Raw genomic sequence first — 55,547 nt, 5'->3', positions numbered from 1 at the left:
AGGCGCGCCAGCAGGTCGGCGTTGGTGGAGCCGGTTTCGGCCACGGTTTCAATCGCCACGTGGGTGGCGGACGTGGCGCAATGCGCGCTGATGGCGGCCGCGTTCAGCATACTCATGGCGCGGCGGGCCGGGATTTGCGCGGCTTCTGCGGCGCCTTGCTGAAGGCCCAGTCGTAGACGGTGTTCGGCAGCAGCCGCAGCACCTTGGCGACGATGCCCATCTGCCACGGGATCACCGTGTAGCTGGCGCCGGCGGCGATCACCTGAGCGGCGCGCGCGGCGAATTTTTCCGGCGCCATCAGGAATGGCATGGGGTACGGATTTATCTGCGTCATCGGCGTGTCGATGTAGCCGGGGCAGATGGTCACCACGCGGATGCCGTAGGGCCGCATCTCCAGCCGCAGCGATTCGCAGTAGCTGATGACGGCGGCCTTGGAGGCGCTGTAGGCCTCCGCGCCCGGCAGGCCGCGAATGCCGGCCACGCTGCCGATGCCCACCAGCCGGCCCGGCGTGCCCAGTGTCTGTTGGGCGCGCATGGCGGCGATGAAGGGCGAGAAGGTGGCGGCGGTGGCGGTAACGTTGGTGGCGAGGATGTCGGCGAAGACGTCGATGTCTTCTTTGTGTTCGGTCAGTGTGCCGACCGAAATGCCGGCGTTGGCGATCACCACATCAACGCCGCCGGCATGGGCCAGGAAGGCTTGCGCGGCCTCGCCGATGGCGGCGTGGTCGCGCACATCGACCGCGTAGGCGCGGTGGCGCCGCGGGTTGGGCAGCGATGCGATGAGAGCGGTCAGCGCCTCGCCGCGCCTGGCCAGCAGGCCAAGGGTGGCGCCCTGCGCGGCGTACTGGCGTGCCAGCGCGGCGCCCAGACCGCTGGAGGCGCCAGTGATGAAGACGCGCAAAGGCGTCATGCTTATTTCTTCTCTGCCTTGGCTTTGACGACCAGGGCGTCCAGCACGCGCGTGACGTCTTCGTTCAGTTGCGCTTCGCTGGTGGCGTTGGCGTTGGCCATCGATGGCGCTGTCTGGTATTTGCCGTCGACGATCAGCAGCGGCCAGAATTCAACCTGGTAGGCGTCCATCTGCGCCAGCGCCTTGCGCATGTGGCCCGCCACGCCGAAGCCGCGGTAGGTGTCGATGAACTTCTGCTTGTCGATGCCTTGTTTGGCGACGAAGTCGAACACCAGATCATCGGTGTTCAGGCGATTGCGCTTGACGTGGATTTCGTTGAAGGCCTTGGTGTGCAGCTCTGGCGTCAGCACGCCCATCGCTTGCAGCGTGTAGAACATGCGGCCCTGCGGCAGCTCGCCGCCCTGGCGGCCGATGTGCATCCTCTTGAAGACGATGTTGTCGCCCTGTTTTTTCACCCAGGCGTTGAGCGTGCTGTCAAAAGCGGCGCAGTGCGGGCAGGCGTAGTCGAAGAACTCGATGACTTCGACTTTCTTGCCGGTGTCCACCGGCTGTGGCTTGGCCAGGGTTTTGTACTCCACGCCTTCTTTCGGATCGGTTGGCGAGGCGGCGGCGCTGAACGCCACGGCGCTCAGCGTGATGGCGGTGAGGAGGAACTTCAGGAAACGCATGGTTATTCCTTGTGCTGTTTATTTTTGATTGCGGACCACGGCGACGTCGATGCCGTTCTCGGACAGTTTGCTACGGACCTTGTTCATCGCTTCGACCTGATGATAGGGGCCCAGGCGCACGCGGTGCAGCACGCCGGTGTCGGTCGAACGATCCGACAGGTTGGCTTCAAAGCCGAGCAACGCCAGCTTGGCGCGCGCGCTTTCGGCGTCGGCCGTCTCGCGGAAGGCGCCGGCTTGCAGGTAGTAGATGTACTTCTCATCGGACGCCGCGTCGCCGGCCGATTTGGACACCGGTTGCGGCGTGACGTTGGCGGCGTTCGGCGTGGCCGGTGCCGCTGCCGGCTTGGCTGGTGCCGGCGTGTTCTGGATCTTGTCGACCACCGCTTGCAGTTGGTCGGCCGCCGCCTGCGCCGGCGCGGCGGCTGGAGCTGGCGGTTCCTTGGCCAGATCCTTGGCCGCCTCGCGCGCGGCGTCCTTGTTACCGTACATCGGTTTGTTCGGATCGGCGATCTGTCCCGCAGTCGGTTCCGCCGCCTTGCCCGGATGGCCTTTGTCCGTGAACGGCGTCGAGCCCTTGGTGATCATCAGCGCCACGACGACGGCGATGCTCAGGCCGATGACCAGGCCAATGACGATGCCGATGAAGGTGTTGCCCTGCTGTCGCGTTCGAGGACGCATTAAGCTGAAACGGCTGGAGCGGAAATTCATTGTGCGGGATGTCCTTCGCAATCACATTTTGTTGGGAGCCGAAACGCCGATCAGCGCCAGGCCGTTGCGCAGCACCTGGCGGGTGGCGACCATCAGCGCGATGCGCGCGGCCTTCAGTGCCTCGTCGTCAACCAGCACGCGCTCGGCAAAGTAGAAGCTGTGCAGATTGGCGGCCAGGTCGCGCAGGTAGAACGCGATCTGGTGCGGGCCCAGTTCCGCCTGGGCGCGCGCCAGCGCTTCAGGGTAGGCGGCCAGCGTTGCCAGCAGCGTCGCTTCGGTCGGCGCGGTCAGCGGCGACAGGTCGACATTGGCCAGCGCGGCCTCGTCGCCGGTCCACTGCTCCAGCATGCGGCAGATGCGCGCGTGGGCGTACTGCACGTAGTAGACCGGATTCTCGTCCGAGGTTTTCAGCGCGACGTCGACGTCGAACACGAATTCGGTGTCGGCCTTGCGCGAGATGAGGAAGAAGCGCACCGCGTCGCGGCCCTTGGTGATGTCGCCGCCGCCCGACCATTCGATCAGGTCGCGCACGGTGACGTAGGAGCCGGCGCGCTTGGAGATCTTGACTTCTTCGCCGCCCTTCATCACGGTGACCATCTTGTGCAGCACGTAGTCCGGGAAGCCTTGCGGGATGCCGACGTTGACCGCTTGCAGGCCGGCGCGCACGCGGGCGATGGTGCCGTGGTGGTCGGAGCCTTGCACGTTGATGGCTTGCTGGAAGCCGCGCTGGAATTTGACGATGTGGTAGGCGACGTCCGGCACGAAGTAGGTGTAGGTGCCGTCCTTCTTACGCATCACGCGGTTCTTGTCGTCGCCGTAGTCCTCGGTGCGCAGCCACAGGGCGCCGTCTTCCTCGTAGGTCTTGCCGGAGTTGTTGAGCATGTCGACGGCGGCGTCCACCTTGCCGTCCGAGTACAGCGACGATTCGAGGTAGTAGTTGTCGAACTTGACGCCGAACGCCTGCAGGTCGATGTCCTGCTCGTTGCGCAGGTAGGTCACGGCGAAGGTGCGGATCGATTCGATGTCTTCGACGTCGCCCGAGGCGGTGGCCGGCGAACCGTCGGAGGCCGACACGGTTTTCTTCGCCAGGAAGTCGGCGGCGATGTCGGCGATGTAGTCGCCGTTGTAGGCCGATTCCGGCCAGGCGGCGTCGCCAGGCTTGTGGCCGCGCAGGCGCGCCTGCACCGAGTTGGCCAGGGTCTGGATCTGCACGCCGGCGTCGTTGTAGTAGAACTCGCGGGTGACATCGTAGCCCTGCGAGACGAACAGCGAGGACAGCGCGTCGCCCAGCGCCGCCTGGCGGCCGTGGCCCACGTGCAGCGGGCCGGTCGGGTTGGCGGAGACGAATTCGATGATCACTTTCTTGCCGGCGCCGGCGCCGGTGTCGGCGGCGCCGAACTGGTCGCCTTGCGCCAGCACGGTCTTGACCACGGCCTGCTTGGCGGCGGCGCTGACGCGCAGGTTGATGAAGCCCGGGCCGGCGATGTCGGCGGCGTCGATCAGGCCGTTGCGGGCCGGGTCGGCCAGCAGCGCCTCGACCAGTTTGGTGGCCAGTTCGCGCGGGTTCATTTTCAGCTGCTTGGCCAGTTGCATGGCGATGTTGCAGGCGACGTCGCCGTGGGACGGATCGCGCGGGCGCTCCAGCACAACGTTGGTGGTGATGTCGGTACCAGCCAGGATCGGGGCGAGGGCGGCCTGGAACAGGGCCGTGATATCTTGTTTTTGTTGGGCTAGCATGCGCTTAAAGATTCTTCAGATAGTGGAAACGGCGGGCGCATGGGCGCCGGCCAAACAGCGTTAATTATACTGTGTTGACCGGACGGAGGGGCGGACTGTGAGGCAGCAGGGCGTTGCTAATGAGGAAATCTTGCGACGGCGAACGCGAGCGTGCCAAGCAAGCCTTTGTCCAGACGGCACGATTGATCCGGATTCAGCGTTATCGCTGTCGCCTTGCATCTGGCGCTAATGTATACTGCCCGATCACGGTCTTCCCCCATCTCTGGAATTAGCATATGAACAAGCGTCCAACGCTCTCCTTGAAGTCTCCCGCCAAGCCGGCCGCGCCGAAGAAACTGCGCGCCAGCCACGCACGGGAGCTGAAACCGGCGTTGCAGACCCACTTCCAGACCAACCTCAAACCCGATTCGCTGGCGTACAGCCTGATCGGCGCCGCCAGCGCCATCGCCCAGGTCAAGACCGGCACCAACCTGCCGCAGGCGCTGGCCCAGGTGTGGGCGCGACAGCCGGACACCACGCCGCAGGCGCGCGGCGCCATGCAGGACATCGGCTACCGCGCGATGCGCCAGCTGGGCCAGAGCGAGGCGCTGATCACCCTGATGGCGCCGAAGGCGCCGGAGCCGCTGGTGGTGGCGCTGCTGTGCTGCGCGCTGGCGCTGATGACCGCGCCGGACGACACGCCGCCGTATGAAGAATTCACCATCGTCGACCAGACCGTGACGGCCGCCGGCGGCCACCCCGACACCGCCCGCGCCAAGGGCATGATCAACGCCGTGCTGCGCCGCCTGCTGCGCGAGCGCAAGGCGCTGCTGGACGCGGCGCAGCTGCAACCGGTGGCCAAGTGGAACTACCCGCAATGGTGGATCGACGCCGTGAAAACGGCCTGGCCGCAACAATGGCAGCAGATTCTTGCTTCGGGCAACATGGCGCCGCCGCTGACGCTGCGCGTCAATCCCCGCCAGCACACGGTGGAGCACTACCTGGCCAGGCTGGCCGACGCCGGCATGACGGCCACGCGGATCGGCCCGTACGCCGTGCGCCTGGAAAAACCGGTCGGCGTGCACCTGATACCGGGCTTCGCCGATGGCGCGGCCTCGGTGCAGGACGCCGGCGCCCAGCTCGCCGCGCCGTTGCTGGATGTGCAAAACGGCATGCGCGTGCTGGACGCCTGCGCCGCGCCGGGCGGCAAGACCTGCCACATCCTGGAGCTGGCCGACGCCGACGTCACCGCGCTGGACGCCGACGCCAGACGCCTGGCCCGCGTCGGCGAAAATCTGGACCGGCTGAAACTGCGCGCCACGCTGAAGGCGGCCGACGCGCAGAACAACGATTGGTGGGACGGCCAGCCCTTCGACCGCATCCTGGCCGACGTGCCGTGCACCGCCTCCGGCATCGTGCGCCGCCACCCGGATATCCGCTGGCTGCGGCGCAAGGCCGACACGCTCCAACTTGCAACACTTTCCGGAAAAATCCTGGACAATCTTTGGCAGATGCTGGCGCCGGGTGGTAAATTGCTATTCGTGACATGTTCCTTGTGGCCGCAGGAATCCGAGGCGCAGGCGGCCGCTTTTGCTGTTCGACATCAGGCTGTCCGACTGGATGCGCCCGGTCAATTGCTTCCCGCCGGCGGCTCCGGGCAGGATCACGATGGTTTGTTTTACGCGCTGTTCCAGAAAAATGCGTAACCTCTTGAGACCTTGCCCACCCGTGACGCGACGATTTTTCCGACTTCTGACCGCGACCTTGCTGCTGATGCTGGCGCTGCTGCCGCATGGCGCGCGCGCGGCCGAAGGCGTGGAAATCCGCCGCGCGCTGGTCGAGGCGACCGAGGACGGCTACCGACTGTCGGCCACCTACGGCTTCGAGCTGAGCCACGAGATGGAGGACGCGCTGCAATACGGGCGCACGCTGTACTTCTACACCGAAATCGAATTCACCCGCCCGCGCTGGTACTGGTTTGACGAAAAAGCCATCACCGCGCGCCAGACCGTCAGCCTGTCCTACAACGTGCTGACGCGGCAATACAACGTCGCCGTCAGCGGCAGCGTGCACCAGAGCTTCGCGTCGCTGGAGGACGCGCTGTTCCTGATCCGCCGGCCGGGCCGCTGGATCGTCGCCGCGCGCGGCGCGCTGAAGGTGGGCGAGACCTACACCGTCAAGCTGAGCATGGGGCTGGACCCCAACTATGTGCCCAAGCCGCTCAAGGTCAACGCCCTGAACAACAGTGAATGGCGCCTGGCGTCGGACAAGAAAACCTTCCAGTACAGGGCCGAGTAAGTGAAGACGGCCCTGCGGTACTTTGCGGTGGTGGGCGGCGCCGTCGTCAGCATCCTGCTGTTCCTGCTGGCGTCGGCCTCCGACAATTCCGGCTTCTTCGACCGCTACTATGGCTGGCTGCTGGGCCTGAACGCGGCGGTGGCCGCCGCGCTGCTGCTGCTGGTCGTGGTGTCCCTGTTCCGCCTGTATTCCCGCTACAAGGCCGGCCGCTTCGGCTCCAAGCTGATGACGCGGCTGGTGCTGCTGTTCGCCGCCATCGGCGTGCTGCCCGGGCTGGTGATCTTCCTGGTTTCGGTGCAGTTCGTGTCCCATTCGATCGAATCCTGGTTCAATGTGCCGGTGGAGGAGGCGCTGGAATCGGGCATCAATCTCAGCCGCGCCGGCCTGGACCGCGCTGTCGGCGAACTGAACGCCACCGCCGGGCGCACCGCGCAGGAGCTGGCTGAGCGGCCGTTCGGCAGCGAGCGCGCGATCCTGGCGGCGCTGGTCAAGAGCGAGGCCGGGATGCAGAACGCCATCATCGTCGACGCCGACGGCGGGCTGGTGGTCAGCGCCCGCGCCAGCCGCGGCCGCAACCTCAGCGCCGACCTGCCGACGCGCGCCATGATGGCCACGGTCAAGAAGGACGGGCGCTACGGCGCGCCCGAGGGCGGCAATGAATTGCGCAGCGACCTGGTCGCGGTGCCGGCGACGCCGGTCGAGCCGCTCAACCAGCTGCGGCTGCGGGTGCTGCTGCCAGTGCCCGACCCGGTGCAGCCGAACGGCACCCACCTGGCGCCGCGCTACCTGCAGCTGCTGCAGCTGGCGCCGGCGCAACTGGCGGCCGACGGCGAGACCATCCGCCGCGCCTACGCCGACTACAAGGAGCGCTTCGACGCCCGCGTCGGCCTGCGCAAGATGTACATCGTGACGCTGACGCTGACGCTGCTGCTGGCGGTGTTCGGCGCCATCGCCGCCGCCTTCCTGATCGCCAGCGACCTGGCGCAGCCGCTGCTGCTGCTGGCCGAGGGCACGCGCGCGGTGGCCGAGGGCGATTTGTCGCCGCGGCCGATCGTCGCCACCTCGGACGAGCTGGGCACGCTGACGCAGTCGTTCAACACCATGACGCGGCAGTTGTCGGACGCCCGCAGCGCGGTCGAGCGCAACCGCGCGGCGCTGCAAAACGCCAAGGCCCACCTGGAGTCGGTGCTGGCCAATATGTCGGCCGGGGTGATGGTGCTGGACCAGGAATTCCACCTGATCAGCTGCAACGACTCGGTCGAACGCATCCTGCAGCAGGCCGGCGTCACCATGATTGGCCAGCAGCTGGACGCGATCGACGGCCTGCACGAGTTCGGCGCCGCCATCGTGGCCGCGTTCGCCGCGCAGAACGCCCAGTCGGCGGCCGGGCGCAATCCGGCGCGGCTGCACTGGCAGCGTCAGATCGAAGTGCCGCGGCCGGCGCCGGCCGGGGTCGACGACAGCGACCTGACCTTGCTGACGCGCGGCTCGCGCCTGCCGGTCGAGGGCGGCAGCGGCTACCTGGTGGTATTCGACGACATCTCCGACGTCATCTCGGCACAGCGCTCGATCGCCTGGGGCGAGGTGGCGCGCCGGCTGGCGCACGAAATCAAGAACCCGCTGACGCCGATCCAGCTGTCGGCCGAGCGCATGCAGATGAAGCTGGAGGCCAAGCTGCTGCCGCCGGACGCCGAGCTGCTCAACAAGGGCACCGCCACCATCGTCAACCAGGTGGCGGCGATGAAACGCATGGTCGACGACTTCCGCGACTACGCCAAGACGCCGCCGGCGGTGCTCGAAGCGCTGGACCTGAACGCGCTGATCGACGAGATCCTGCACCTGTACATCAGCGGCGAGGGCAACGATATCATCCACCCACATCTGGCCCCCGGCCTGCCGCGGGTGATGGGCGATCCGACCCAGTTGCGCCAGGTGATCCACAACCTGCTGCAGAACGCCCAGGACGCGATGGCCGACTTGCCGGACGGCGCACCGCAGCCGCGCATTGACGTGATCACCGAAGCCATTCATTATCAGGGCGCGGACGGTGGTTCGCGCACCGCCGTGCGGTTGGCGATCAGCGACAACGGTTCCGGCTTCGCGCCCAAAATCCTGGCGCGCGCGTTTGAACCGTACGTGACGTCGAAGGCGCGCGGCACCGGACTGGGCCTGGCGATGGTGAAAAAGATTATCGAGGAACATGGTGGACGGATCGATATTCAGAACCATGTCGATAGAAGTGGCGCGTCGGTGCTGATTTTGCTGTTAAAGTTAGCCTCGGCGTCGCACAATAGCTGAAGTGCTATGACACAAACATCATTGCCGTCCCGGGACGGCGAAATGAGGACAAGGGAAGATGGCAAACATTCTGGTGGTTGACGATGAAATGGGTATCCGCGAGTTGCTCTCGGAAATCTTGAGCGACGAGGGACATGCGATACAACTGGCGGAAAACGCCCAGCAGGCGCGCGAGGCGCGCGCCCAAGGGGCGCCGGACCTGGTGCTGCTCGATATCTGGATGCCGGACACCGATGGCGTCACGCTGCTGAAAGAGTGGCAGCGCGACGGCCTGCTGACCATGCCGGTCATCATGATGTCCGGTCACGCGACGATCGATACGGCGGTCGAGGCGACCCGCATCGGCGCGCTCAATTTCCTGGAAAAGCCGATCGCGCTGCAAAAGCTGCTGAAGGCGGTGCAAGCCGGTCTGACGCGGGCCCAGGAAACCGTGCGCGCGCCGGCGCTGGCGCCGCGTCCGACGATGGCGCAGCCGGATGAGGCGCCGACGGCCGCCAGCGGCTTCGCCGCGCCGCAGCCGGTGGCGGGCATCGCCGTGCGTGGCGGCGCCACCGTGACCGGCGCCGACAACCACAGCTTCAGCCTGTCGTTCGACCTGCCGCTGCGCGAGGCGCGCGACGCCTTCGAGCGCATGTACTTCGAACACCACCTGGGCCGCGAAGGCGGCAGCATGACCCGCGTGGCCGAGAAGACCGGCCTGGAACGCACCCACCTGTACCGCAAGCTCAAGCAGCTGGGTGTCGAGCCGGGCAAGCTGGCCAAGAAAAACGTCTGACGGTGACCGCCATGTCCGCCACCGGCGCCGTCCATCACCGGCCGCCGGTGCCGACCTGGCTGGTCACCGGCGCGCGCGCCGGCCTGCGCGAGGCGGCCATCGCCGCCCATCTGCCGCGCGACGGCGCCAGCGTCATCATTCTGGAGGGCTTGTCGGACGGCGGTTCGGCCTTGTGTTTCGATCCGGCCGATGGGCCATATCCCTACGAAAATATCCCGCAAGTGTTGCGTATCGCACCAGGCTGTCTTCATTGCAGCGGTAATCTGATTTTGCGCGTAACATTGAACCGGGTGCTGCGCCGTCCCCCCGCGCGGCTCTATCTCAGCCTGGCCTCCGCCGAGCACCTGGAACAGCTGCGTTCCTGGTTGTCCGAGGCGCCCTACGGGGACTTGCTGGAACTGCAAGACCTTATCGCGGCCTAACCCCAGCCCGCTGATTGCCCTTGAAATGGCCCGCGTTCAACCCTATGTACGGGGGGAAGGCGGAAACTAAGGTGTTTCGCCCCTTGAGAAAGGAAGCAAAATGAACCTCATCTACAACAGCGAGCAATACAGTGTTGTCGAGTTCGGCGTGGACCGTAGTCTGGAGGCCCTGCGCTTTGGCGGCTATGAAATCGTCGACAAGGGGGGCAAGCGCGAGATCTTCATCGCCGGCGTGCTGGCGCAGAATTTCCGCCGTGAAGTCAACCAGCTGATCGCCAACGAGCCGACCATGGCGGAAATCGATGAATTTTTGGGCAGCTACGATGAGTTAATGAGCCAGCCCGTGCTGTTGCATTAAACCTCGCGGGGGTGGGCACAGGGTGGGTATAATTCCGCCATGTGCCAACTCCTTGCGATGAACTGCAATGTCCCGACCGACATTGTGTTCAGTTTCACCGGCTTCGCCATGCGCGGCGGCCACACCGACACCCACCACGACGGCTGGGGCATCGCCTTTTTCGAGGGCGCCGGCGTGCGCCATTTCGTCGACCATCAGGCCGCGATCGCCTCGCCGATCGCCGAGCTGATCAAGCGTTACCCGATCAAGTCCACCAACGTCATCGCCCACATCCGCAAGGCCACGCAGGGCCAGGTGGCGCTGGAGAATTGCCATCCGTTCGTGCGCGAGCTGTGGGGGCAATACTGGGTGTTCGCCCACAACGGCGATCTGAAGGAGTTCCACCCTTTGCTCAACGGCGCCTTCCGCCCGGTCGGCACGACCGACAGCGAACGGGCCTTCTGCTACATCCTGCAGCAGTTGCGCGCGCGCTTCGGCGAACAGCGGCCGCCGTTGGCGGAGCTGCGCTCGGTGCTGAGCGGGCTGGCGCACGAGATCGCCACCCACGGTACGTTCAACATGCTGCTGTCGTCCGGCGGCGAGCTGTTCGCGCATTGCTCGACCCATCTGTTTTACCTGGTGCGCCAGCATCCGTTCGACACCGCCAAGCTGTCCGATGAAGACGTCAGCGTGGATTTCTCTCAGGTAACTACGCCCGACGACCGCGTCGCCATCATCGTCACCCAGCCGCTGACCACCAACGAGCGCTGGACCGCCTTCCAGCCGGGGGAGCTGAAGCTGTTTATCGACGGCTGCCTGCGGTAGGTGGTGTGCGGCGGGTATAAATGTCCAAGACAATGGCTGACATTGCTGTCAGAATGGCAGCTGTAGCAGACCGCCTATTGACTTGGACTTGCAATGATCGATCTCTCCGTACATGACCGTGGCCCCCAGCATCTGCGCGTGCGCGAATTCTATCTGGGGCGCCAGCCCATCCTGGACCGCAACCAGGCGCTGTTCGGCTATGAGCTGCTGTTCCGTAACGCGCCGGTCGGTCCGGCGCAGGTGACCGACGGGCTGACGGCCACCGCCGCCGTCATTGCCCACGCGGCGCAACTCGGCATGGAAAAGACCGTCGGCGAAGCGCAAGGCTTCGTCAACGTCGACGCCAGCGTCATCATGAGCGATATCTTTCCTTTCCTGCCGCGCGAGAAGGTGGTGCTGGAGATCAGCAACGGCATGGCGGCCACGCCGGCCGTGGTGGACCGCGTGCGCGCACTGGTGGACCACGGCTTCAGCTTCGCGCTCGATGACGTGACCGGCGAGACCGAGGCGGTGCAGGCGCTGCTGCCGCTGGTCGAGTACGTCAAGATGGACATGCGCAACATCGCGCCGTCGTCGCTGAGCAAGCTGGCGCCGCGCTTCCGCCAGGAGAAGAAAAAGCTGGTGGCGGAAAAAGTCGAGACGCGCGAGGAATTCAAGCATGGCCTCGACCTGGGCTTTGATTATTTCCAGGGCTATTATTTCTCCAAGCCGGTCATCATGAGCGGCAAGAAGCTGTCGCCGTCGCAACTGGCGGTGATGGAGCTGATGACCTTGGTCACCTCCGACGCCGACAACCCGGAAATCGAACGCGCCATCAAGCGCGACGTGTCGCTGGCGCTGAACCTGCTGCGCCTGGTGAACACGCCGGCGGTGGGCGCGCGCCAGCGCATCGACTCGCTGAGCCAGGCGGTGACCATCCTCGGCCGCCGCCAGCTGCAGCGCTGGCTGCAGATCATGCTGTACGCCGAACCGAGCAAGCGCGGCCAAAGCATGACGCCGCTGCTGATGTTGGCCACCACGCGCGGCCGCTTGCTGGAGCTGCTGGCGGCCAAGCTGCGCCCGAGCCAGCGCGAGCGCGCCGATATCGCCTTCACGGTCGGCATCATGTCGCTGATGGATACGCTGTTCGGCATGCAGATGGGCGAGATCCTGGAACAGATTCCGGTCGGCGATGAAGTGCGCGACGCGCTGCTGCACCGTGGCGGCTTTTACGGCGACTTGCTCAAGCTGGTCGAATGCATCGAGCGCATCGAGGACATGGATTGCCACATCCTGCCCACGCTGCGCGACCTCGCCATGTCCACCGAGGAGTTGCTGGAGCTGGAGATGGCCGCGTTCGAGTGGAGCGACAACGTGGTGCGCTACGCGCTGTAACGCACCACACCCGGCGCTGGTTTATGTCACATGGCCGGCGCCCGGCCAGTGCTTGACCAGTTCCGGATCGGTGCGTATTGCCCACAGCGCCAGCGCGGCCACGGCGATGCCGACGATCAGCGAGTTCCACATCAGTTCCGTGTTATCCGCCATGCGCAACACCCACGGCGACACCGCCACCCAAATCCCCACCAGCAGATTGAGCATCACGGCCCAGAAGTAGGTCTTGTACAGGTCGAATGTCGCCAGCAGCACCATCACCGCGCCGGAGATAAACGCGGTCCAGGCCTGGACCGACGGGATCGGGTAGCCGAACACCCACGGCGTGATGAAGAACCACAGACCGAGCAGCAGTATCACCTGATCTTGCCAGCGTTTGACGGATGGATTGTTTGCCATATTACCTCCCTTGGTAGTCAGGCCGCCGGACGGCGGCGTCCTACTTAGTCTGTCCACCGGCGGCAAAAGTTCATCCGGCTTGCCAACTTGCTATGACAACGCTATGCTGCAAGCCAGTGCGGACAACCCGGAGGCGGCGGTGATACTGAGCGTGGAGCAGATTTCGAAAGCCTATGGCGCGCGCCAGGCGGTCGATGGCGTGTCGTTCAAGGTGCGGCGCGGCCAGACGGTGGGCCTGATCGGCCCGAACGGCGCCGGCAAGTCCACCACCGTGGCCCTGATCTGCGGCCTGCTGCGCGCCGACGCCGGCCGTATCACGCTCGATGGCGAGGTGATCGGGCAGGGCGCCAGCGCCGCCAAGCGGAAGATCGGCTTCGTGCCACAGGATCTGGCGCTGTATGAGGAGCTGTCGGCGCTGGAAAATCTCCGGTTGTTCGGCGCGCTCTACGGCCTGAAGGGCGCCCAGCTGAAGCAGCGTTGCGCCGAGGCGCTGGCGCTGGTCAACTTATCCGACCGCGCGGCCGACCTGCCATCCGGTTTTTCCGGCGGCATGAAGCGCCGCCTCAACATCGCCGCCGCGCTGCTGCACGATCCGCGGTTGCTGATCCTCGACGAGCCGACCGTCGGCGTCGATCCGCAAAGCCGCAACGCCATCTTCGACACGCTGGAAGCCTTGCAGGCGCAGGGCCGCTCGCTGATCTACACCAGCCACTACATGGAGGAAGTGGAGCGGCTGGCCGACCACATCGTCATCATCGATCACGGCAAGCTGCTGGCCGACGAGACGCCGGCCGCGCTGTTCCAGCGGCTGCCGGCGCAGGCGGCGCTGCAGGTGGAACTGGCCGGCAAGCCATCGGCTGAATTGCTGTCCGGCGTGCGGGCGCTGAATGGCGTGACCGGCGTTGAAGGGACCGGCGCCACGCTCAACATCGGCCTGGCGGCGGCCACGGACGCGGCGCCGGTGCTGGGCTGGTTCAACGCGCAGGGGCAGACGCTGCTGCATTTCGCCACCGCCCGCACCTCGCTGGAAAACATCTTCCTCAACCTGACCGGCCGCAGCCTGCGAGATTGACATGACCGCCTTGATCGCCCTGATCCGCAAAGACTTGATGCTCTACCTGCGCGACAAGCGCGCGCTGATGCTGCACCTGTTGATGCCGGTGGTGCTGGCCGCGTTCTTCGGTTCGCTGTTCGGTGGCAGTCCCGACAAGGGGGCCAGCAAGATCGACATCGGCCTGGTGCTGCAGGATCAGTCGCCGATCGGTCGCAAGATCGCCGCCGGTTTGAAGGCGGACGACACGCTGCGCGTTGTCGCGTTAAGCGCCGACGAGGCGCAGGCCAAGGTGCGCGCCGGCAAGCTGCCGGTGGCGGTGGTGATTCCGGACGGCTTTGGCCAGAAGGCGGCCGATGCCTTGTTCAGCGGCCGCGACAAGCCTGAGTTGCCGCTGTACTACGACCCGTCGCAAGCGACCGTGCTGGCGATGGTGAAAGGGCTGTTGACGCAGCAAGTGATGCAGGTGACCAGCGCGTCGGTCATGAGCGGGCAAGGCGCCGGCGCCACCGCGCGCTATCTGGCCGCGCTGCCGGCGCTTGATCAGCGTAATCCCGAGCAGGCGCAACTGGGCGAATTCCTCGGCAGCCTGAAGAAATTCCAGGACCAGCAGGCCGCGACTGCCGCCGCCGGTGCCGAGACCAGCAAGGCCGATGCGCCGTCTGGCATGAGTGTCCCGTTCAATACCAGCGAAGCGGCGCTGAGCAGCGGCCCCAGATACAACGGCTACGCGCATTCGTTCGCCGGCATGGGCGTGCAGTTCATCCTGTTCATGGGGATCGACATGGGTATCGGTATTTTGCTGGCGCGTCAGTTCGGCATCTGGAATCGTCTGCTGGCGGCGCCGGTGTCGCTGACCACGGTGCTGATGGGGCGAGTGATTTCCGGCGCCATCATCGCCAGCGTGCTGATGTGCGCGATGTTCGCTTGCGCGTTACTGATCTTCAAAGTGCAGATTACCAGCGTGGTTGGCTTTGTCGGGCTGGCCGTGTGCTTCGGCCTGATGACGGCCGCCTTTGGCCTGTTTATCGCCGCTTTCGGCAAAACGCCGGAAGCGGCGCGCGGCATCGCCGTCTTCGCCACGCTGATTCTGGTGATGCTGGGCGGCGCGTGGGTGCCGTCCTTTGTTTTCCCCCAGTGGATGCAGACGTTGACGCTGGTGGTGCCGACGCGCTGGGCCGTCGATGGTCTGGACGCGGTCACCTGGCGCGGCCTCGGCTTGGAGGGCGCGCTGCTGCCGATGCTGGTGCAGCTGGGCTTCGCGCTGGTGTTCGGCGGTCTGGCGGTCGCCAAATTCCTGAAAGACCAGCGCCGATAGCCCCGTCATACCGGCGCAGGCCGGCATGACGGTTACGACAGGTTGGGCGCCAGCCAGCGTTCCAGTTCTTCCTTGGCCACGCCGCGGCGGGCGACCATGTCGTCGAGCTGGTCGTTGCCGATCTTGCCCACCACGAAGTACTTCGACTGCGGGTGCGCAAAATAGAAGCCCGACACCGCCGCGCCAGGATACATGGCGAAGGAGTCGGTCAGCTGCATGCCGATTTCCTCGGCCTGCATGGTATTGAACATCTCGCGCTTGACGGTGTGCTCCGGGCAGGCAGGGTAGCCCGGCGCCGGACGGATGCCGCTGTACTGTTCGGCGATCAGCTCCGCGTTGCTCAGCGACTCGGCCGGCTGGTAGCCCCACAGGTCGGTACGCACGCGCTCGTGCAGGTATTCGGCGAACGCCTCGGCCAGACGGTCGGCCAGCGATTTGAGCATGATCGACGAGTAGTCGTCGTGCGCGTCTTCAAAGCGTTTCTCGTGCTTCTCGATGCCCAGGCCGGCCGTGACGGCGAACATGCCGATGTAATCCTTGATGCCGCTGTGCTTCGGCGCGATGAAGTCGGCCAGGCACTGGTTGGGGCGCTGCACGCCATCCACCACCGGCCTGACGCCTTGCTGGCGCAGGCCGTAGTAGGTGAAGTCGACGGTCGACCGCGTATCGTCGGTGTAGATCTCGATATCGTCGTCGTTGACGGTGTTGGCCGGCAGCAGCGCGATGACGCCGTTGGCGGTCAGCCAGCGGCCGTCGATCAGCTTCTTCAGCATGGCCTGGCCCTCCTCGAACACCTTGGTCGCCGCTTCGCCCACCACCTCGTCGTTCAGGATGGCGGGGAAGGGGCCGGCCAGGTCCCAGGTCTGGAAGAACGGACCCCAGTCGATGTACTTGGCGATGGTGGCCAGGTCGACGTTTTTGAATTCGCGGCGGCCGATGAATTTCGGCTTGACCGGCGCGAACGATAGTTTCATCTTGTTGGCGCGGGCGTCGGCCAGCGACAGCATCGGCAGCGCTTTCTTGTTGGCGTGCTGTGCGCGGATACGGGCGTAGTCCTGTTCCAGCTCATCGATGTACTGATCGCGCGACTCCGGCGTCAGCAGCGATTGCGCCACCGAGACCGAGCGCGACGCATCCGGCACATACACCACCGGGCCGTCGTAGTTGTGGGCGATCTTCACCGCCGTGTGGGCGCGGCTGGTGGTGGCGCCGCCGATCAGCAGCGGAATCTTCAGCATGCGGAAGTGCTCGTCGCGCTGCATTTCCTTGGCCACGTGGGCCATCTCTTCCAGCGACGGCGTGATCAGGCCGGACAGGCCGATGATGTCGGCGTTCTCCACCTTGGCGCGCGCCAGGATCTCGGAGGCCGGCACCATCACGCCCATGTTGACCACTTCAAAGTTATTGCATTGCAGGACCACCGAGACGATGTTCTTGCCGATGTCGTGCACGTCGCCCTTGACGGTGGCGATGACGATCTTGCCCTTTGGTTTGGCGACGATGCCGGTGCGTTTTTCTTCCGCCAGCTTTTCTTCCTCGATGTACGGAATCAGGTGGGCCACCGCCTGCTTCATCACGCGCGCCGATTTGACCACCTGCGGCAGGAACATCTTGCCCTGGCCGAACAGGTCGCCGACGATGTTCATGCCATCCATCAGCGGGCCTTCGATGACGTGGATCGGCCGGCCGCCCTTGGCCTCGACGGCGGCGCGCATCTCTTCGGTGTCGTCGGTGATCCACTGGGTGATGCCGTGCACCAGCGCGTGCGCCAGGCGTTTCTCGACCGGCGCGTTGCGCCACTCCAGATTGGCGGCATCCTGCTTGCCGGCGCCGGCCTTCAGCGTGCCGGCGAATTCGATCATGCGTTCGGTGGCGTCGTCGCGGCGGTTCAGCACCACGTCCTCGACGCGCTCGCGCAGCTCGGCCGGCAGGTCGTCGTAGACGCCGACCATGCCGGCGTTGACGATGCCCATGGTCATGCCGGCCTTGATGGCGTGGTACAGGAACACGGTGTGGATCGCTTCACGCGCCGGGTCGTTGCCGCGGAAGGAGAACGAGACGTTGGAGACGCCGCCGGAAATTTTCGCGTGCGGCAGATTGTCCTTGATCCAGCGGGTGGCGTTGATGAAGTCCACCGCGTAGTTGTTGTGCTCCTCGATGCCGGTGGCGACCGCGAAGATGTTCGGGTCGAAGATGATGTCTTCCGGCGGGAAGCCGACCTGCTCGGTCAGCACCCGGTAGGCGCGGCCGCAGATTTCGATCTTGCGCTCGTAGGTGTCGGCCTGGCCTTTTTCGTCGAAGGCCATGACGATGACGGCGGCGCCGTAGCTCAGGCACAGTCTGGCCTGGCGGATGAATTCCTCCTCGCCTTCCTTCATCGAGATGGAGTTGACGATGGACTTGCCCTGCACGCATTTCAGACCGGCCTCGATCACCGACCACTTGGACGAGTCGATCATGATCGGCACGCGCGAGATGTCCGGTTCGGAGGCGATCAGGTTGAGGAAGCGGGTCATCGCGGCTTGCGAGTCGAGCATCGCCTCGTCCATGTTGATGTCGATCACCTGGGCGCCGTTTTCCACCTGCTGGCGGGCGACGCTGAGCGCCTCGTCGTACTGCTCGTTGAGGATCATGCGGGCGAAGGCCTTGGAGCCGGTGACGTTGGTGCGCTCGCCAACGTTGACGAACAGCGAGTTGTCGTCGATGGTGAACGGCTCCAGGCCGGACAGGCGCTGCGCCACCGGCACTTGCGGCACGGCGCGCGGCTTGACCGTGGCCAGGATCTCGCCGATGGCCTTGATGTGGTCCGGCGTGGTGCCGCAGCAGCCGCCGGCGATGTTGATGAAGCCGGCTTCGGCAAACTCCTTCAGCAGCGCCGAGGTGTCGGCCGGCAGCTCGTCGAAACCGGTGTCGCTCATCGGGTTGGGCAGGCCGGCGTTCGGGTAGATGCAGACGTAGGTGTCGGCGATCCGCGACAGCTCTTCGGCGTAGGGGCGCATCAGCGCCGCGCCCAGCGCGCAGTTGAGGCCGATGGTCAGCGGCTTGGCGTGGCGCACCGAGTTCCAGAAGGCCGGCACGGTCTGGCCGGACAGGATGCGGCCGGAGGCGTCGGTCACGGTGCCGGAAATCATCAGCGGCAGGCGTTCCTGCGCCGGGTGGTCGGCGTAGAACTGGTCGATGGCGAACAGCGCGGCCTTGCAGTTGAGCGTGTCGAAGATGGTTTCCACCAGCAGCAGGTCGACGCCGCCTTCGATCAGGCCCTTGGTTTGTTCGTAGTAGGCGTCCACCAGCTGGTCGAAGGTGATGTTGCGCGCGGCCGGGTCGTTGACGTCGGGCGAGATCGACGCGGTTTTCGGCGTCGGGCCGAGCGCGCCGGCGACGAAGCGCGGCTTGTCCGGCTTGCTGTACTTGGCGGTGGCGGCGCGCGCCAGCTTGGCGGCGGCCACGTTCATTTCGTAGGCCAGGTGGCCCATGTAGTAATCGTCCTGCGCGATCCAGGTGGCGCCGAAGGTGTTGGTTTCGATCAGGTCGGCGCCGCCGGCCAGGTAGCGCTCGTGGATCTCCTGGATGATGTGCGGCTGGGTCAGCGTCAGCAGCTCGTTGTTGCCCTTGACGAAGAGTTCGCGCGCGCCGGCGTCGGCGGGGGCGGCGAAGTCGATGAATGCACCGTTCGGACCGCCGCGATACGCGGTTTCATCCAGCTTGTACTGCTGGATGATGGTGCCCATCGCGCCATCCAGAATCATGATGCGGCGGGCGAGAATCTCGCGCAGCTGGGCATCGGTCTTGGACATGACGGGGCGGGATACGGTGTTATTCATTTGATATCTCTAAGGATCGGAAGGGGGCGCCGCCATACCAGCAGGGCGGTCTAAGATTATACGGCATCGCTGAACATGCTTCAGCCAAGCGCGGCATTGCCGCAACAATCTGCTGTTTAGCCGGTCCGCCCCATGTCAAAGGCTTCCTCGTACCGCGCCTCAGGCTAAGCAAGCTTGGCGAGCGCTAGCGCGTCGGCCAGGCGGTCGTTGCCCCAATACATTTCGGTGTCGACGAAGAAGGTGGGGGCGCCGAAGATGCGCAGCGCCTTGGCTTCGGCACTGCGGGCGCGCAGGCGGGCTTTGTTGTCGTCGGCGTGGGCGGCGGCCAGCAGCGCGCCGGCGTCAAGGCCGATGCCGGTGAGGATGGCGGCGATCACGTCTTCGTTGCCGATGTCCTCGTCGTGCTCGAAGTTGGCCAGCATGACGCGGGCGCAGAATTCCGCCATCCAAGGCTGATGCTCGCCCAGCAAGGCCACGCGCGCCGCCAGCAGCGAGCGGCGCGGGAATTCGGATGGCCGCCGCCACGGCAATTCATACTTCGCGCACTCGCGCGGCATATCCTTCCATACATAATCGCCCTTGTCCTGTTGCAGCACAAACGGCGAGTTGTCCCAGCCCTGTTCCTTGAAGATCGGCCCCAGCAGGAAGGGCTTCCAGTGCACGATCACATCCCGCTGCCGCGCCAGCCGCAGCACGCTCAAGTAGCTGTAGTTGCTGGCGAAGTCGAACCAGCAGGCGATTTCAGGTGCGGACATGGCGATCTCCTTTATACTTCCCGATTTGCACAGTTTAGGAAGTGTAGATGAAAATCCCTTTGATCATGCGCTTGCTCTGCGCCACCGGCGCGCTGGCCCTGTCGCTGCACGCTCACGCCGACAGCTTTGTGTCGTCGGCCTCCAGCGCCGGTTCGGCGTCCAGCGGCAGCGTGTCCGATTCGCTGAACGGTTCCAGCAACAGCTCCAGCAAGGGCAACCAGGTGGCCGACGCCGATTACCGCATCATCGACATCGCCACCACGCCGGACCGCGAGGGCCGGGCCCGCATCACCATGCAGACCGAGGACGCGCAGCAGCGCGTGGTGCTGGAGTTGCCGCAAGCGACCTTCGATCAGCAGCGCCTGGCGGTCGGCGATGCGATGTACGCGCACAACCGTGTCTACGGCATCGAGTTCGGCCGTGTCGATAATCGTCAGCCATTCTATCTGGTGCTGGCCGATGAGTGGTATGGCGAACTGGCGTCGCGTCCGCTGAGCCTTTGAAGCGATGCCGCGCGCTGGCGCTGTGCCTGCTGATGGCGGCGGGCGCGGCGCAGGCTTCCTCGTCGCGCTTTTGCGACCGCTCGCAGCAGCTAACGGCGGTGGAGCAAGACCGCCTGCTGCGCTTTGCCGCCGTGCTGCGCGAGGAACTGTCCGCCACCGAGGAGAGCGTGGCGCTGGTCAGCCGCTCCGGGCTGGACCTGTCGCGCTTCAATATCCGCTATTCGCACGCCGCGTTGGCGTGGCGCTCGGACGATGGCCTGTGGGCCGCGCGCCAGCTGTACTATTCCTGTGACGAAGGCTATCCACGCATCTACGACCAAGGCATGGCCGGTTTCGCCATGGGCACCGATTCGCCGAAGATCGGCTACCTGAGCATCGTGCGTCTGCCGCCGCAGGCGGTGCTGGCGCTGCGTCCGGCGCTGCTCGATACGCGACGCGCGCTGCATCTGCTGGCGGCGCAATACAGCGCCAATGCCTACGCCTACAGCCTGCGCTATCAGAACTGCAATCAATGGCTGGTCGAAATGCTGGCCGCCGGCTGGGGCGACCTGCCGGATGGCGAGGATCTGCGGGAACGCGCGCAACGCTGGCTGCGTGAGGAACATTATGCGCCGCAACCGGTCGAGGTCGGCTCGCGCTTGTGGATGCTGGCGTCGTACTTCGTGCCGCTGGTGCATCTGAATGACCATCCAGACGAGGACCGCGCCGCGCTCAAGCTGCATATCAGCCTGCCGACGACGATCGAGGCGTTTGCGCGCGCCCGCTTTCCACAAAGCGAGCGCGTCGAACTGTGCCACGATACACAGCAGATCGTTGTCCATCGCGGCTGGAGCGCCATCGCCGAGGGCTGCAAGCCCGCCGACGGCGACCGTGTCATTTCACTGCTCGATTAGTTCAGCTCGGTAACGAACTGTTCGCGTGGGCGCCGCACTTTTTTCAGGTTGACCAGCCAGTCGGTGTCCGGCTTGCGGTAGCCCAGCGGCAGCACGACCACACTACGCAGCTTGCGCTCTTTCAGCGACAGGATCTGGTCCACAGCGGCCGGATCGAAGCCTTCCATCGGCGTGCTGTCGACGCCTTCGGCGGCGGCGGCCACCAGCGCCACGCCCAGGCCGATGTAAGCCTGGCGGGCGGCGGCGTCAAAGTTGGCGGCGTCGCTGCGCGCGGCCACGATGCTTTGCAGTTTCTGGCGATAGGCTTCCCAGCCTTCGTTCTTGAAGCCGCGCACTTCGTTGGTATAGTCGAACATCGAGTCGATGCGCTCCGGCGTGATGTTGTCCCAGGCCGCGAACACCAGCAGGTGCGAGGCGTCGGTCACTTGCGGCTGGTTCCACGCTACTTCGCGGATCTTGGCGCGCAGCTCAGGGTTGTTGACCACGAACACTTCAAACGGTTGCAGGCCGCTGGAGGTCGGGGCCAGGCGGATCGCTTCGAGGATGCGGTTCAGCTTGTCGTCATCCAGCTTTTTCGAGGCATCGTAGCTTTTGGTGGCGTAGCGCCAGTTCAGGTGTTGAATTACGTCGGTCATATCGATACTCCTATTTGTAATAACGCCTTTGCAGGCAGGCGCGGGCGGACCATCTTATAATAAGTTTCAAGTCAACTTGAGGGTCAAGCAGAAAATGAAAATCGGTGAACTCGCCCGAAAGTCAGGCATTGCCGCCTCGGCAATCCGGTTTTATGAAGAACAGGGATTGCTGGCGCCGATTTCGCGCACGCCATCCGGCTACCGCCAGTACGCCAGCAATGCGCCCGACCGGCTGAAGCTGATTCAAGGCGCCAAGCGGCTGGGGTTTTCGCTGGAAGTGATCCGCGACATGCTGGATGAAAACGGCAAGTGCTCGGTCGAGAAGACCATGCGCCAGTCGGCCATCCTGCTGCGCGAGATTGAGCAACAGCAGGCGACGCTGGAACAACGCCGTCAGTCGCTGCTGATACTGCGCGCCAACCTGGTCGATTACCAGCCCGATCATCCGTGCCGCGACAAGCTGGCGGTGAACTAATCGCGCTGAAGCTTGAAACTCAGGCGAAGCGCAGGCCTTCGAGCGGGAAGCCTTTGATGAACTCGGCCGCGGGCAGGCGCTTGCCGCCGGGTTTTTGCAGCGAGGTCAGGCGCAGTGCGCCGGTGCCGCAGGCGACCACGATGCCCTGCTGCGCATCGGCCGACAGCACCTGGCCGGCGGGGCCGCTGGCCGCGACCACTTCCGCGCCCCACAGCTTGACCACCACCTCGTTGACCGTGCCGTGCGCGCCCGGGAAGGGATTGAAGGCGCGGATCTTGCGGCCAATTTCTTCGGCCGACTGGCTGAAGTCCAGCGCCGCTTCTTCCTTGCTGATCTTGCTGGCGTAGTTGACGCCTTCCTCCGGCTGCGCCACCGCTTCCAGTTGCGCGTAGTTTTGCAGCGCCGCGACGATCATCTTGCCGCCCAGCGCGGCCAGCTTGTCGTGCAGACTGCCGGTGGTGTCGCTGTCGTCGATCGCCACTTTCTCGATCAGCAGCATCGGGCCGGTGTCCAGGCCTTCCTCCATTTGCATGATGGTGATGCCGGTCTCGCGGTCGCCCGCCTCGATGGCGCGGTGGATCGGCGCGGCGCCACGCCAGCGCGGCAGCAGCGAACCGTGGATGTTCAGGCAAGGCTTGAGGTCCAGCGTGCTGCGCGGCAGGATCAGGCCGTAGGCGGCCACCACCATCACATCGTAGGGCGTCGACAGCAGACGCTGGTGCGCGGCCTTGGCTTCCTCGGCGCGCTGCGGGTCCTTGCTGTCCATGCGCAGCGACAGCGGCTGCAGCACTTCGATGCCTTGCGACAGCGCGTACTGCTTCACCGCCGAGGACTGCAACTGCATGCCGCGGCCGGCGGGGCGGTCCGGCTGGGTCAGCACCAGCGGGATTTCAAAACCGGCCTCATGCAACGATTGCAGGGCCACGGCGGCAAATTCCGGCGTACCGGCGAAGATCACTTTCATGGCGCGGCCGGCGATCAGTAGCGGCGGCCCTGGGCGCGCAGCTGGGCTTCGCGCTGCATGCCGCGTTCTTCCTTCTGCAACTTGGCCTTGATGCGGTTGCGTTTCAGCGGCGACAGGTATTCGACGAAGACCTTGCCTTTCAGGTGGTCCATCTCGTGCTGGATGCACACGGCCAGCAGGCCGTCGGCTTCCACTTCAAACGGCTGGCCCTTGACGTCGTAGGCGCGCACCTTGATTTTCGACGGACGCTCGACGCCGTCGTAAATGCCGGGCACCGACAGGCAGCCTTCGTCGTAGACCTGCTTGTCGTCGCTGGCCCACAGGATCTCCGGATTGATGTAGGCGACCAGCGCGTTCTTTTCCTCGGTGATGTCGATCACCACCACTTGTTCGTGCACGTCCACCTGGGACGCGGCCAGGCCGACGCCGGGCGCGTCGTACATGGTCTCGGCCATGTCGGCGACCAGCTTTGCCAGACGCTCGTCAAATACGGTGACTGGCGCGGCAACTTTGTGCAGGCGCGGGTCCGGGTAACGCAAAATATTTAAGATAGCCATGTTAACTAAGTGAAAACGGTGAATGCCCCATCCATGCCACCACGCGCCGGTGCGGCAGCGCGGTTTCGCTTGCTAGTTCAGGGGTTTATGGGCAGAATTTGATTCAATTTGGCAAGCTTTACTGCTCGGCTGCCGTGGGCTTGCGGCGCACTTACTGGATCTATTATGAAAAATTTTAGCACAGTCGGTACCCGCTTCGCATGGACAGCCTTGTTTGCCGCCGCCTCGGCGGCCTCCGCCGCCCCGACGGTGTGCGCGTTCCGGCCCGATGCGCCGGACCAGCACCTGGTCGTCAAGGGCGATACCTTGTGGGACATCGCCGGCGCGTTTCTGCACCAGCCCTGGTGCTGGCCCACCGTGTGGGACATGAACCGCGACGCAATCGCCAACCCGCACTGGATTTATCCGGGCCAGATGATCTGGCTCGACCGCGCCGCCGGCCGGCTGCGGCTGGGGCGGCCGCTGTCGCCCGGCCTTTACGAGCCCGCCACCCGGACATTGTCGCCGCGCGTGCGCACCGAGGCGCTGGGCCAGGACGCCGTGCCGTCGATTCCGCCGGGCGCCATCGAGCCATTCCTGACCCAGCCACTGATTATTGAAGCGGATGAACTGGCGGGCGCGCCGCGCATCGTCGCCACGCAGCAGGGCCGGGTGTTCCTCGGCAAGGGCGACAAGGCCTATGTGCGTGGCGAGCTGGGCGGCAACACGGCGTTCCAGGTATTCCGCCCGGGCGCGCCGCTGAAGGACCCGCTGACCGGCGAGGTCATCGGCCACGAGGCCTTTTATTTAGGCACGCTCAAGCTGCAGACCGCGGCTTCGGCGTCGGCCGGCGGTGACGTGCATACCTTCACCGTCGCCAGCGCCGCGCAGGAGATGGGCAAGGGCGACCAGCTGCGCGCCGTGCCGCCGACGCCGCTGCGCAATTACGTGCCGCATCCGCCGGCGCGGCCGGTCGAGGCGCGGCTGGTGGCGATTTACGGCGGCGTCAACCACGCCGGACAGCATCAGATCGTCAGCATTAATCGCGGAAAGCTTGACGGACTCGATATCGGCGCCGTTTTGCGGCTGTACCATGCGGGAGTGACTGTGCGCGATTCCACGGCCGGGCAAGGCTGGTTCGGGCGCGCGCAGCAGGTCAGGCTGCCGGACGAGGAGGTGGGCAGCCTGTTTATCTTCCGCACGTTCAAGCATATTTCCTACGGCTTGATCATGCAGGCGACGGCGCCGGTGGCAGTGGGCGACGTTGCCAGATCGCCGGAGTGAGCCCCGCCGTGCAGGCCACGGAATCCCCCATTGACGTGACGCTGCCCGTGCTGGCGGACTGGCTGCGTCTGCAACAGACCGACGGCGTCGGCCTGCTGACGGCGCACAGGCTGCTGGAGCGCTTCGGCACGCCGGCCGGCATTTTTGCCGCCGACCGCGCGCAACTGCTGGCCGTGGCCACGCCGCGCCAGGCCGCCGCGCTGCTGGCCGCGCCCCCCGCCGGCCTGGCGGCGGAGCTGGACGCGATTCTGGCGTGGCGGCAGCAGCCCGGCAACCGCCTGCTGTGCTGGGGCGACGCCGCCTATCCCGAATACCTGCGCAATATCACCGCCGCGCCGCTGCTGCTGTATCTCAAGGGCCGGGCCGAGCTGCTGCCGCGGCGCTCGGTGGCGGTGGTCGGCTCGCGCAACGCCAGCCGCCAGGGCGTGCTGAACGCTGAGCACATGGCGCAGGCGCTGTCCGAGGCCGGCCTGACCATCGTCTCCGGGCTGGCGCTGGGCATCGACGCGGCCGCCCACTGCGGCGGCTTGAACGGCCCCGGCAGCACCATCGCCGTGCTGGGCACCGGCATCGACCGCATCTATCCCGCCCGCAACGGCGCGCTGGCGCGTCGTATTGCCGAGGAGGGCTGCATCGTCAGCGAATACGCGCTGGGCACGCCGCCGTCGCGCGACAACTTTCCGCGCCGCAACCGCATCATCAGCGGACTGGCGCGCGGTGTGCTGGTGGTCGAGGCGGCGGCGCAGTCCGGTTCGCTGATCACCGCCGAGATGGCGATCGAGCAGGGGCGCGATGTGTACGCCGTTCCCGGCTCGATTCATGCGACCCTGTCCAAAGGCTGCCACCAACTGATCCGCGAGGGCGCCAAACTGGTGGAAACCGCCGCCGATGTGTTGTCCGCCATGCAAATGCTGGCCGATGGCGAGGCCGGTACGCGCGCCCCGCTGGACGACAGTTTCGTCGACCGCGTGCTGGCGGCGATGGGCGACGATCCGGTGCGGGCCGAATGGCTGGCCGTGCATCTGGGACAGGCGCCGGGCGAGTTGCAGGGGCAGTTGCTGGCGCTGGAGCTTGCCGGGCTGCTGGAACGTTTGCCAGGAGGCATGTTTCAGCGGCTCAGTGGCTGAACCTGGGTTGAACCTGGGTTGAACCGCAGAGCTGCACTTGTATTGAATTCGTTTTAACTGATAGAGTAGCGCCATGTTCGACGTCCTTGTTTATCTCTACGAGACCTATTACCGCCCCGATGCCTGTCCGGAACCGGCCGCATTGGCCAAGAAACTGTCGGCCGTCGGCTTCGACGACGTCGAGATTTCCGAGGCGCTGGTGTGGCTGACCGACCTGACCGCCATGGCCGGTGTCGAGCACGCGCTGACGGCCGCCTCCACCGGCACCCGTTTCTACGTGGAAGAAGAGCAGGACATCCTGGGCGCGCCGGCCATCGGCTTCATCCAGTTCCTCGAATCGGCCAAGGTGTTGTCGCCGCTGCAACGTGAGATCGTCATCGAGCGCGCGCTGGCGCTGGACGAGATGCCGGTGTCGCTGGGCAAGCTCAAGGTCATCGTGCTGATGCTGCTGTGGAGCCAGGGCAAGGAACCGGACGCGCTGATGTTCGACGACCTGTTCGGCTCGGACGAAGACCAGGCGCCGCGCCTGTTGCATTGATCGCCGCAAAAAATTCCCAGAGTGCAACAAGTGCCGCCATAATCGGCGTGTTCCGCGTGCCGGCTTGCGGTGCTCACGGCTCTGCGCTTATTATTTGCGCTTTGATAAGACTGTGACAGAAACGTGCAGCGAGCCGCGCTATGCATGTATGATGCGCATGCTATTCCCTCAAAGTGTTACAAACGAGATACTAAAATATGAGCAAAACCCTCATCATCGCCGAGAAGCCATCTGTCGCGAACGACATCGCGAAGACGCTGGGCGGCTTTACCAAGCACGATGAGTACTTTGAATCCGACGAGTACGTGTTGTCCTCCGCCGTCGGTCACCTGCTGGAAATCGCCGTCCCGGAAGAACATGACGTCAAGCGCGGCAAATGGAGCTTCGCGCACCTGCCGATGATCCCGCCGTACTTCGCGCTCAACCCGATCGCCAAGACCGAGGCGCGGCTCAAGGTGCTGAACAAGCTGATCAAGCGTAAAGACGTCACCACCCTGATCAACGCCTGTGACGCGGGCCGCGAGGGAGAACTGATTTTCCGTCTGATCGCGCAGAACGCCAAGGCCAAGCAGCCGGTCAAGCGGCTGTGGCTGCAGTCGATGACGCCGGCCGCGATCCGCGACGGCTTCGCCCACCTGCGCTCGGACGACGAGATGCTGCCGCTGGCCGACGCCGCCCGTTGCCGCTCGGAAGCGGACTGGCTGATCGGCATCAACGGCACCCGCGCCATGACCGCGTTCAACTCGAAAGAGGGCGGCTTCTACCTGACCACCGTCGGCCGGGTGCAGACGCCGACGCTGTCGATCGTGGTCGAGCGCGAAGAAAAAATCCGCAAGTTCAAGCCGCGCGATTACTGGGAAGTGCGCGCCGAGTTCGTTTGCGCGGCCGGCGTCTACGAAGGCCGCTGGCTGGACACCAAGTTCAAGAAGGACGAAACCGATCCCGAGAAGCGCGCCGAGCGCCTGTGGAGCAAGGCCGCGGCCGACTCCATCGCGCTGGCCGTGCGCGGCAAGCAGGGCAACGTCACCGAGGAATCCAAGCCGACCACCTCGATGGCGCCGGGCCTGTTCGACCTGACCAGCCTGCAGCGCGAGGCCAACTCGCGCTTCGGCTTCTCGGCCAAGAACACGCTGGGCCTGGCGCAGGCGCTGTACGAAAAGCACAAGGTGCTGACTTACCCGCGGACCGATTCGCGCCATCTGCCGGAAGATTATCTGGACACCGTCAAGCAGACGCTCGACTCGGTGAAGGAGAACAACAACTACCACCAGTTCGCCAAGCAGATCCTGGACAAGGGCTGGGTCAAGCCGAACAAGCGCATCTTCGACAACACCAAGATCTCGGACCACTTCGCCATCATCCCGACGCCGATCGCGCCGAAAAACCTGTCCGAGCCGGAACAGAAACTGTACGACCTGGTGACGCGCCGCTTCATGGCGGTGTTCTTCCCGGCCGCCGAGTTCCAGGTCACCACCCGCTTTACCGAAGTGTCGGGCCACACCTTCAAGACCGAAGGCAAGGTGATGACCAATCCGGGCTGGCTGGCGATCTACGGCAAGGAAGCCGACGGCGACGACAAGGAAAAAGAAGGCAGCAACAAGAGCCTGGTGCCGGTCGCCAAGGGCGAGAAGGTACTGACCGACAAGGTCGACGCCAACGGCCTGGTGACCAAGCCGCCGGCGCGCTACACCGAGGCGACGTTGCTGTCGGCCATGGAAGGCGCCGGCAAGCTGGTGGAAGACGACGAGCTGCGCGACGCCATGGCCGGCAAGGGCCTGGGCACGCCGGCGACGCGCGCCGCCACGATCGAAGGCTTGCTGAGTGAAAAGTATCTGCTGCGCGAGGGCCGCGAGCTGATGCCGACCGCCAAGGCGTTCCAGCTGATGACGCTGCTGCGCGGCCTGGGCGTCAACGAACTGACCGCGCCCGAGCTGACCGGCGAGTGGGAATACAAGCTGTCGCAGATGGAAAAGGGCAAGATTTCACGTGACGAATTCATGCGCGAGATCGCGCAGATGACGCAAGTGATCGTCAAGCGCGCCAAGGAATACAACAACGACACGATTCCGGGCGAGTACGCGACGCTGACCGCGCCGTGCCCGAACTGTGGCAGCGTGGTGAAGGAAAATTATCGCCGCTTCGCCTGCACCAAGTGCGAATTCTCGATGAGCAAAACGCCGGGCGGGCGCCAGTTTGAAATCGACGAAGTGGAACAACTGCTGCGCGACCGCACCATCGGCCCGCTGCAAGGGTTCCGCTCGAAGATGGGGCGTCCGTTCGCCGCCATCCTGCGCATCGTCAAGGACGAAGAGATCAAGAACTTCAAGCTGGAGTTCGACTTCGGCCAGAACGACGATGCGGAAGATGCCGAGCCGGTCGACTTCAGCGGCCAGACGGCGCTCGGCCCATGCCCCAAGTGCAACGGCGGTGTGTATGAGATGGGGTTGGCCTATGTGTGCGAGCACAGCGTGGCGAAACCGAAGACCTGCGACTTCCGCAGCGGCCGCATCATCCTGCAGCAGGAAATCCTGCCAGAGCAGATGGCCAAGCTGCTCAACGAAGGCAAGACCGATCTGCTGCCGGGCTTTGTTTCGCAGCGCACGCGCCGGCCGTTCAAGGCCTTCCTGGTGAAGGGCAAGGACGGCAAGATCAGCTTCGAGTTCGAAGAGCGCAAGGCCAAAGCGCCGGCCAAGGGCAAAGCCGCAGCCGCCGAGACAGCGGAAGAGGGCGCGGCGGAACAGAAAAAAGCGCCGGTGAAAAAAGCCGCGGCGGCCAAAAAGCCGGCGGCGCTCAAAAAGCCAGCGGCCAAGAAACCGGCAGCGAAGAAAGCCGCGGCCAAGTAAAACCCGGTGTCAGGTCTGACAAAAGCACACGGGCTCAACTGCGTAGCAGTTGAGCCCGTGTGCTTTTGTCAGACCTGACACCGTTTTTATTGGGGTTGCAGTTCGACGTTGACCATGTTGTCGTCGGGCTTGCGGTCGATCAGCTTGTTGTCCGGGTCGATGCCGGCTTTGGCCGGGCGGCCGTTGACGATCACCGTGTAGCGGTTGTCTTTTTGCGCGATCAGCTTGCGCTCGCGTAGCAGGCTGTTGCCGTCTTTGTCGTCGACGCCGATGTCGATCCAGTCGCGCAGCGGCACGTCTTTCTCCTCGCCTTGCTCGCCGGCCCGTACTTTGGCGGCGCTGACCGTGAAGCTGACTTCGTACCTGCCATCGCTGAGCCTGCGCGCGGTCGCCGTCGTGGCGTGGTTTTCGTACAGGACGATGTGGTTGAACAGGTCGTCGATCAGGTAGGCCTGGTCGGCCGGCGTCACCTTGCGCAGCGCGTCCACCAGCACGTTGACGCTCGGATAGGGACCGGACTGGCGACCGTATTGTGCCAGCATGTCTTTCAGCGCCGCGTTGACCTTGTCTTCGCCCAGCATGTCCTGCAACTGGTACATCGCCAGGCTGCCCTTGCGGTACTGGATGTAGTTCTGGTTTTCATTGTCGGCCAGCGGCAGCTCTTTCTTGCGCTCCAGCGCGCGGCCGAGCAGATACTGGTCCAGGTCGTAGTGCAGGAAGCGGCGCATTTTGCCGGCGCCGAAGTTTTTCTTCATAACCATCAGCGCCGAGTATTCGGCCAGCGTTTCGCTTAGCACCGTGCCGCCGCGCGTGTTGCCGCCCACCAGCTGATGTCCCCACCATTGGTGCGCCACTTCGTGCGCGGTGATGTAGAACGGGTAGTCGATGTCTTTCGGGTTCTTGTCGTTGACCTTGGCGATGAAGCCCACCGACTCCGAGTACGGGATGGTGTTCGGGTACGATTGCGCGAACTGCTGGTAGCGCGGGAATTCAACGATGCGCACCAGCTTGTGCTGGTACGGCCCGAAGTTGCGGCTGTAGTAGTCCAGCGCTTCCTTGATGCCTTTGTCCATCCGCTCCAGATTGTATTCGTGGCCCGGATGGTAGTACAGCTCGATGCCGACGTCCTGCCACCAGTCGCGCTTGACCAGATAGCGCGCCGACTGGAAGGCGTACATGTTCAGCATCGGCTGTTCCATCTTGTAGTGGAAGTAGCGGCGGCCCTTGCTGCTCCAGTCCTTGACCAGCATGCCCGGCGCGATCGCGGTCTGGTCGCCGCTGGTGCCGACGGTGGCGTCAAAGCTGATCCAGTCGGCGTCGTTGCCGACGCCGTTGTTGGCCAGGCCGGCCGGATCGTCGCGCGGCAGCATGCGCTCGCGCGCCGCCAGCTGGTGCTTCCGGCGGTCGCGCGCGTCGCTCAGTTCCCAGTCGGTCTGGTAGCCGATGTGCGGCATGATGCCGTTGTTGAAGAAGGTGCCGTTGGCGAGCACCGGGGTGTCGCGGCCGAGGCCGAGGATGCCTTGTGGTGCGTAGCGCAGTTCAAACTCCATGCTTAGTTGCGCGCCCGGCGCCAGCGGCTTGCTCAGCTTGTAGCTGTAGAAGCCCAGTACGCTGTCCTTGAGGCCGTCCCGCACCGGCTGGTCGAAGCGCACGCTGTACTGCGACACCATGTTGTCCTGTGTGACGAGGATGTCGCTGACCGGCCGTGTGCCCTTGTTCCGCAGCAGGTAGCGGCCCTTGACCAGCAGCGTGCGCTGCGCCGGCCAGATCTCGACGTTCATTTTGACGTCGGTGATGCGCGGCTGCGGCACGGCGGCGTATTGCTTGTACTGGCGCTCGTAGTCGGCTTTTTCGGCTTCCTTCTGATAATTCGATTGGTAGCTGTGGGCCACTTGCTGGTTGTAGAGCAGCACGCCGCCGGCGCCGACGAACAGCAGCAGGCCGGCCGCGATGGCGCTCAGCACCGGCGGCGTCAGCGCGTGGCGCGCCAGTTGCAGCCGCTGGCGCCAGCCGTCGTTGGTGCCGCGCGCCCAGAACAGCAGCGACAGCACGATCAGCAGCAGCGCCGCGCCGCCCCAGTAGGCCTCGTACCAGCGCTGGCGCGCCAGGAAGTGGCCGTAGCCGTTCATCGCCGAGTAGACGATGCCGGGGATGTTGCCGTACACCAGCATCGGATTGTCCAACCTGACCGTGCCGGCCATTACGCTGATCAGGTGGTAGACGATCATCGCGAAATAGGCCAGGTAGCGCTGGTTGATCACCACTTGCAGCGCGATCGCCAGCACCGCCGTCAGCGCGTAGCCCGGCATTTGCAGCAGGAACAGGTGGTACAGATACAGCCCCGGTTCGAGCAGGAAGTAGCCCTGGAAGATCTGCACCGCCATGCCGGTCAGCATCACCACCAGCATCAGCAGCGCCTGCAGGCCGATCAGCGCGAACAGTTTGGACAGCAGCGGCAGCCAGCTCGGGATCGGCAGCGCGTCGAGGATCTGGCCCATGCGCGCCTCGCGCTCGCGCCAGATCAGCTCGCCGGCGTAGAAGGTGGTGATCACCATCATGAATAGCGCGAACGTCTCGCTGACCACGTCCAGCACCTGGTAGGTGACCGGGTAGGTGTTGGTGCCGTACAGCGCGCCCAGGTCCAGCGACGCGGCGAACATCATCAGCACGCCGGCCAGCACGATCACCAGGAAGTAGATGTTCTTGGTGGTCTCGCGCAGGTTGAGCCAGCTCATCTTGATCAGCAGCCAGCCCAGGCTGCGCGCCTGGAAGTCCGGCGTCTCCTGCGTGTTGGACGAGGTGTGCGACAGTTGCGGCGGCGGTTCGCCCTCGCCGCTGCTGGCGCGGCGGCTGTGGCCGCTGTCGCTGGTGGCGATGAAGTGGAAGCGCCAGTAGCCGACCAGCAGCCCGACCAGCGCCGCCGAGGCCCAGATCACGCGGTTCAGCAGGTACACGCCTTCCGGGTAGAACATGCGGGTGTTGCGCTCGATGATGGGCCAGTATTCGGTGACGCGGATGACGGCGGTGGTGCCGAACGGATCGATCAGCGCGGCGAAGGTTTTGTAGTCGAGATCGCGCGCCAGGCTGGGCGCCACCATGTAGCCGACCAGCATCACCACGCTGCTGATGTAGACCGGCAGCATGCGCCGCGTCAGCGCCGCCAGGATGAAGAACACGGCGCCAAAGATGAAGATGTTCGGCAGGATGACGATCAGGTAGGGGACCAGGTAGGCCAGCGAGCCGGCGTGCGCCAGCCGCTCGGCATCGATGCCGGGAATGAAAGCGCCGAGCCACGCGCCCAGCAGGATGCTGGTGAAGATCACCGCCAGCGTCAGGTAGGCGCCGAGGAAGCGGCCGAAGATGTACTGGTGCTTGCGGATCGGCGCACTGAAGAAAAAGTGCTGCATGTCGTACTCGAAATCCTGCTGCACCGAGCGCCCCATCATGGCGGCGATGACGATCACGCCCAGCGAGCCGAGGAAGCTGGTGGTGAACATCAGCGAGCGCGGCGAATCGATCAGCTGGCTGCCGAAGGTGATCGCGGCGCCTTTGAAGACGCCGCCGGCGGCGGCCATCCACAGCATCGAGAGCGCCAGGAAGCCCAGGAAGTAGACCCAGGTCGAAAGCAGCTTGAGGCGCTGGCGCGCTTCAAAGAGGGCGATGGCGAACATGATACGGCCTTAATCGCAGCTGTTCGCGGCGCGGTGGCGGCCGGCGATGGTGGCGAAGTAGACGTCCTCCAGATCGCCGATGGCTTCCTCGAAGCCGTCGCCGGGATCGGTGTCGCTGTAGACGTGGATCAGCGTGCGGCCGGACAGCAGCCGCGACGAAATCACCGGGTGACGCAGCTGGAACGATTGCAGGTCGCGCTTGTCGATGAAGCGGGCCCAGATTTTGTCGCTGACTTCGTGGATCAGTTCCTGCGTCGGCCCGCACAGCAGCAGATGGCCCTTGTTGATGATGGCCATGTTGGCGCACAGGTCGGCCACGTCGGAGACGATGTGGGTCGACAAGATCACCGTCTTGTCCTCGCCGATGTCGGACAGCAGGTTGTGGAAGCGCACCCGTTCCTGCGGGTCGAGGCCGGCGGTCGGCTCGTCGACGATGATCAGTTTCGGATCGCCCAGCAGCGCCTGGGCGATGCCGAAGCGCTGGCGCATGCCGCCCGAGAAACCGCCCAGGCGCTGGTGCCGCACTTCAAACAGATTGGTTTGCTGCAACAGGCCATCGACCACTTCACGCCGGCGGTGGCGGTTGCTCAGGCCCTTGAGCACGGCGAAGTGGTCGAGCATTTCGTAGGCGGTTACCTTCGGGTAGACGCCGAAGTCCTGCGGCAGATAGCCGAGCAGGCGGCGGAGCTCATCCTTTTCGTCCAGCACGTCCAGGTCGCCGAAGAAGACCGCGCCGGAATCGCATTCCTGCAACGTGGCCAGCGTGCGCATCAGCGTCGACTTGCCGGCGCCGTTGGGGCCGAGCAAGCCGAACATCCCGGTCGGGATGGTGAGCGAGATATCGTCCAGCGCCACCACGCCGTTGGCGTAGGTCTTGGACAAATGGCTGATGCTTAATTCCATGCTAACTCCTGATTCTGCGCGACAAACTACTTTTCACATGATGGCATTGTATTGAATTTGATCCACAGTGGGGGCGCCATTGCGATGGGCGGCGCCCTGACGCGCCAGGGTGCAGAATTAGCGGAACAGCCGGTGTCCGCTTGGGGCTGGTTGAATAGACAACTTGCTCAATTTCGAAACAAGACCTGTTCCCGGTTGAACCACCAGCGGCAGATGGCCAGCAGCAGGCCGGCGGTGAGGGTGGAGGACAGCAGAATCACGGAAAACATGCTGTAATCCATGGTTCCCTTGACCAGTTCCTTCATCGCCAGTGCGACATTGGTCAGCGGCACCATCGCCCAGCGCCAGTTCAGTTCCACGCCCGGCAGCAGCGCCACCAGCGACGGCAGGATGGTGACGATGATCAGCGGCGAGATCAGCCCGGCCGCCTCCTTGTAGCTCTTGGCGTAGACCGAAATCGACAGCAGGATCGCGGCAAAGATGGCTGAGGTCGGCACCAGCATCAGCGCCACCATCGCCAGATCCAGCGGGCCGATGGCGCGCGCCATCTGCACCAGGCTGCCGCCGATCATGTGGCCGAAGAAATACAGCAGCCCGCCGACGCTGACGATCATCAGCAGCGCCGACGTCAGGCCGACGGTGAACAGCATCAGGAACTTGGCCAGCACGATGGCGCTGCGCGAGACCGGCGCCAGCAGCAGGGTTTCCAGCGTGCCGCGTTCCTTCTCGCCGGCGCCGGTGTCGATCGCCGGGTACATCGCCGCCATCAGGCACACCATTAGCAGGATGTAGGGCAGCATGCCGCCGATGACGGCGCCCATCTGCTCGCGCTGGTTGGCGGTGGAGTGGTCTTCCAGCTTGATCGGGTCCAGCGCGAACGCCAGTTGTTCCTTGCTGAGATTGAGCGCGGACAGCGCCTGTTCGCGCACGCCGCGATTGTGCTCGTCAAGGATGGTGGCCACGCGCTTGCGCGTCAGGTCGATGGTGGCGGCGCTGTTGTAGTGCAGCTGGATCACGCCCTGCTGTTGCTGCGCCAGCCGTGCCGTCATGCCGTCGGGAATAACCAGCGCGAACTTGATGCGGTCGGCGGCGATGGCGGCCTTGATCTCGTCCGGGCTGGCCAGCACGATTTCATTGAAGCCCTTTTCCTGCGCCAGCCGTTCGGCCAGCTGCGGCGCGTGTTCCTTGCCGAACACGGCGTAGGCCATGCCGGCCGTGCTGGCCTGCTTGAACATGCTCGACGTGAGGAAGCCGAAGCCGGCGAAGATCAGGGGCATGGCGAACACCGGCACGAACACGGTGAAGAAGAAGGTGCGGCGGTCGCGCACCAGTTCCAGCAGTTCTTTCAGATAGATGGTCCACATGGCTCAGGCTCCCTGGCTGACGACGCCGACAAACGCGTCATACAAATCGGTGCTGCCGCCCAGGTGGCGCAGCTCGTCCATGGTGCCGTGGAAGGCGGTCTTGCCATGGTTGATGATGCAGACGCGGTCGCACAGCTTTTCCACCTCGTGCAGATGGTGGGTGGAGAAAATCAGCGGCACCCGCAAGGCTTTGTAGCTGGCGATGAAATCCAGCAGGATCTTGGCCGACATCACGTCGAGGCCGGTCGTGGGCTCGTCGAGAATGACGATCTGCGGTTCGTGCACGACGGTGCGGGCGATCGCGCATTTCTGCTTCATGCCGGTGGACAGCTGGTCGGCGCGCTTGTTGCGGAATTCGTGCATCTGCAGCAGGTCGAACAGCTCGTCGCAGCGGCGTTTCAGATGGTCCGGGCGCATGCCGTGCAGGCGGCCGAAGTATTCCACATTCTCGCGCGCGGTCAGGCGGCCGTACAGGCCGGTGCTGCCGGACAGGAAGCCGATGTGCTGGCGCGCCACCAGCGGATTGGCCAGCAGGTCGATGCCGTTGGCGCGGATGCCGCCGGCGTCCGGCTTGAGCGCGGTCGAGAGCAGACGCAGCGTGGTGGTCTTGCCGGCGCCGTTGGGGCCGAGCAGGCCCAGCACTTCGCCGGGCGCGCAGCTGAAGCTGACGTCGCGCACGGCATGGAACCAGCCGTCATGGTCGCGCGGGTCGCGCGCGGCGGTGGATTTGCCACCACGGGTGGGCAAGCGGAAACGCTTGGCCAGGTTGCTTACCTCGATCATCGTTGCTGCCCAAAGTGGAAAGTTTCAAGAGTAGCATGTAAAAATTCTGTCATGCAAGCGGCTGTCCATGGAAAACTCTTGCTATAGTGGTATTCGGGAGTATCGACAAAAATGAATCCACAACTCAAGGAAAAAATACTGGCGGTGATGCGGTACGGCGCCGACCGCGACGAGTCCACCGGTTTCTTCCGCGTGGCGCTGGGGCTGTATTACCTGTCCAGTTTGATGACCAAGGAAGCGCTCGACTTCAAGCAACTGGACCGCGAGTTCAACCGCTTCATCTACCAGGTCATCGGCAAGGGCCACAGCATCACCAGCATTTTGCAATACATGAGCGGCGGCAAGGTGGTGCAGGTGGTCGAGTCCAAACGCTTTCTGAAGGCGTTTGGCGAGTGCTGCACCGAGGTGCCGTTGGAAAATATTCCTTTCCTGCTGGGGCTGAACCTGGGCGTGGCCAAGGACATTTCCAAGATCGACGTGCGCGGGCCTGTGGCCGATTACATCGAGCGTCAGCGGCAGTTGCGCGAGGAGGCGGACGCTAAATTCAAAGAAACGGGCGGACGCTTATAATGGGCTTTTTCATCTGAATACACGAGTTTGCCCATGGCCGATTATCACCCTACTCCGCTGGACCGATTCATTGCCGACGCCGACAAGGCGCTGCGCGTCATTAGCGGCGTGGCCTCGGCATCGCGACCGAATCCGGGGCAGCACGCGGCCGATGCGGCGCTGAGCGAGGCCGAGCGCCGCCATGCGGCCGGCCTGATGCGGGTCAACCATGTGGGCGAGGTGTGCGCGCAGGCGCTGTACAACGCGCAGGCGCGCTTTGCCCGCACGCCGGCCATCCGCACGCAGTTCGAGCATTCCAGCCGCGAGGAAGAGGACCATCTGGCGTGGACCGCGCAGCGGCTGGACGAACTGGGTTCGCACATCAGTGTGCTCAATCCGCTGTTCTACGCCGGCGCCTACGCGCTGGGCACGGTGGCCGCCGTGCTGGGCGACGCCCGCAGCCTGGGCTTCGTGGTGGAAACCGAGCGTCAGGTCGAGGCGCATCTGCAAAGCCATCTGGATAAATTGCCGCCGCAGGACGCCAAATCGCGCGCCATCGTCGACCAGATGCGCATCGATGAAATCGAACACGGCGCCGCCGCCCAGCGCCTCGGCGCCGCCGCCGTGCCGGCGCCGGTGCAGGCGGCCATGTCGGTCATGGGCAAGGTGATGACCAGCACCGCCTATTACGTTTAATGCTACTATAGAAGCATGATCAAGCAACCAGCCGACATCGGAGCGTGTGCGCGCAGGCCATAGAAGCCTGCTGATCCCCTTTACATCGACAGTTTTCTATAGGCCACAGAGAGTTTGCGCTCCTGTGGCCTTTGTCTTTTCTGGAGCCTTTATGGAGTTGATGCTGTACGACACCTACGAGCGGCGATTACGTCCCTTCGTCCCCTTGCAAGCCGGCGCGGCCGGCTTGTACGCCTGTGGCCCGACGGTCTACGACTACGCCCACATCGGCAACCTGCGCACCTATCTGTTCGGCGACGTGCTGCGCCGCGTGCTGGCGCTGAATGGTTACGCGGTGAATCACGTGATCTGCGTGACTGACGTCGGCCACCTGACCTCGGACGCCGACACCGGCGAGGACAAGATGGAGAAGGGTAGTCGCCGCGCGCGTCAGTCGGCGTGGGAGATCGCCGCTTTCTACACCCGCGCCTTCCAGCAGGACATCGCCGACCTGCACATTCTCGCGCCGGCGGTATGGGCGCGGGCGACCGAGCACATCCAGGAGCAGATCGACTTCATCGCCGGCATCGAGCGCAACGGCTATACCTACCGCACCGCCGACGGCATCTATTTCGACACGCACCAGCTGGCGCGCTATGGCCATCTGGCGCGGCTGGAGATCGGCGGACTGCGCTCCGGCCACCGGGTTGAACTGCGTGACAAGCGATCGGCGACCGACTTCGCACTGTGGAAATTCAGCGGTGACGAGCAGCGGCAGATGGAGTGGGATAGCCCGTGGGGACGTGGCTTTCCTGGTTGGCATATCGAATGCTCGGCCATGTCGAGCAAGTATCTCGGCGTGTTGTTCGATATCCACGTTGGCGGCGAGGACCACATCCCGGTTCACCACACCAACGAAATCGCCCAGCACGAAGCTTGCCACGCCCATCCGCCAGCGCAGTACTGGCTGCATGGCGCGTTTCTGAATGTGGACGGCAGCGCCAAGATGTCGAAATCCGACGGTGACTTCCTGCGCCTGGCCACACTGGCCGAGCGCGGCGTCGATCCGCTGGCCTACCGCTACCTGGTGCTCTCCGCCCACTATCGCTCGCCGTTGACGTTTTCATGGGCCGCGCTGGACGCCGCCCAGACCGCGCTCATCCGTCTACGCCTGGCCTACCACCGCCTGCCAGGCGGCGGCCAGCCGGACGCCGGTTACCAACAAGCCCTGCAGGCCGAGCTGAACCAGGACCTCAACACGCCCCGCGCGCTGGCCCTGATGTGGGAACTGCTGAAATCCAACGAGGTGCCGGCCGCCGCCCAAAAAGCCACGCTAACCTGGCTGGATCAAGTGCTGGGATTGGGATTGGCCGCGTGGGCGCCAGCCGCATGCGTGGTTCCGGACGAGGTGCAAGCGCTGGTCGCCGCCCGTGACCTGGCCCGGCAGGCAAAGCGCTGGGCTGATGCCGACACGCTGCGCCGCGCCATCGAAGACGCCGGCTATGCCGTGCGGGACACGCCGGCTGGCACCAGCATCCAGCGTCAGGCCACTTCGATGATCTCGAACGAGTGAGTAATGGCGGCGGTTTTGCCCAGCATGATCGATGCGGAGCAGTATTTGTCGTGCGACAGCGTGATGGCGCGCTCGACTTGTTCAGGCTTCAGGCCCTTGCCGGTCACCACGAAGTGGAAGTTGATCTTGGTGAAGACTTTCGGTTCGGTGTCGGCGCGCTCGGCTTTCAGCACGCATTCGCAGCCGCGAATGTCGGCGCGGCCTTTCTTCAGGATCAGCACGACGTCGTAGGCGGTGCAGCCACCGGTGCCCAGCAGTACCATTTCCATCGGCCGCGGCGCCAGGTTGTGGCCGCCGCCCTCCGGCGCGCCATCCATGTTCACCAGATGGCCGGAGCCGGTCTGGGCCAGGAAACTCATGCCCGACGGGCCATTCCAGCTAACTTTGCATTCCATCACATTCTCCGTGTTAAAAACTTTGTCCATATTGTAATGGACGGCGTAACCCCTGTGTTTTCGCGGCCTGCGGACCAGATGGGGCTTGACGCGGACATCTTCAAGCGGTTATGATTGTCGGCTTTCCATTCGCTCAGGAAAGTAAATAAAAAGGCCGAGTCCGCTGTAGTTTTAGCGGAACCACCATATGAGCGGTACATCTATCTACAGAAAGTCATCACATGAAAACTTTTTCCGCTAAAGGACATGAAGTCCAGCGCGACTGGTTCGTGATTGACGCGACGGACAAAGTCCTCGGACGTGTTGCCAGCGAAGTGGCACTCCGACTGCGCGGCAAACACAAGCCTGAGTTCACTCCTCACGTCGATACCGGCGATTTCATCGTCATCATCAACGCAGGCAAACTGCGCGTGACCGGCACCAAAGCAACCGAGAAGACCTACTATCGTCACTCGGGCTACCCAGGTGGCATCTACGAGACCAACTTCCTGAAAATGCAACAGCGTTTCCCAGGTCGCGCTCTGGAAAAAGCCGTCAAGGGCATGCTGCCAAAAGGCCCACTGGGCTACGCAATGATCAAGAAGCTGAAAGTGTACGCCGAAGGTTCGCACCCGCACGCTGCTCAGCAACCTAAAGCACTCGAAATCTAAGGAACTGACATGATCGGTAACTACAATTACGGCACCGGCCGTCGCAAGAGTGCAGTAGCTCGTGTGTTCATCAAAGTTGGCACTGGCCAAATCATCGTTAACGGCAAGCCAGCCGCTGAGTACTTCTCGCGCGAAACCGGCCTGATGGTGATTCGCCAGCCTCTGGAACTGACCGGCAACGTAGAACGTTTCGACATCAAAGTCAACGTTCACGGCGGCGGCGAGTCCGGCCAGGCAGGTGCGGTTCGTCACGGCATCACCCGTGCGCTGATCGACTACGATTCGGGCCTGAAAGGTGATCTGGCACGCGCTGGCTTCGTCACCCGCGATGCACGTGAAGTTGAACGTAAAAAAGTTGGTCTGCGCAAAGCACGTCGCGCAAAACAATTCTCGAAGCGTTAATTTTTACGCTCTGGCGCGCCGCTTGCGGCGTGTCACAGAAAAAGCCGCCGGCCTTGTGTCGGGCGGCTTTTTTTCCATCTGGCTACGGTCATGCGCCGGTAGTCGTTGCCTGATAAAATGGCACCTCACTCTCAATTCAAGGAAGAACAATGATCAAAGTTGGCATCGTCGGCGGCACCGGATACACCGGCGTAGAACTGCTGCGTTTGTTGGCGGTCCACCCGGATGTGGAACTGACGGCAATCACCTCGCGCAAAGAGGACGGCTTGCCAGTCGCGGACATGTTCCCTTCGCTGCGCGGTCGCGTAAACATCAAGTTCTCGTCGCCGGAAAACGCCGACCTGAGCAAATGCGACGTGGTGTTCTTCGCCACCCCGCACGGCGTCGCCATGGCGCAGGCGCCCGAGCTGCTGAAAGCCGGCGTCAAGGTCATCGACCTGGCGGCCGACTTCCGCATCAAGGACAAGGCCGTCTTCGAAAAATGGTACAAGATCGAGCACACCTGCCCGGAACTGCTGGAGCAGGCCGCCTACGGTCTGGCCGAACTGAACCGCGACGACATCAAGCAGGCCAAGCTGGTCGCCAACCCGGGCTGCTACCCGACCACCATGCAGCTGGGCTACTACCCGCTGCTGAAAAACGGTCTGGTTGATGCCGGTTCGCTGATCGCCGACTGCAAGTCGGGCGTGTCAGGCGCTGGCCGCAAGGCGGAAATCGGCACCCTGTTCTCGGAGTCGTCGGACAATTTCAAGGCCTACGGCGTGGCCGGCCACCGCCACACCCCGGAAACCTCGGCGCAGCTGCAGAAATTCACCGCCGACAAGGTCGGCCTGATCTTCACGCCACACCTGGTGCCGATGATCCGCGGCATGCACTCGACGCTGTACGCGCGCCTGACCAAGGACATCAGCAACGAGGCACTGCAAGCCTTGTTCGAAGAGCAATACCAAGACAGCGCTTTCGTCGATGTGATGCCCTTCGGTTCGCATCCGGAAACCCGCTCGACCCGTGGCTCGAACATGCTGCGCCTGGCGCTGCATCGTCCGGACAATGGCAATACCGTCATCGTGCTGGTGGTGCAGGACAACCTGGTCAAGGGCGCGTCCGGCCAGGCGGTGCAGTGCATGAACCTGATGTTTGGCTTGGAGGAAACCACCGGCCTGACGCAAATTGCGCTGCTGCCTTGATCTAGCGCCTTGATTTCGTGTGGTTTATCATCAAATTTGAAGCAGGACGGAGCAGGAAAACCGCCCAAGGTCTATAATGGCCTCTGATTAGTTTCTCGTAGGAGTAAGAAATGAATGCTGTTGCTGAAATGCCAGCGCCTATCATCTTCACCGATAGCGCTGCTGAAAAAGTGGCCCAACTGATCGAAGAAGAAGGCAATCCTGACCTGAAACTGCGCGTCTTCGTGCAGGGTGGCGGCTGCTCCGGCTTCCAGTATGGCTTCACCTTCGATGAAATCGTCAACGAAGACGACACCACCATGGTCAAGAACGGCGTTCAGCTGTTGATCGACTCGATGAGCTACCAGTATCTGGTGGGCGCCGAGATCGACTACAAGGACGACCTGGAAGGCGCGCAGTTCGTGATCAAGAATCCGACCGCCACCTCGACCTGCGGCTGCGGTTCGTCGTTCTCGGTCTAAGCGTAGATTTCCCCAAAAACGGTGGCCTTCGGGTCGCCGTTTTTCATAGTGCGGGCGATGCTAACGAGGATACAGCGCGCCCAGCACGCGCTCGCCGCGCGCGCCGGTGGCGGCCGGCAGGTTGCCGGCCAGCCGCTCGCTGAAGCGGTAGCCCAGCCAGGCGAACGCCAGCGCCTCGACGCGGTTGGGCGCCACGCCCAGCGCCTGTGTCGAGGCCAGCAGCACCCGATCGCCGAGGGCGGCGCCCAGCGCGTCCATCAGCACGCCGTTGTAGGCGCCGCCGCCGCAGACGTACACCGCGTCCGCGCCGCCGCCGTAGGCCCTGATCGCATCGGCCAGCGTGACGGCCGTGTATTCGGTCAGCGTGCGCTGCACGTCTTGCGGTGCCGCCGGCGCGTGGACGGCGAGGCGCTGGTCCAGCCACGCCAGGTGGAACAGGTCGCGTCCGGTGCTCTTCGGCGCCGGCTGCGCCAGATACGGCTCCTTCAGCAACTCCACCAGCAATGCCGGTATGACCTTGCCGCCGCCCGCCCAGGCGCCATCGGCATCGTAGGCCTGCTGGCGATGGCGGTGTATCCAGCCGTCCATCAGCACGTTGCCGGGGCCGGTATCGAAGCCGGTCACGCCGCCATCACCGTCCAGCACGCTGATGTTGGCGATGCCGCCGATGTTCGCCACCACGCGCGCCTGCCCGGCCTTGCCGAACAGCGCCTGGTGGAAGGCCGGCACCAGCGGCGCCCCCTGGCCGCCGGCCGCCACGTCGCGGCTGCGGAAGTCCGCGATCACATCGATGCCGCACAGCTCGGCCAGCAGGGCCGGGTTGTTGGTCTGGCGCGTGAAGCCCAGCTCGGGACGATGGCGGATGGTCTGGCCGTGCGCGGCCACGGCGCGCACCTCGGCCGCCGTGTGGCCCGATTCGCGCAGCAGCTCGGCCACGCATTGCGCGTAATGTTGCGCCAGCTGATTGGCGGCCAGTGCCTCGCATTCGATTTCATGGTCGCCGTTCGCTTGCAGCGCCATCAGTTCGGCGCGCAGCGCCGGCGGGAAGGCGACATAGGCGGCGGCGATGGTGGTGACGGCCCCGCCATCGCAGTGCGCCAGCGCGCCGTCCACGCCGTCCAGACTGGTGCCCGACATTAAACCGATATACAAAGCCATAGCGTCCCTCGCGTGAATTTTAAAAATTATAGTCGAGAGGCGGCGTGCAGGCAGCGTTGTTGATACTCCCGCAGGCATTGTTGCAGAAGGCGCGCCGACGTGCCGTCCTGTTTGAGCTTGGTCAGCGCCGCCGCCAGCTTGGGCGCGTGCGTGGCGTGAGCGCGGTTCAGGTAGCAATGGCCGGTGGTGGAAGCCACCGTCCCCAGCTGGCGGATGGCCGGCGTCTCGGGCAGGCCATTGCAATGGCGGAAGGTGAGGTGGTCCTCGACCGCCTCCTGCACGTCGAAATACAGATCGGTGCGGTGCATTTGCAGTTTGCGCAAGCCCTGGCCGAGGTCGTCGACCAACGACCAGTTGTCGGCGTCCACATGGGTTTCGAGCACGGCTTCCAGCTCGTGGATGCCGCGCCGCGATTCACAGCGCAGCTTGAGTTGCCGCAGCGTGCCCAGTCCGGCAAAACGCGCTTGCGGACCAGCGCCGTAGACGCAGAAATTGACCACGTTGTTCGGCTCGCTCAGGCGCACCAGCGGCGGGAAAAAGTCCTGGTAGGCGAAGGTGCGGCCGAGTTCGCCATCGGCCTGGCCGCTCAGCACCATCGCGGTGGCGCGCTTGGGCGGCACGTCGATGTATTCAAAGCCGAAGCCGCTCATCGCGCACACCTCGCGGTACAGGCGGATCAGCCATTGTGTGCGGGGATTGTCGTAAGGGCGCGAGAAAACGAATTTCAGCGTCAAGGCCGGCGGCGCCGCCAAGGGAAGGGCCGCTGTCTGTAGCACCAATCGTCGTGTGACCATCGACCTTCTTTCAGCTTATGTGTGTTGCTAAACGGAAGAGGTTGCCAGGCAGGCGCATCATCATAAAAAACAGGCCGGCAAGGCGGCCTGGTTTAGGATTTACTGCGGGGCTTACTTCTGTGCCACGCGGGTATTGGCGCCGCCACCGCCGGCCGGTCGCAGCAACGCGAAGCGGTGCGTCATGTCGTTGGCGTAGACTTTGAAACGGCTCATTTCGGCGGCCGTCAGCGGCGCCTGGGCCTGCACGTTCAGCTTGGCCGGGTCCTTGGCTTCGCCGCCGACGCGGAACTCGTAGTGCAAGTGCGCGCCGGTCGACCAGCCGGTGGTGCCGACGTAGCCGATGATGTCGCCCTGCGACACCTTGCTGCCTTTTTTGATGCCGCTGCCGAAGCGGCTCATGTGCGCATAAGCCGTGGTGTAGTTGCTCCAGTGCTTGATCAGGACGAAATTGCCGTAGCCGTTCTGGGTGCCGGCGAATTCGACCACGCCATCGCCGGCGGCGCGGATCGGCGTGCCGGTCGGCGCCGGGAAGTCGATGCCCTTGTGCTGTTTCCACTGGCCGGAAATCGGATGTACGCGCATCGAGAAGCCGGACGAGATCCGCGAGAATTCCACCGGCGATTTCAGGAAGGCTTTCTTCAGCGATTTGCCGTCGAAGCTATAGTAGCCGCCGCCTTGCTTGCTTTGCGGATCTTCAAACCACACCGATTGATAGGTCGTGCCCTTGTTGGTCAGTTCGCCCGCCAGCACGCGGCCGGCGCGCACAAACTCGCCATCCTGCCAGAAGGTTTCATAGACCACGTTGAAGCTGTCGCCGCGTTTCAGGTCGCCGCGAAAGTCGACGTTGGTGGAGAACATTTCAATGATCTGCTTGACGATGGTGTCGGGCAGCTTGGCGCCGTCCTCGCTGGAGTCGGTGGCCGCGTACAGCGTCGACTTGATGGTGCGCGCGTGCATTTCGATGCGGCGTTCCAGCTTGGCTGGCTCGGCGCTGGCGACAAAGCCGTCGCCCTTGCGGGTAATCTTGATGTTGGTGACCGGATCGTCCTTGCCATCAACCACGGTGGCGCGCAGCCACTGCAGGTTGCCCTCGTCGTCGGTCTGGGCCTGCACGCGCTTGCCCGACTTCAGCTGCATCACGCCCCTGGCGATCTTGTCCTTCTTGATGAAGGTTTCGGCGGCGTCGTCATCCACACCCAGCCGTTGCAGCAGCGTGGCCAGCGTGTCGCCGTTGCGGATCTTCTCTTCGTGAACGAACTGGGCTTTGGCGGATTGCTGGTCGAGCGCGGTGATTTGCGCGCTCAGATCAGGCGTGGCAACAGATTCCTGCACGGTTTTCACTGGCAGGTCGGCCGCGTCAGGCGCTAGTGGCGCTACACCGGCAGCACCAAAAGCACATACTGCGAGAAACAGAGCAGAGGCGCTGACGATGCGCGCCTTGCGCGTGGACCCTAGCAGACTGAACAAGCGTGAGCTTGTGAATTTATGTATTTGGTTCATGCAATCAGTTAAAATTTGCCGCTTGAACTATTCAGGAACGTTTTATTTCTTGTAATTATCTATTTTGTTCGTTTTCATGCGGCAAGATTGATCGATCGGGGATTATAACAAACTCCTGCGCCTGGCCACCTTTTTCTGAAAAAAACGTTTAAAAATCATGACTATCTCTTCTTCGATACCGCCGGCTCCCCCTAAAGCGTTGCCGTTATCTGACAACGTACAAGAGGCACTCGCCATCACCAAACGCGGTGTCGACGAGTTGCTCATTGAAAGCGAGTTCGCCCAGAAACTGGCGCGCTCCGAGCAAAGCGGCACACCGCTGCGCATCAAGCTGGGCCTGGATCCGACCGCGCCGGACCTGCACCTGGGGCACACCGTGGTGCTCAACAAAATGCGCCAACTGCAAGACCTGGGACACCAGGTGGTCTTCCTGATCGGCGACTTCACGTCGATGATCGGCGACCCGTCGGGCCGCAACGCCACCCGCCCACCGCTGACCAAGGAACAGGTCGAACAAAACGCGATGACCTATTTCAAGCAGGCCTCGCTGGTGCTGGACCCGGCCAGGACCGAGATCCGCTACAACTCCGAATGGTGCGACCCGCTCGGCGCGCGCGGCATGATCCAGCTGGCCTCGCGCTACACCGTGGCGCGCATGATGGAGCGCGACGACTTCACCAAGCGCTTTAAAAACGGCACGCCGATCGCCGTGCATGAGTTCCTTTACCCGCTGATGCAGGGTTACGACTCGGTGGCGCTCAAGTCCGATCTGGAACTGGGCGGCACCGACCAGAAATTCAATCTGCTGGTGGGCCGCGAACTGCAAAAGGACTACGGCCAGGAGCCTCAGTGTATTTTGACCATGCCGCTGCTGGAAGGTTTGGACGGCGTGGAAAAAATGTCGAAGTCGAAGAACAACTACATCGGCATCACCGAACCGGGCAACACCATGTTCGCCAAGATCATGAGTGTTTCGGACGCGATGATGTGGAAGTACTACGACCTGCTGTCGTTCCGCTCGATCGCCGATGTGGCGGCGCTGAAGGCCGAAGTGGCCGGTGGCCGCAACCCGCGCGACGCCAAGGTCGCCATCGCCCAGGAAATCGTCGCGCGCTTCCACTCCCAGCAGGCGGCGGAAGAGGCGCTGGCCGATTTCGTCAATCGCTCGAAAGGCGGCATTCCGGACGATATCCCGGAAGTGTCGCTGGGCGGCGCGCCGCTGGGTGTGGCGCAACTGCTGAAGCAGGCCAACCTGTGCGCCTCCACCTCGGAAGCGATGCGCATGGTGGAGCAGGGCGGCGTGCGCGTCGACGGCGCCGTCATCAGCGACAAGGGCCTGCAACTGCCGGCCGGCACCTTCGTGCTGCAAGTCGGCAAGCGTAAGTTCGCGCGCATCACGCTGTCGGCATGATAGTCCTGCTACAACGCGTGAGCGGCGCCAGTGTGGTGGTCGATGGCGTGACGATAGGCGCCATCGACGCCGGCTTGCTGGTGCTGGTCTGCGCCGAGCGCAACGACACGGAAAAGGAGGCGGATGCGCTGCTGACCAAGCTGCTCGGCTATCGCGTGTTCGGCGACGACGCGGGCAAGATGAACCGCAGCGTGACCGACACCGGCGGCGGCCTGCTGCTGGTGCCGCAGTTCACGCTGGCGGCCGACACCAAGTCCGGCACCCGGCCGTCGTTCACGCCGGCGGCGGCGCCCGCCGATGGCCTGCGCTTGTTTAATTACTTTGTTGAACAGGCGCGCCTGAAGCACGCCAGGGTGGAGACCGGCCAATTTGGCGCCGACATGCAAGTGTCGCTGACCAACGATGGCCCGGTCACCTTCTGGCTGCAAACCGGCGCGAAGTAAGCGATGAAGCTTGCCAGCGACAGTTTCCGCAACCGCGCCGCCATGCCGGCGGCACTGGCCGGCCGCCATCCGCAGCTGCGCTGGACCGACGTGCCCGCCGGCGCGGCGTCGCTGGTCATGCTGTGTCTGCAGGGTGACGTGCCGGACGGCGATTGCTTCCACTGGAGCGTGGTCGATATGCCGCCGTCGCTGATGGCGCTGGCCGCCGGCGCCTTGCCGGCCGAGGCCGACACCGTGCTGCACGGCGTGCCGCTGCGCCAGGGCCTGAATGATTTCGGCGCTTACGGCTATCATGCGCCCGTGCCGGCGCAGGGCGGACTGCGCCACTATATTTTTCGCATCTACGCGCTGGACGTCGCGCGGCTGGAGCTGCCGGCCGGCTTCGGCGGCGCCGACGTGTTGAACGCCATTTACGGCCATATCATCGATGAAGCGCAACTGATCGGCGCTGGCGCGATTGAATAATCACCAATCATGACTCACACCACTATTTTGCTGATCCGCCATGGCGAGACAGCCTGGAACGCCGTGCGCCGCCTGCAAGGTCACATCGACATTCCGCTCAACGAGGAGGGCCAGCGCCAGGCGCTGGCCCTGGGCCGCGCGCTGGCCGCTGAAAAAGTGGACGCCGTGGTCGCCAGCGACCTGCAGCGCGCCATGCAGACGGCGCAGGCGGTGGCCGCGCACCACGCCGGCGTCGCGCCGCACACCGAGGCGCAGTTGCGCGAACGGGCCTACGGCGTGTTCGAAGGCATGCTGTACCAGGACATCCAGGATCAGTACCCGGCCGACTTCCAGCGCTGGCAGGCGCGCGATATCGACGCCGTCATGCCGCACGGCGAGCGCCTGGCGGAAAGCTTCCGCCAGTTCTACGACCGCGTGATCGCCGCGCTGAACCAGGTGGCCGCGCGTCATCCGGGCCGGACGGTGGCGGTGGTCGCGCATGGCGGCGTGCTGGAGTGCGCCTACCGCGCCGCGCGTGGCATCCAGCTCGACAGCCCGCGCGACTTCCAGGTCAAAAACGCCAGCATCAACCGCTTCCAGGCGGTCGATGGCAAGTTGGTGCTCACTAGCTGGGGAGAGGTGGGCCACCTCGCGCCGGCCGCCATGGACGACGTTATTTAACGCCCGGCTCATAACGGCAAAGCTGCACATTCGCCGAATTCATAAAAAATAGTGCTTATTATTTGAGCAGTGCTTCGGTTAAAATAGAAGGTTCCTTGTCACCTCTTTCAGGTATTGCACGTGCAAATCGGTCCCCATTTACTGCGCAACAACGTTTTCGTCGCCCCCATGGCGGGCGTGACGGATCGCCCCTTCCGGCAGCTGTGCAAGGAACTGGGCGCGGGGTACGCGGTCTCCGAGATGGCGGCGTCCAATCCGCGCCTGTGGGCGACCGAGAAGAGTTCGCGCCGCACCGACCACACCGGCGAGATGGAGCCGAAGGCGGTGCAGATCGCCGGCGCCGATCCCAAGGACCTGGCCGATTGCGCGCGCTTCAATGTCGAACGCGGCGCGCAGATCATCGACATCAACATGGGCTGCCCGGTCAAGAAAGTGTGCAACGCCTGGTGCGGCTCGGCCCTGCTGCAGGACGAGGCGCTGGTCAAGCGCATCGTCGATGCGGTGGTGGGCGCGGTGGACGTGCCGGTGACGCTGAAGTTCCGCACCGGCTGGGACCGCGAGAACAAGAACGCGCTGAACATCGCGCGCATCGCCGAGGACGCCGGTATCGCCATGCTGACGCTGCATGGCCGCACCCGCGCCGATGGCTACAAGGGTGACGCCGAGTACGACACCATTGCCGCCGTGAAGCAATCGGTGGCTATCCCGGTCGTGGCCAACGGCGACATCACGTCGCCGGAAAAAGCCCGCTACGTGCTGGATGTCACCGGCGCCGATGCCGTCATGGTGGGCCGCGCCGCGCAAGGCCGTCCGTGGATCTTCCGCGAGATCGACCATTACCTGCGCACCGGCAAGCACTTGCCGGCGCCGCTAGTGGACGAAGTGCGCGCGCTGATGGATGAGCACCTGCGCGCGCACTACGCCTTCTACGGCGACTATCTCGGCGTGCGCACCGCGCGCAAACACATCGGCTGGTATGTGCGCGACCTGCAGGGCGGCGAGGCGTTCCGGCAAAAGATGAACCTGCTTGAATCCGTCGACGCGCAGTTGCTGGCCGTGGACCAGTTCTTTGAATCCCAGTGGCGATACGGGGACCGGTTACAATACCGCCTCGCTGAAGATTTGCAGGCTGCCTGAACCAGGCCGAGAGCTTAAAAAAGTCACATCATCAGAAGGGTAAACGGGGCCGGCCACAAGCCGGACGATTTGCCAGCGTTATAGATTAATTAGCCGAACGATAAGAAAATGAGCAAAGAAAGTATCCAGGAAGTAGTCCAGAAAAGTCTCGAAGAATACTTCGCCGACCTGGGCGAGCAACAGGCATCGAACATTTACGACATGGTTGTGATGACCGTTGAAAAGCCGATACTGGAAGTGGTCATGACCCGCGCCGACGGCAACCAGTCCCACGCGGCGCAGATGCTGGGCATCAACCGCAACACCTTGCGCAAGAAGCTGCAAGAGCACGGCCTGCTGTAAGCGCATCCGTTTGATCCGGCATGAGTGGCTGGACGGCCGCAATGCCGGACCATCATCGAATCACGAATTATTTAACCACCCTAGTCATTCATAGCCATGATTAAACAAGCTCTCATCTCCGTATCCGACAAGACCGGTGTGCTGGACTTCGCGCGCGCGCTGTCCGCCATGGGCGTCAACATTCTGTCGACCGGCGGCACCGCCAAACTGCTGGCCGACAACGGCGTGCCGGTCACCGAAGTGGCCGACTACACCGGTTTCCCGGAGATGCTGGACGGCCGCGTCAAGACGCTGCACCCGAAAGTCCACGGCGGCATCCTGGCCCGCCGCGATTTCCCGGAGCACGTGGCCAAGCTGGAAGAGCACAATATTCCGACCATCGACATGGTGGTGGTCAATCTGTACCCGTTCCAGGCCACCGTGGCCAAGGACACCTGCACGCTGGACGACGCCATCGAGAACATCGACATCGGCGGTCCGGCCATGCTGCGTTCGGCGGCGAAGAACCACAAGGACGTGGTGGTGATCTGCGACCCGGCCGATTACGGCGTGGTGCTGGCGGAAATGAAAACCACCGACAACGCTCCAGGCTACGTCAGCTATGACACCCGCTTCACGCTGGCCACCAAGGTCTACTCGCACACCGCGCAGTACGACGGCGCCATCGCCAACTACCTGACCAGCCTGGACGCGACGCGTGCCCACGGCAGCCGCGGCGCCTACCCGGCCAAGCTGAACGTGGCCTTCGAAAAAGTGCAGGACATGCGCTACGGCGAGAACCCGCACCAGTCGGCGGCGTTTTACCGCGACGTCGCCGCCACCGACGGCGCGCTGGCCAACTACCAGCAGCTGCAGGGCAAGGAACTGTCGTTCAACAACATCGCCGACGCCGATGCGGCGTGGGAATGCGTGAAGAGCATGGGCGGCTTCGACCAGTCGGCGGCCTGCGTCATCGTCAAGCACGCCAATCCGTGCGGCGTGGCGCTGGGCGCCAACGCTGTCGAGGCGTACAAGCGCGCGCTGCAGACCGATCCGACCTCGGCGTTCGGCGGCATCATCGCCTTCAACGTCGAAGTGGACGCCGCCGCCGCGACCGAGCTGGCCAAGCTGTTCGTCGAGGTGCTGATCGCGCCGACGTTCACCGCCGAAGCCAAACAGATCCTGTCGGCCAAGCAGAACGTGCGCTTGCTGGAAATCCCGCTCGGCAATGGCGTCAACGCGATGGACTTCAAGCGCGTCGGCGGCGGCCTGCTGGTGCAGTCGGCGGACGCGAAGAACGTGCTGCTGGCCGATGTCAAAGTGGTCAGCAAGAAGCAGCCTACCCAGCAGGAACTGCAGGACATGATGTTCGCCTGGCGCGTGGCCAAGTACGTTAAGTCGAACGCCATCGTCTTCTGCGGCAATAACATGACGCTGGGCGTGGGTGCCGGCCAGATGAGCCGGATCGACTCGGCCCGCATCGCCTCGATCAAGGCGCAGAACGCCGGCCTGTCGCTGGCCGGTTCGGTGGTGGCGTCGGATGCGTTCTTCCCGTTCCGCGACGGCCTGGACGTGGTGGTGGACGCCGGCGCGACCTGCGTGATTCACCCGGGCGGCTCGATGCGCGACCAGGAAGTGATCGACGCCGCCGACGAGCGCGGTGTGGTGATGGTCTACACCGGCACCCGTCACTTCCGTCACTAAGCCCCTCGGTCATTCCGGCGCAAGCCGGAATGACCGCTTGCCGCAGCTTGCCTTAGTGCATACAATCCCTGCATGATCATTCTCGGCATCGACCCCGGCCTGCGCACCACCGGCTTTGGCGTCATTCAACAGCAAGGCAGCAAGCTGCGCTACATCGCCTCCGGCACCATCAAGAGTGGCGAAGGCGATCTGCCGACGCGGCTCAAGGTCATTCTGAACGGCGTGGGTGAGGTGGCCCGGACTTACGGCCCGGACTGCGCCGCCATCGAACAGGTATTCGTCAACGTCAATCCGCAATCGACGCTGCTGCTGGGCCAGGCCCGTGGCGCGGCGATCTGCGCGCTGGTGACGGCGGAACTGACGGTGGCCGAGTATTCTCCAACCCAAATCAAACAGGCGGTGGTCGGCACCGGCCGCGCGTTGAAGGCGCAGATGCAGGACATGGTCGCGCGCCTGCTGCAACTGCCGGGCCTGCCGGGCACCGATGCGGCCGACGCGCTCGGCATCGCCATCTGCCACGCCCACAGCCGCGAAACGCTGACGCTGATCGCCGGCGGCACCAGCGCCAATGCCAACAGCCCGCTGGCCGGCCTGCGCATGCGTCGCGGCCGTCTGGTTGGCTAACTTCAATTAAAGGTCTCAACAATGATCGGACGTCTTGCCGGTACTTTGCTCGAAAAAAATCCTCCGCAACTGCTGGTTGATGTCGGTGGCGTCGGCTACGAGGTCGATGTGTCGATGAGCACGTTCTACAACCTGCCAGGCGTCGGCGAGAAAGTGGTGCTGTTCACACACCAGGCGATCCGCGAGGATGCGCACCTGCTGTTCGGCTTCGGCAATGCCGAGGAGCGCGCCGTGTTCCGCCAGTTGATCAAGATCACCGGCGTCGGCGCACGCACCGCGCTGTCGATTTTGTCCGGCATGTCGATCGCCGATCTGGCGCAGGCGGTCACGTTGCAGGAAGCCGGCCGGCTGGTGAAGGTGCCCGGCATCGGCAAAAAAACCGCCGAGCGTTTGCTGCTGGAACTGAAGGGCAAGCTGGGCGCGGACCTCGGCGCCGGTGGCGGCGCCCCGGTGCACGACTCGCAATCCGACATCCTCAACGCCCTGCTGGCGCTGGGCTACTCCGACAAGGAAGCCCTGTTGGCATTGAAGACCGTCCCTGCCGGGGCGTCGGTCTCGGACGGCATCAAACAAGCCCTCAAAGCCCTGTCCAAAGGCTGACTTGACTAAGCCAATCGCCGAGGCAGGGTAAAATAGCTGTATGAGCATACAGACCGACAATTTTACCGAGCAGCGCATCATCGACGCGGCGCCGTCCTCTCCGAACGAAGAGGCGATCGAACGCGCGTTGCGCCCCAAGCATCTCGATGAATATGTCGGGCAAGCCAAGATTCGCGATCAGCTGGAAATCTTCATCTCCGCCGCCCGCAAGCGCAAAGAGGCGCTCGACCACACACTGCTGTTCGGCCCGCCAGGTCTGGGCAAAACCACGCTGGCCAACATCATCGCCCGCGAGATGGGCGTCAACCTGCGCCAGACCTCCGGCCCGGTGCTGGAGCGCCCCGGCGACCTGGCCGCCATCCTGACCAATCTGGAAGCCAACGACGTCCTGTTCATCGACGAAATCCACCGCCTGTCGCCGGTGGTCGAAGAGATCCTGTACCCGGCGCTGGAAGACTACCAGATCGACATCATGATCGGCGAAGGCCCGGCCGCGCGCTCGGTCAAGCTCGACCTGCAACCGTTCACGCTGGTCGGCGCCACCACCCGCGCCGGCATGCTGACCAACCCGCTGCGCGACCGCTTCGGCATCGTCGCCCGCCTGGAGTTCTACACCACCGAGGAACTGACCAAGATCGTCAGCCGCAGCGCCGCCTTGCTCAAGGCGCTGATCGACGAGGAGGGCGCGCGCGAAATCGCCCGCCGCGCGCGCGGCACGCCGCGCATCGCCAATCGCCTGCTGCGCCGCGTGCGCGACTACGCCGAAGTGAAGAGCAACGGCGAAATCACCAAGGCCGTGGCGGACGCGGCGCTGATCATGCTGGACGTCGACACCGTCGGCTTCGACGTCATGGACCGCAAGCTGCTCGAAGCCGTGCTGTTCAAGTTCAGCGGCGGCCCGGTCGGCGTCGGTAACCTGGCCGCCGCCATCGGCGAGGCGGCCGACACCATCGAGGATGTGCTGGAACCCTACCTGATCCAGCAAGGCTTTTTGCAACGCACGCCGCGCGGCCGCGTGGCCACCGCCGCCGCCTACAAGCACTTCGGCGTCAGCCTGCCACGCACCAGTCCCAACGGCGAGTTGTGGGGCGATCTGTAATGCAGATCTGGGTCGATGCGGACGCCTGTCCCGCCGTCATCAAGGACATCCTGTACCGCGTGGCCGACCGCGTGCAGATGCCAGTCACGCTGGTCGCCAACCAACTGCTGCGGGTGCCGCCATCGCGCTTCATCCGCGCGGTGCAGGTGCCGGCCGGCGCCGATGTGGCCGATCAGGAAATCGTCCGCCTGCTGGAACCGGGCGACCTGGTGGTCACCGGCGACATTCCGCTGGCGTCCGACGTGCTGAAGAAGGGCGGCCATGCGCTCAATCCGCGCGGCGAGTTCTACACCAACGACAACATCGCGCAGATGCTGACCATGCGCGCCTTCATGGATGAGCTGCGCGGCAGCGGCGTCGACACCGGCGGCCCGGCCGCCTTCAGCCAGTCCGACCGCCAGCACTTCGCCAACAGCCTGGACCGGCATCTGGCGAAACGCAAGCATGGATGAGCTGCGCGCCATCTCGACCTTCATTCGGGCCGCCGAGCTAGGCAGCTTCAACAAGGTCGCGGCGGCGCAGGGCACCACGCCGCAAGCGGTCAGCAAGACCATCCGCCAGTTTGAACAGCACCTCGGCGTGCGGCTGTTTCACCGCACCACGCGCAACAGCGCGCTGACCGAGGCGGGTCAGCGTCTGCTGGCATCCATCAAGCCCAGCCTGGACGGCGTGGTCGGTGCGCTGGCCCGCGCCCGCGACGCCGCGCGCGAGGACGAGGGTCTGATACGGGTGGCCGCCTCCGGTTCCATCGGCCGCCGCGTGCTGATGCCGCTGCTGGCCGAGTTCCAGCAGCAATACCCCAACATTCAGATCGACCTGATCCAGGAAGACGGCTTTGCCGACCTGGTGCATGACCGCATCGACGTCGGCTTCCGCGGCGGCAATCCGCCGGAGGCGCAAATCGTCGGTCGCCGTTTGTTCCCGGTGCAGCAGATCGTCTGCGCCACGCCGGCCTACCTGAAGCGTCACGGCACGCCGCGCGCGCTGGCCGATCTGGCGGCGCATCGCTGCACCGCCTACCGCCAGCCGGGCAGCGGCAAGCCGATGGCCTGGGAATTCGAGATCGATGGCGACACCGTGTTCCATCACGTGCAGCCGGTCTTGCTCAGCAACGATCCCGATACCGAAATGCACGCGGTGCTGTCCGGCATGGGCCTGGGCCAGATCGACAGCATCAACGCCGCCGCCGCCATCCGCGCCGGCAAACTGAAGCCGGTGCTGACCGAGTTTGTCAGCGAGCGCATGGGTTGCTACCTGTACTTCCCGCAGCGGGCCGACATGCCGGGCCGCGTGCGCCGCTTGATCGACTTCGCCGTTGAGCGCCTGTTGAACAGCAAGCAGTTTTATATCAACTTTTAGTTGCTTCTGAAGCGGTTTGTCGCCACTACGTTGGTTGTGGTGAGGCGCCTATAGTTCACCTGGGGGCCTCGAAAAACCGGCCCGGCCGTGGCATGATGTCAGCGCATCAACCTTGACGACTCTGCCATGATGAAACCCAACCTTTTTGCTGCGCAGGAGCGCGAAGCCAAGCTGACGAAGCTGGGC

General features: G+C 64.2%; 55 protein-coding genes (1 of these 55 running past the window's edge). 36 read left to right on the top strand and 19 right to left on the bottom strand.

The annotated features are described in order from the left end of the window. The 5 genes in view from GTP44_RS18085 to argS are tightly spaced (at most 21 nt apart) and all read right to left on the bottom strand, a layout consistent with a single transcriptional unit that may run on beyond the window. Positions 1-116, bottom strand: the beginning of a protein-coding gene (locus GTP44_RS18085; protein ID WP_161020527.1) for a biotin--[acetyl-CoA-carboxylase] ligase. The gene continues 688 nt to the left of window position 1, outside the view; only the first 116 of its 804 coding nucleotides appear in the window; its start codon is at positions 114-116; its stop codon lies beyond the left edge, outside the window. Then, positions 113-910, bottom strand: a complete 798-nt coding sequence (locus tag GTP44_RS18080; RefSeq protein WP_161020526.1) for an SDR family oxidoreductase — start codon at positions 908-910, stop codon at positions 113-115. Before GTP44_RS18080 ends, GTP44_RS18085 begins: the two co-directional genes overlap by 4 nt. A 2-nt stretch (positions 911-912) precedes the next feature. After that, on the bottom strand, positions 913-1,578 hold the full coding sequence (locus GTP44_RS18075; RefSeq protein WP_160989641.1) for a thiol:disulfide interchange protein DsbA/DsbL: 666 nt from the start codon (positions 1,576-1,578) through the stop codon (positions 913-915). Positions 1,579-1,596: 18 nt separating this feature from the next. Next, positions 1,597-2,286 (bottom strand): SPOR domain-containing protein, encoded by a 690-nt coding sequence (locus GTP44_RS18070; RefSeq protein ID WP_161020525.1) that lies wholly within the window; start codon positions 2,284-2,286, stop codon positions 1,597-1,599. Positions 2,287-2,307: 21 nt separating this feature from the next. Further along, complete coding sequence (gene argS, locus GTP44_RS18065; RefSeq protein ID WP_161020524.1) at positions 2,308-4,023, bottom strand: arginine--tRNA ligase; 1,716 nt, start codon at positions 4,021-4,023, stop codon at positions 2,308-2,310. A gap of 275 nt (positions 4,024-4,298) precedes the next feature. Here argS and rsmB point away from each other — a divergent pair, with 275 nt between their 5' ends. From rsmB to GTP44_RS18025, 8 genes are all read left to right on the top strand, one after another. Beyond that, positions 4,299-5,708, top strand: a complete 1,410-nt coding sequence (gene rsmB, locus GTP44_RS18060; protein WP_161020523.1) for a 16S rRNA (cytosine(967)-C(5))-methyltransferase RsmB — start codon at positions 4,299-4,301, stop codon at positions 5,706-5,708. Beyond that, complete coding sequence (locus GTP44_RS18055) at positions 5,701-6,300, top strand: DUF4390 domain-containing protein (protein ID WP_202424132.1); 600 nt, start codon at positions 5,701-5,703, stop codon at positions 6,298-6,300. Before rsmB ends, GTP44_RS18055 begins: the two co-directional genes overlap by 8 nt. Continuing rightward, positions 6,301-8,598 carry a sensor histidine kinase gene (locus GTP44_RS18050; protein WP_161020521.1) on the top strand — a complete coding sequence of 766 codons (2,298 nt, stop codon included), beginning with the start codon at positions 6,301-6,303 and terminating at the stop codon, positions 8,596-8,598. It begins immediately after the preceding gene. A 58-nt stretch (positions 8,599-8,656) separates the two neighbouring features. Continuing rightward, on the top strand, positions 8,657-9,373 hold the full coding sequence (locus tag GTP44_RS18045) for a response regulator (protein ID WP_160989635.1): 717 nt from the start codon (positions 8,657-8,659) through the stop codon (positions 9,371-9,373). Positions 9,374-9,384: 11 nt separating this feature from the next. Continuing rightward, entirely contained in the window at positions 9,385-9,795 is a 411-nt protein-coding gene (locus GTP44_RS18040) for a GTPase (protein WP_161020520.1), read from the top strand. A 100-nt stretch (positions 9,796-9,895) separates the two neighbouring features. Beyond that, complete coding sequence (locus GTP44_RS18035; protein WP_161020519.1) at positions 9,896-10,153, top strand: BTH_I0359 family protein; 258 nt, start codon at positions 9,896-9,898, stop codon at positions 10,151-10,153. A gap of 39 nt (positions 10,154-10,192) precedes the next feature. Continuing rightward, the gene (locus GTP44_RS18030; protein WP_160989632.1) at positions 10,193-10,957 is read left to right on the top strand and encodes a class II glutamine amidotransferase; all 765 of its coding nucleotides are present in this window, start codon (positions 10,193-10,195) and stop codon (positions 10,955-10,957) included. Between the two features lie 93 nt (positions 10,958-11,050). Continuing rightward, entirely contained in the window at positions 11,051-12,331 is a 1,281-nt protein-coding gene (locus GTP44_RS18025) for an EAL and HDOD domain-containing protein (protein ID WP_161020518.1), read from the top strand. A 21-nt stretch (positions 12,332-12,352) separates the two neighbouring features. Here the strand turns inward: GTP44_RS18025 and GTP44_RS18020 are convergent, their stop codons facing one another. Further along, the gene (locus GTP44_RS18020) at positions 12,353-12,730 is read right to left on the bottom strand and encodes an SPW repeat protein (protein ID WP_161020517.1); all 378 of its coding nucleotides are present in this window, start codon (positions 12,728-12,730) and stop codon (positions 12,353-12,355) included. 103 nt (positions 12,731-12,833) lie between these two features. Between GTP44_RS18020 and GTP44_RS18015 the strand changes: the two genes are divergently transcribed. After that, positions 12,834-13,802, top strand: coding sequence for an ABC transporter ATP-binding protein (locus tag GTP44_RS18015; protein ID WP_161020516.1), 969 nt, complete (start codon positions 12,834-12,836; stop codon positions 13,800-13,802). A gap of 1 nt (position 13,803) precedes the next feature. Continuing rightward, on the top strand, positions 13,804-15,099 hold the full coding sequence (locus GTP44_RS18010) for an ABC transporter permease (protein WP_161020515.1): 1,296 nt from the start codon (positions 13,804-13,806) through the stop codon (positions 15,097-15,099). A gap of 32 nt (positions 15,100-15,131) precedes the next feature. On the opposite strand, the gene metH is transcribed toward GTP44_RS18010, so the two are convergent. Further along, positions 15,132-18,893 carry a methionine synthase gene (gene metH, locus GTP44_RS18005; RefSeq protein ID WP_161020548.1) on the bottom strand — a complete coding sequence of 1,254 codons (3,762 nt, stop codon included), beginning with the start codon at positions 18,891-18,893 and terminating at the stop codon, positions 15,132-15,134. A 191-nt stretch (positions 18,894-19,084) separates the two neighbouring features. After that, complete coding sequence (locus tag GTP44_RS18000) at positions 19,085-19,675, bottom strand: 2-hydroxychromene-2-carboxylate isomerase (protein WP_161020514.1); 591 nt, start codon at positions 19,673-19,675, stop codon at positions 19,085-19,087. Between the two features lie 47 nt (positions 19,676-19,722). Here GTP44_RS18000 and GTP44_RS17995 point away from each other — a divergent pair, with 47 nt between their 5' ends. Together GTP44_RS17995 and GTP44_RS17990 are read left to right on the top strand one after the other, a co-directional pair. Beyond that, entirely contained in the window at positions 19,723-20,178 is a 456-nt protein-coding gene (locus GTP44_RS17995; protein WP_161020513.1) for a hypothetical protein, read from the top strand. A gap of 32 nt (positions 20,179-20,210) precedes the next feature. Next, the gene (locus tag GTP44_RS17990; protein ID WP_161020547.1) at positions 20,211-21,071 is read left to right on the top strand and encodes a DUF2145 domain-containing protein; all 861 of its coding nucleotides are present in this window, start codon (positions 20,211-20,213) and stop codon (positions 21,069-21,071) included. Here the strand turns inward: GTP44_RS17990 and GTP44_RS17985 are convergent. Beyond that, positions 21,068-21,706, bottom strand: coding sequence for an NAD(P)H-dependent oxidoreductase (locus GTP44_RS17985; RefSeq protein ID WP_161020512.1), 639 nt, complete (start codon positions 21,704-21,706; stop codon positions 21,068-21,070). The genes GTP44_RS17990 and GTP44_RS17985 overlap by 4 nt on opposite strands. A 94-nt stretch (positions 21,707-21,800) precedes the next feature. Between GTP44_RS17985 and GTP44_RS17980 the strand changes: the two genes are divergently transcribed. Then, on the top strand, positions 21,801-22,181 hold the full coding sequence (locus tag GTP44_RS17980) for a MerR family transcriptional regulator (protein ID WP_160989624.1): 381 nt from the start codon (positions 21,801-21,803) through the stop codon (positions 22,179-22,181). Between the two features lie 19 nt (positions 22,182-22,200). On the opposite strand, the gene fmt is transcribed toward GTP44_RS17980, so the two are convergent. Together fmt and def are read right to left on the bottom strand one after the other, a co-directional pair. Next, positions 22,201-23,145, bottom strand: a complete 945-nt coding sequence (gene fmt, locus GTP44_RS17975; protein ID WP_161020511.1) for a methionyl-tRNA formyltransferase — start codon at positions 23,143-23,145, stop codon at positions 22,201-22,203. Between the two features lie 14 nt (positions 23,146-23,159). After that, on the bottom strand, positions 23,160-23,702 hold the full coding sequence (def, locus tag GTP44_RS17970) for a peptide deformylase (protein WP_160989622.1): 543 nt from the start codon (positions 23,700-23,702) through the stop codon (positions 23,160-23,162). Between the two features lie 165 nt (positions 23,703-23,867). Here def and GTP44_RS17965 point away from each other — a divergent pair, with 165 nt between their 5' ends. From GTP44_RS17965 to GTP44_RS17950, 4 genes are all read left to right on the top strand, one after another. After that, a complete protein-coding gene (locus GTP44_RS17965) occupies positions 23,868-24,965 on the top strand; it encodes a LysM peptidoglycan-binding domain-containing protein (protein WP_161020510.1) in 1,098 nt (365 codons plus the stop codon). A gap of 8 nt (positions 24,966-24,973) precedes the next feature. Beyond that, a complete protein-coding gene (gene dprA, locus GTP44_RS17960) occupies positions 24,974-26,092 on the top strand; it encodes a DNA-processing protein DprA (RefSeq protein ID WP_371867258.1) in 1,119 nt (372 codons plus the stop codon). Between the two features lie 73 nt (positions 26,093-26,165). Then, the gene (locus GTP44_RS17955; protein WP_160989619.1) at positions 26,166-26,630 is read left to right on the top strand and encodes a Smg family protein; all 465 of its coding nucleotides are present in this window, start codon (positions 26,166-26,168) and stop codon (positions 26,628-26,630) included. A 197-nt stretch (positions 26,631-26,827) separates the two neighbouring features. Beyond that, positions 26,828-29,473 (top strand): DNA topoisomerase III, encoded by a 2,646-nt coding sequence (locus GTP44_RS17950; RefSeq protein ID WP_161020508.1) that lies wholly within the window; start codon positions 26,828-26,830, stop codon positions 29,471-29,473. Between the two features lie 86 nt (positions 29,474-29,559). On the opposite strand, the gene GTP44_RS17945 is transcribed toward GTP44_RS17950, so the two are convergent. From GTP44_RS17945 to GTP44_RS17930, 4 genes are all read right to left on the bottom strand, one after another. Continuing rightward, complete coding sequence (locus GTP44_RS17945) at positions 29,560-33,144, bottom strand: ABC transporter permease/M1 family aminopeptidase (RefSeq protein ID WP_161020507.1); 3,585 nt, start codon at positions 33,142-33,144, stop codon at positions 29,560-29,562. A gap of 9 nt (positions 33,145-33,153) precedes the next feature. Next, on the bottom strand, positions 33,154-34,047 hold the full coding sequence (locus tag GTP44_RS17940) for an ABC transporter ATP-binding protein (RefSeq protein WP_160989616.1): 894 nt from the start codon (positions 34,045-34,047) through the stop codon (positions 33,154-33,156). A 167-nt stretch (positions 34,048-34,214) separates the two neighbouring features. Beyond that, positions 34,215-35,411 carry an ABC transporter permease gene (locus GTP44_RS17935; protein WP_160989615.1) on the bottom strand — a complete coding sequence of 399 codons (1,197 nt, stop codon included), beginning with the start codon at positions 35,409-35,411 and terminating at the stop codon, positions 34,215-34,217. Positions 35,412-35,414: 3 nt separating this feature from the next. Next, on the bottom strand, positions 35,415-36,194 hold the full coding sequence (locus GTP44_RS17930) for an ABC transporter ATP-binding protein (RefSeq protein ID WP_160989614.1): 780 nt from the start codon (positions 36,192-36,194) through the stop codon (positions 35,415-35,417). Between the two features lie 111 nt (positions 36,195-36,305). Between GTP44_RS17930 and GTP44_RS17925 the strand changes: the two genes are divergently transcribed. The 3 genes from GTP44_RS17925 (at position 36,306) to cysS (ending at position 38,991) form a co-directional block, all read left to right on the top strand. Continuing rightward, a complete protein-coding gene (locus GTP44_RS17925) occupies positions 36,306-36,764 on the top strand; it encodes a hypothetical protein (protein WP_160989613.1) in 459 nt (152 codons plus the stop codon). A 33-nt stretch (positions 36,765-36,797) separates the two neighbouring features. Further along, positions 36,798-37,439: a 2-polyprenyl-3-methyl-6-methoxy-1,4-benzoquinone monooxygenase gene (gene coq7, locus GTP44_RS17920; protein ID WP_160989612.1), complete on the top strand. Its 642-nt coding sequence runs from the start codon at positions 36,798-36,800 to the stop codon at positions 37,437-37,439. 151 nt (positions 37,440-37,590) lie between these two features. Beyond that, on the top strand, positions 37,591-38,991 hold the full coding sequence (cysS, locus tag GTP44_RS17915; RefSeq protein WP_161020506.1) for a cysteine--tRNA ligase: 1,401 nt from the start codon (positions 37,591-37,593) through the stop codon (positions 38,989-38,991). Here cysS and GTP44_RS17910 read toward each other — a convergent pair. Next, positions 38,961-39,386, bottom strand: a complete 426-nt coding sequence (locus tag GTP44_RS17910) for an OsmC family protein (RefSeq protein WP_161020505.1) — start codon at positions 39,384-39,386, stop codon at positions 38,961-38,963. The genes cysS and GTP44_RS17910 overlap by 31 nt on opposite strands. A gap of 221 nt (positions 39,387-39,607) precedes the next feature. Between GTP44_RS17910 and rplM the strand changes: the two genes are divergently transcribed. The 4 genes from rplM (at position 39,608) to erpA (ending at position 42,086) form a co-directional block, all read left to right on the top strand. Continuing rightward, complete coding sequence (rplM, locus tag GTP44_RS17905) at positions 39,608-40,036, top strand: 50S ribosomal protein L13 (RefSeq protein ID WP_056157909.1); 429 nt, start codon at positions 39,608-39,610, stop codon at positions 40,034-40,036. Positions 40,037-40,045: 9 nt separating this feature from the next. Further along, on the top strand, positions 40,046-40,438 hold the full coding sequence (gene rpsI / locus GTP44_RS17900; RefSeq protein ID WP_154382826.1) for a 30S ribosomal protein S9: 393 nt from the start codon (positions 40,046-40,048) through the stop codon (positions 40,436-40,438). A 149-nt stretch (positions 40,439-40,587) separates the two neighbouring features. Beyond that, positions 40,588-41,625 carry an N-acetyl-gamma-glutamyl-phosphate reductase gene (gene argC / locus GTP44_RS17895; RefSeq protein ID WP_160989609.1) on the top strand — a complete coding sequence of 346 codons (1,038 nt, stop codon included), beginning with the start codon at positions 40,588-40,590 and terminating at the stop codon, positions 41,623-41,625. Positions 41,626-41,735: 110 nt separating this feature from the next. After that, the gene (gene erpA / locus GTP44_RS17890; protein ID WP_090186976.1) at positions 41,736-42,086 is read left to right on the top strand and encodes an iron-sulfur cluster insertion protein ErpA; all 351 of its coding nucleotides are present in this window, start codon (positions 41,736-41,738) and stop codon (positions 42,084-42,086) included. A 60-nt stretch (positions 42,087-42,146) separates the two neighbouring features. On the opposite strand, the gene GTP44_RS17885 is transcribed toward erpA, so the two are convergent. The 3 genes from GTP44_RS17885 to GTP44_RS17875 form a co-directional block, all read right to left on the bottom strand. Further along, complete coding sequence (locus GTP44_RS17885; RefSeq protein WP_161020504.1) at positions 42,147-43,244, bottom strand: anhydro-N-acetylmuramic acid kinase; 1,098 nt, start codon at positions 43,242-43,244, stop codon at positions 42,147-42,149. Between the two features lie 26 nt (positions 43,245-43,270). Continuing rightward, on the bottom strand, positions 43,271-43,978 hold the full coding sequence (locus GTP44_RS17880; RefSeq protein ID WP_161020503.1) for a transporter substrate-binding domain-containing protein: 708 nt from the start codon (positions 43,976-43,978) through the stop codon (positions 43,271-43,273). Positions 43,979-44,149: 171 nt separating this feature from the next. After that, the gene (locus GTP44_RS17875; protein WP_160989606.1) at positions 44,150-45,538 is read right to left on the bottom strand and encodes a M23 family metallopeptidase; all 1,389 of its coding nucleotides are present in this window, start codon (positions 45,536-45,538) and stop codon (positions 44,150-44,152) included. Between the two features lie 157 nt (positions 45,539-45,695). Here GTP44_RS17875 and tyrS point away from each other — a divergent pair, with 157 nt between their 5' ends. From tyrS to GTP44_RS17815, 12 genes are all read left to right on the top strand, one after another. Next, a complete protein-coding gene (gene tyrS / locus GTP44_RS17870) occupies positions 45,696-46,949 on the top strand; it encodes a tyrosine--tRNA ligase (protein WP_161020502.1) in 1,254 nt (417 codons plus the stop codon). Then, positions 46,946-47,392 carry a D-aminoacyl-tRNA deacylase gene (gene dtd, locus GTP44_RS17865; protein ID WP_160989604.1) on the top strand — a complete coding sequence of 149 codons (447 nt, stop codon included), beginning with the start codon at positions 46,946-46,948 and terminating at the stop codon, positions 47,390-47,392. Before tyrS ends, dtd begins: the two co-directional genes overlap by 4 nt. Positions 47,393-47,395: 3 nt before the next feature. Continuing rightward, positions 47,396-47,857 (top strand): YbhB/YbcL family Raf kinase inhibitor-like protein, encoded by a 462-nt coding sequence (locus tag GTP44_RS17860; RefSeq protein WP_160989603.1) that lies wholly within the window; start codon positions 47,396-47,398, stop codon positions 47,855-47,857. A 9-nt stretch (positions 47,858-47,866) separates the two neighbouring features. Further along, the gene (locus GTP44_RS17855) at positions 47,867-48,517 is read left to right on the top strand and encodes a histidine phosphatase family protein (RefSeq protein ID WP_161020501.1); all 651 of its coding nucleotides are present in this window, start codon (positions 47,867-47,869) and stop codon (positions 48,515-48,517) included. A gap of 120 nt (positions 48,518-48,637) precedes the next feature. Beyond that, entirely contained in the window at positions 48,638-49,654 is a 1,017-nt protein-coding gene (dusB, locus tag GTP44_RS17850; protein ID WP_160989601.1) for a tRNA dihydrouridine synthase DusB, read from the top strand. Between the two features lie 108 nt (positions 49,655-49,762). After that, a complete protein-coding gene (locus tag GTP44_RS17845) occupies positions 49,763-49,996 on the top strand; it encodes a helix-turn-helix domain-containing protein (protein ID WP_160989600.1) in 234 nt (77 codons plus the stop codon). Positions 49,997-50,092: 96 nt separating this feature from the next. Then, complete coding sequence (gene purH / locus GTP44_RS17840; RefSeq protein WP_161020500.1) at positions 50,093-51,679, top strand: bifunctional phosphoribosylaminoimidazolecarboxamide formyltransferase/IMP cyclohydrolase; 1,587 nt, start codon at positions 50,093-50,095, stop codon at positions 51,677-51,679. Positions 51,680-51,751: 72 nt separating this feature from the next. Further along, entirely contained in the window at positions 51,752-52,303 is a 552-nt protein-coding gene (gene ruvC / locus GTP44_RS17835) for a crossover junction endodeoxyribonuclease RuvC (RefSeq protein ID WP_161020499.1), read from the top strand. A 21-nt stretch (positions 52,304-52,324) separates the two neighbouring features. Further along, positions 52,325-52,903 (top strand): Holliday junction branch migration protein RuvA, encoded by a 579-nt coding sequence (gene ruvA / locus GTP44_RS17830; protein WP_160989597.1) that lies wholly within the window; start codon positions 52,325-52,327, stop codon positions 52,901-52,903. Between the two features lie 40 nt (positions 52,904-52,943). Beyond that, positions 52,944-54,002: a Holliday junction branch migration DNA helicase RuvB gene (gene ruvB / locus GTP44_RS17825; RefSeq protein WP_160989596.1), complete on the top strand. Its 1,059-nt coding sequence runs from the start codon at positions 52,944-52,946 to the stop codon at positions 54,000-54,002. Then, positions 54,002-54,454 carry a YaiI/YqxD family protein gene (locus tag GTP44_RS17820; RefSeq protein WP_161020498.1) on the top strand — a complete coding sequence of 151 codons (453 nt, stop codon included), beginning with the start codon at positions 54,002-54,004 and terminating at the stop codon, positions 54,452-54,454. Before ruvB ends, GTP44_RS17820 begins: the two co-directional genes overlap by 1 nt. Then, positions 54,447-55,361: a LysR family transcriptional regulator gene (locus GTP44_RS17815; RefSeq protein ID WP_161020497.1), complete on the top strand. Its 915-nt coding sequence runs from the start codon at positions 54,447-54,449 to the stop codon at positions 55,359-55,361. Before GTP44_RS17820 ends, GTP44_RS17815 begins: the two co-directional genes overlap by 8 nt. Positions 55,362-55,547 lie beyond the last annotated feature (186 nt).

It is taken from the genome of Duganella lactea (assembly GCF_009857505.1).
Taxonomy (GTDB): domain Bacteria; phylum Pseudomonadota; class Gammaproteobacteria; order Burkholderiales; family Burkholderiaceae_D; genus Rugamonas; species Rugamonas lactea.
Note: the sequence above shows the minus strand (reverse complement) of the source record. Positions and strands in the feature narration are given on the sequence as shown.

Excerpts from the sequence above, each read along its gene's own strand:
- GTP44_RS18080 (WP_161020526.1), bottom strand. The coding sequence starts at position 910 with ATGACGCCTTTGCGCGTCTTCATCACTGGCGCCTCCAGCGGTCTGGGC.
- GTP44_RS18075 (WP_160989641.1), bottom strand. The coding sequence starts at position 1,578 with ATGCGTTTCCTGAAGTTCCTCCTCACCGCCATCACGCTGAGCGCCGTG.
- GTP44_RS18070 (WP_161020525.1), bottom strand. The coding sequence starts at position 2,286 with ATGAATTTCCGCTCCAGCCGTTTCAGCTTAATGCGTCCTCGAACGCGA.
- argS (WP_161020524.1), bottom strand. The coding sequence starts at position 4,023 with ATGCTAGCCCAACAAAAACAAGATATCACGGCCCTGTTCCAGGCCGCC.
- rsmB (WP_161020523.1), top strand. The coding sequence starts at position 4,299 with ATGAACAAGCGTCCAACGCTCTCCTTGAAGTCTCCCGCCAAGCCGGCC.
- GTP44_RS18055 (WP_202424132.1), top strand. The coding sequence starts at position 5,701 with ATGCGTAACCTCTTGAGACCTTGCCCACCCGTGACGCGACGATTTTTC.
- GTP44_RS18045 (WP_160989635.1), top strand. The coding sequence starts at position 8,657 with ATGGCAAACATTCTGGTGGTTGACGATGAAATGGGTATCCGCGAGTTG.
- GTP44_RS18040 (WP_161020520.1), top strand. The coding sequence starts at position 9,385 with ATGTCCGCCACCGGCGCCGTCCATCACCGGCCGCCGGTGCCGACCTGG.
- GTP44_RS18035 (WP_161020519.1), top strand. The coding sequence starts at position 9,896 with ATGAACCTCATCTACAACAGCGAGCAATACAGTGTTGTCGAGTTCGGC.
- GTP44_RS18030 (WP_160989632.1), top strand. The coding sequence starts at position 10,193 with ATGTGCCAACTCCTTGCGATGAACTGCAATGTCCCGACCGACATTGTG.
- GTP44_RS18025 (WP_161020518.1), top strand. The coding sequence starts at position 11,051 with ATGATCGATCTCTCCGTACATGACCGTGGCCCCCAGCATCTGCGCGTG.
- GTP44_RS18020 (WP_161020517.1), bottom strand. The coding sequence starts at position 12,730 with ATGGCAAACAATCCATCCGTCAAACGCTGGCAAGATCAGGTGATACTG.
- GTP44_RS18015 (WP_161020516.1), top strand. The coding sequence starts at position 12,834 with ATGCTGCAAGCCAGTGCGGACAACCCGGAGGCGGCGGTGATACTGAGC.
- GTP44_RS18010 (WP_161020515.1), top strand. The coding sequence starts at position 13,804 with ATGACCGCCTTGATCGCCCTGATCCGCAAAGACTTGATGCTCTACCTG.
- metH (WP_161020548.1), bottom strand. The coding sequence starts at position 18,893 with ATGTCCAAGACCGATGCCCAGCTGCGCGAGATTCTCGCCCGCCGCATC.
- GTP44_RS18000 (WP_161020514.1), bottom strand. The coding sequence starts at position 19,675 with ATGTCCGCACCTGAAATCGCCTGCTGGTTCGACTTCGCCAGCAACTAC.
- GTP44_RS17995 (WP_161020513.1), top strand. The coding sequence starts at position 19,723 with ATGAAAATCCCTTTGATCATGCGCTTGCTCTGCGCCACCGGCGCGCTG.
- GTP44_RS17990 (WP_161020547.1), top strand. The coding sequence starts at position 20,211 with ATGGCGGCGGGCGCGGCGCAGGCTTCCTCGTCGCGCTTTTGCGACCGC.
- GTP44_RS17985 (WP_161020512.1), bottom strand. The coding sequence starts at position 21,706 with ATGACCGACGTAATTCAACACCTGAACTGGCGCTACGCCACCAAAAGC.
- GTP44_RS17980 (WP_160989624.1), top strand. The coding sequence starts at position 21,801 with ATGAAAATCGGTGAACTCGCCCGAAAGTCAGGCATTGCCGCCTCGGCA.
- fmt (WP_161020511.1), bottom strand. The coding sequence starts at position 23,145 with ATGAAAGTGATCTTCGCCGGTACGCCGGAATTTGCCGCCGTGGCCCTG.
- def (WP_160989622.1), bottom strand. The coding sequence starts at position 23,702 with ATGGCTATCTTAAATATTTTGCGTTACCCGGACCCGCGCCTGCACAAA.
- GTP44_RS17965 (WP_161020510.1), top strand. The coding sequence starts at position 23,868 with ATGAAAAATTTTAGCACAGTCGGTACCCGCTTCGCATGGACAGCCTTG.
- GTP44_RS17955 (WP_160989619.1), top strand. The coding sequence starts at position 26,166 with ATGTTCGACGTCCTTGTTTATCTCTACGAGACCTATTACCGCCCCGAT.
- GTP44_RS17950 (WP_161020508.1), top strand. The coding sequence starts at position 26,828 with ATGAGCAAAACCCTCATCATCGCCGAGAAGCCATCTGTCGCGAACGAC.
- GTP44_RS17945 (WP_161020507.1), bottom strand. The coding sequence starts at position 33,144 with ATGTTCGCCATCGCCCTCTTTGAAGCGCGCCAGCGCCTCAAGCTGCTT.
- GTP44_RS17940 (WP_160989616.1), bottom strand. The coding sequence starts at position 34,047 with ATGGAATTAAGCATCAGCCATTTGTCCAAGACCTACGCCAACGGCGTG.
- GTP44_RS17935 (WP_160989615.1), bottom strand. The coding sequence starts at position 35,411 with ATGTGGACCATCTATCTGAAAGAACTGCTGGAACTGGTGCGCGACCGC.
- GTP44_RS17930 (WP_160989614.1), bottom strand. The coding sequence starts at position 36,194 with ATGATCGAGGTAAGCAACCTGGCCAAGCGTTTCCGCTTGCCCACCCGT.
- GTP44_RS17925 (WP_160989613.1), top strand. The coding sequence starts at position 36,306 with ATGAATCCACAACTCAAGGAAAAAATACTGGCGGTGATGCGGTACGGC.
- coq7 (WP_160989612.1), top strand. The coding sequence starts at position 36,798 with ATGGCCGATTATCACCCTACTCCGCTGGACCGATTCATTGCCGACGCC.
- cysS (WP_161020506.1), top strand. The coding sequence starts at position 37,591 with ATGGAGTTGATGCTGTACGACACCTACGAGCGGCGATTACGTCCCTTC.
- GTP44_RS17910 (WP_161020505.1), bottom strand. The coding sequence starts at position 39,386 with ATGGAATGCAAAGTTAGCTGGAATGGCCCGTCGGGCATGAGTTTCCTG.
- rplM (WP_056157909.1), top strand. The coding sequence starts at position 39,608 with ATGAAAACTTTTTCCGCTAAAGGACATGAAGTCCAGCGCGACTGGTTC.
- rpsI (WP_154382826.1), top strand. The coding sequence starts at position 40,046 with ATGATCGGTAACTACAATTACGGCACCGGCCGTCGCAAGAGTGCAGTA.
- argC (WP_160989609.1), top strand. The coding sequence starts at position 40,588 with ATGATCAAAGTTGGCATCGTCGGCGGCACCGGATACACCGGCGTAGAA.
- erpA (WP_090186976.1), top strand. The coding sequence starts at position 41,736 with ATGAATGCTGTTGCTGAAATGCCAGCGCCTATCATCTTCACCGATAGC.
- GTP44_RS17885 (WP_161020504.1), bottom strand. The coding sequence starts at position 43,244 with ATGGCTTTGTATATCGGTTTAATGTCGGGCACCAGTCTGGACGGCGTG.
- GTP44_RS17875 (WP_160989606.1), bottom strand. The coding sequence starts at position 45,538 with ATGAACCAAATACATAAATTCACAAGCTCACGCTTGTTCAGTCTGCTA.
- tyrS (WP_161020502.1), top strand. The coding sequence starts at position 45,696 with ATGACTATCTCTTCTTCGATACCGCCGGCTCCCCCTAAAGCGTTGCCG.
- dtd (WP_160989604.1), top strand. The coding sequence starts at position 46,946 with ATGATAGTCCTGCTACAACGCGTGAGCGGCGCCAGTGTGGTGGTCGAT.
- GTP44_RS17860 (WP_160989603.1), top strand. The coding sequence starts at position 47,396 with ATGAAGCTTGCCAGCGACAGTTTCCGCAACCGCGCCGCCATGCCGGCG.
- GTP44_RS17855 (WP_161020501.1), top strand. The coding sequence starts at position 47,867 with ATGACTCACACCACTATTTTGCTGATCCGCCATGGCGAGACAGCCTGG.
- GTP44_RS17845 (WP_160989600.1), top strand. The coding sequence starts at position 49,763 with ATGAGCAAAGAAAGTATCCAGGAAGTAGTCCAGAAAAGTCTCGAAGAA.
- purH (WP_161020500.1), top strand. The coding sequence starts at position 50,093 with ATGATTAAACAAGCTCTCATCTCCGTATCCGACAAGACCGGTGTGCTG.
- ruvC (WP_161020499.1), top strand. The coding sequence starts at position 51,752 with ATGATCATTCTCGGCATCGACCCCGGCCTGCGCACCACCGGCTTTGGC.
- ruvA (WP_160989597.1), top strand. The coding sequence starts at position 52,325 with ATGATCGGACGTCTTGCCGGTACTTTGCTCGAAAAAAATCCTCCGCAA.
- ruvB (WP_160989596.1), top strand. The coding sequence starts at position 52,944 with ATGAGCATACAGACCGACAATTTTACCGAGCAGCGCATCATCGACGCG.
- GTP44_RS17820 (WP_161020498.1), top strand. The coding sequence starts at position 54,002 with ATGCAGATCTGGGTCGATGCGGACGCCTGTCCCGCCGTCATCAAGGAC.
- GTP44_RS17815 (WP_161020497.1), top strand. The coding sequence starts at position 54,447 with ATGGATGAGCTGCGCGCCATCTCGACCTTCATTCGGGCCGCCGAGCTA.